Genomic DNA, 55024 nt, shown 5'->3' on the forward strand with positions numbered 1-55024 from the left:
GACCTCGACGGCGATGAGCTTGTCGCAGTCGAAGGCGTCGGCGGAGGCGAAATTGCGCACCTTGCGGGCGCAGTCGCCGCTGCCGCGGTCTTCGACGGGAACCTCCGGCGCGGGGCCGTAGCGGGCGGGGAGTCGGCGCTCGCACTTCGCTCCTGCCAGGGCGAAGCGGCCTCCCGCGCCGGAGGCGATCTGGACCCGGGCGTCACGGGGCACGTACGCGAAGTCGGAGACCCCGGCGAACACGCTCTCCCTGCCCAGGAGTGGGAACTCTTCGTCGTTCTCTGTCCGCACGGTGCAGCCACCGCTGAGCGGAAGGACGATCCACTCGCTGTCACCGGTGGTGAAGGTGTGCGTACCGCCCGGCCCCAGCTCCACGATCCGCAGGCTGCTGTGGGTCCAGCCGGCGCGCTTGGGGTCGATGTCGAGCGCGTAGTTCGCGTCGGCGGTGGTGCCCTTGGGGACGTACAGCTCGTTGGTCATGCGGCCCTCACAGGAGTCCTACGGCGGTGTCCACGGCCGCGGCCACATCGCCGTCCGCCGGGTAGAGCAGCGAACGGCCGACCACCAGCCCCTGGACGGTGGGGAGGTGCAGCGCGCCCCGCCACTTCTCGTACGCGCCCTCCTGGTCCTCGCCGACGTCGCCGCCGAGCAGGACGGCGGGCAGGGTGGAGGTCTCCATGACGCGGGCCATGTCGTCGGGGTTCTCGGTGACGGGGACCTTCAGCCAGGTGTACGCCGAACTGCCGCCCAGGCCGCTGGCGATGGCGATGGACTTGGTGACGGCCTCGGCACTCAGGTCGTTGCGCAGCGTCCCGTCGTCGCGGCGGCGGCACAGGAACGGCTCGACGAAGACCGGGAGTCGGCGCTCCGCCATCTCGTCGATGACCCGCGCAGTGGTCTCCAGGGTGCGCAGCGAGCCCGGGTCGTCGTAGTCGATGCGCAGCAGCAGCTTGCCCGCGTCGAAGCCGAGCCGCTCGATGTCCCGCGGGCGGTACCCGGTGAACCGGTCGTCCAGTTCGAAGGAGGCGCCGGCGAGTCCGCCCCGGTTCATCGAGCCGAGGACCACCTTGCCGTCGAGGGCGCCGAGCAGCAGCAGGTCGTCGAGGATGTCGGCGGTGGCGAGCACACCGTCGACGCCGGGCCGGGACAGGGCGAGGCAGAGCCGTTCGAGGAGGTCGGCGCGGCTCGCCATGGCGAACGTGCGGTCGCCGACGGCCAGCGCGCCCCGGGCCGGATGATCCGCGGCCACGATCATCAGCCGCCCGGAGTCGTTGACGAGGGGGCGGCGCGGGCGGCGCGCGGCGGCCTCGGCGATCGCCTCGGGGTGGTGGGTGCGGGTGCGGACCAGGTCGGCGACGTCGACGTGCCGGTACGGGGACCGGAGTCGCTCGTACGTGGTGGGGGCACCCGTGGGCGCGTCGCCTCCGTCCTCGTGCCGGGCGCCTCCGACGTGGCCCGCCCTCACCGGACGGCTCCCACCGTGAGCGCGTCCTCTACCTCTTCGGGTGTCGGCATCGCGGAGGAGCACTCCAGTCGGGACGCGACGATGGCGCCGGCCGCGTTCGCGTGCCGCATGATGCGCTCCAGGTCCCAGTCGGCGAGCAGTCCATGGCACAGGGAGCCGCCGAAGGCGTCGCCGGCGCCGAGGCCATTGAGGACGGTCACCGGCAGGGGCGGGACCTCGGCGGTGGTGCCGTCGCGGTGGACGGCGAGGACGCCCTTGGGGCCCTGCTTGACGACAGCGAGTTCTACGCCGGCTTCGAGGAGGGCGCGGGCGGCGGCGTGCGGTTCGCGCTCGCCGGTGGCGATCTCGACCTCGTCGACGTTGCCCACGGCGACGGTGGTGTGGCGGAGGGCCTCGGCGTAGAAGGGGCGCGCCGACTCCGGGTCCCTCCAGAACATGGGCCGCCAGTCGAGGTCGAAGACCGTCGTACCGGCTTGGGCGCGGTGGGCCAGCGCCGCGAGGGTCGCCGTGCGGCTGGGCTCCTCGCTCAGACCCGTGCCCGTCATCCAGAAGACGCGGGCCTCGCGGATGGCGTCCAGGTCGAGTTCGTGCGCGTCGATCTCCAGGTCGGGGGCCTTGGGCTGCCGGTAGAAGTAGAGCGGGAAGTCGTCCGGCGGGAAGACCTCGCAGAAGGTGACGGGGGTCGGCAGCCCGGGGACCGGGGTGACCCAGCGGTCGTCGACGCCGAAGTCGCGCAGCGCTTCGTGGAGATAGGTTCCGAAGGGGTCCGCACCCGTCCGGGTGATCACCGCCGTACGCCGTCCGAGCCGGGACGCGGCCACCGCGACGTTCGTCGCCGAGCCGCCGAGGAACTTCCCGAAGGACGTCACCCGTGCCAGCGGGACCCCCGTCTGCAACGGGTACAGGTCCACGCCGATCCGCCCCATGGTGATCAGGTCGTACGCCATCGACTTCCCTTCGCTACGGCTGCCCCCAGGTCTAGTCCCGCGCGGGGAGCCCTGTCAACGTTTTGTCCGGACATTCGGACGAGGTCTTGACACCTCTCCGGGGTCGCCGGAAGCTGACGCCCATGACGTCGTTGTCACCGCAGTCATCGCCTCGGCCGTCGCCGCAGTCACCGCCTCCGTCCTCACTGTCCCGCATCCGGATCGGTTCGGCTCCCGACTCCTGGGGCGTCTGGTTCCCCGACGACCCGCAGCAAGTCCCCTGGCAGCGCTTCCTCGACGAGGTCTCCGCATCCGGGTACGAGTGGATCGAGCTGGGCCCGTACGGCTATCTGCCCACCGATCCGGCCGTCCTCAAGGAGGAGACCGCGCGGCGCGGGCTCACCGTCTCGGCCGGCACGGTCTTCACCGGGCTGCACCGCGGTCCCGAGGTGTGGGAGTCCACCTGGGCGCACGTCTCGGACATCGCGGCGCTCACCCAGGCGATGGGCGCCCAGCACCTCGTCGTCATCCCGGCCTTCTGGCGGGACGACAAGACGGGCGAGGTCCTTGAGGACAGCACGCTGACGCCGACGCAGTGGCGCAATCTCACCGCCCAGACCGAGCGGCTCGCCCATGAGGTGCGCGAGCGCTACGGGCTGCGGATCGTCGTCCACCCGCACGCCGACACGCACATCGACAGCGAGGAGAACGTCACGCGTTTCCTCGACGCGACCGACTCCTCGCTGGTGTCGCTGTGCCTCGACACGGGCCACTACGCGTACTGCGGCGGCGACAGCGTCAAGCTCATCGAGACGTACGGCGAGCGCATCGGCTACCTCCATCTCAAGCAGGTGGACCCGCTGATCCTGGCCGAGGTGCGGGCCAACGAAGTGCCGTTCGGGCCCGCCGTGGCCCGTGGTGTGATGTGCGAACCGCCGTCCGGCGTACCGGCGCTGGAGCCCGTCCTCGCCGCCGCGCAACAACTCGGCGTCGACCTCTTCGCGATCGTCGAGCAGGACATGTACCCGTGCCCGCCGGACAAGCCGCTGCCGATCGCCCGGCGGACCCGGGCGTTCCTGAGGTCCTGCGGGGCGTAGTCGCTCCCGTCGGTCGTCGGGGCCCGCCGAGAGCCCGGGGCTCGGCGGGCCTTCCGGCCCTCTGTGCCGCGTAGCACCATGGGTGATTCCCAGGTGCGGCGGCGACGGGAGGGACGTAACGGATGGCGACGGGAATCGTCTCGCGTGCGGGGTGCGGGCCGGGCGGTGCCTGGCAGACCGTGGTCGCGCTGCCCCATCCGCGGCTGCGGCCCGGCGTGATCAGCTACCGCGGGATCCGGCTCGCCCTCGACGGGCCGCGGCGCAGGCTGGAGGCGCCGATCGGCGCGGCGACGCTGCTGTTGGGCTTCGAACAGCCGGTACGCGTCTCCCGCGCGGGCCGGCCGACCGCCACCCTCGTGTCGGTGTTCTCCGGACCGACCACCACCGCGGCCGTCGGCGAGCACGACGGCCGTCTCATGGGCATCGAGGTGCTGTTGGCGCCGTGGACCGCGTTCACCCTCTTCGGCACACCGCAGTACGAACTCGCCGACCGGACGCTCGACCCCGACGAGCTGCCGCATCTGCTGGGCGCCCGCTCCAGCCGTGACCGCTGCAGCAGCATCGGTGAACTCTCCGCCGCGCTGGCCGTGTTGCCCGGCTGGGCCGAACGGTTCGGGCTGCTCGACGAGGTGTTCGCGCGCTGGGCCGGGGCGGGGACACCGAGTTCACCGCGGGTGGTGCGGGCCTGGGCCCACCTCCAGCGGACTTGGGGTGCGATGCCGGTGCCCCGGCTCGCCGACGAGGTCGGCTGGAGCGTACGGCAGTTGGAGAACCGCTTCCGGGAACAGATCGGGCTCGGGCCGAAGGCGGCGGCGCGGGTGCTGCGGCTGCAGCGGGCGCGGCGGCTGCTCGCGGCGGGGCGGTCGCAGGCCGAGACGGCGGCGGCGTGCGGGTTCTACGACCAGGCGCATCTCAGCGGGGAGTTCAAGGCGATGACCGGGTGCACGCCGCGGGAGTTCACGGCGGCGCGGGGGGCTCCGCCGGAGCCTCGGCCCGGTCCGCCGGGGGACGATCGGATGGCGGGGGAGGCTACGAGCCTGGTGCTCGCTCCCGATCGGAGCGATCGGAACGACCGGAGCGATCCGAACGACCTGAGCGACCAGAGTGATCCGTGTGCGATTTTTTCCAAGACCGGCAGGAGGCGTTGACTGCACGCTGGGGTCTTCCGGCCACGGACCCGGGGGGATACGGGGGTGCGGGGAGCCGGTGGGCCGGGCCCGGCGCAGCGGGTCCGGCCCGCCCTGGTTTGCCCCGCCCTTTCTTACAAGGCACCCGGCGCTGCCGGCTGTGCCCACCGGTCCCGCCCTGCGGGACGACTGCCTACAGCAGTAGCGGTAATCCCTCGCTCCTCGGGCGGCAATTGCGTCGCTCGTGTCACAAAGGACCCCCTTCTGTCACGCATGTCGCGTGTACGCGGGTCTTGGGTCACACCCGGTCTACGGGGGCTGCCCCGTGCTCACGGTGTGTCGTTCACGGGGCACAGGCTTTGATCGCCAGCGCAGCGCCCGGCTCCCCCGACGGCCGCCCCCGGTCGCCGCCGCGGTGCGCGCAGGGAGGTGCCCACGCATGACCGACCGTAGGCTCTGGTCGTACAAGGAGATCGCGGCGCACATCAAGGTGCAGCCGGACACCGTGCGGTCGTACCGCAAGCACGGACTGCTCCCCCCGCCCGACCATGTGGAGGGCGGAAAGCCCTACTGGTACCCGGATACCGTCCGGGCCTGGGTCGCCTCCCGCCCGGGGAGCCGCGGTCGCAGAGAAGACTGAGACATCCCGCTCCGTGCCCCGCCCACGGGTGCGGCACAGCCCCCATTCGTTTGCCCCCGCGCGGGCCGGCCGCCGAGGATCAGCGGATGAGCTTCTCCGTGAAACCCGTCCTGACCGGCGAGAGGACCGTGCTGCGACCGTTCGCCGAGGACGACGTCCCGGTGATGGCGGAGATCCTGGACGACCCCGAGGTTGTCCGGCTCACCGGCAGCCGCGACGAGAAATTCGGCCCGGACCGGCTGCGCTCCTGGTACGGCACGCGCAATGACCAGGACGACAGGCTCGACCTGGGCGTGGTGGACCGGGCGAGCGGCGAACTCGTCGGCGAGGCCGTCCTGAACGAGTGGGACCCGCACAACCACAACTGCTCGTTCCGCATCCTGATCGGCCCCCGGGGCCGGGACCGCGGCCTGGGTACCGAGGCCACCCGGCTGATCGTCGGGCATGCCTTCGAGCAACTCGGCCTGCACCGCGTCTCGTTGTACGTCTTCGCCTTCAACCCGCGAGCCCGCCGCGCCTACGAGAAGGTCGGCTTCGTGACCGAGGGCGTCGAACGGCAGACCCTGCTGAACGAGGGCGACTGGATCGACGCCGTACGGATGTCGATCCTCGCCCACGAGTGGGCCGCCCACCGCGGGCACCCGGAGACGGGTGTCAGCTCCACGGCTCGATGACCGTCACCCCCGTCCCCGGCGCCGCCCCCATCCCCGCCAGCGCCGCCGGCGCCGCGTCCAGCGGGATCGTGGACGTGACCAGGAGGTCGGGGCGCACAGCGCCCGCCCGGACCAGCTCCAGCATCCCCGGATAGGCGTGCGCCGCCATCCCGTGGCTGCCCAGCAGTTCGAGTTCGAGGCCGATCACACGGGCCATCGGGACCGGGGTGGCACCCGTCGGCGAGGGCAGCAGGCCCACCTGGACATGGCGGCCCCGGCGGCGCAGGCCGTTGACCGAGGCCGCGCAGGTGACGGGGGAACCGAGGGCGTCCAGCGACAAGTGTGCGCCGCCGCCAGTCAGTTGGCGCACCGCCTCGGCCGTGTCCTCGACGCGGGATGCGTCCACGCACTCCGCCGCCCCGAACTTCCGTGCCAGGTCGAGCGCCCCCGGTGACACGTCGACGGCCACGACCCTCGCCCCCGACGCCGCCGCGATCATCACCGCCGACAGGCCCACGCCTCCGCAGCCGTGCACCGCGACCCACTCCCCCGCGGCCACCCGCCCCTGCACGGCCACCGCGCGGAACGCCGTGGCGAACCGGCAGCCCAGCGAGGCCGCCGTCGCGAAGGACAGCTCGTCCGGCACCGGGACCAGGTTCACATCGGCGTGGTCGAGGGCCACGTACTGGGCGAAGGACCCCCAGTGCGTGAACCCCGGCTGGGTCTGCCGCTCGCACACCTGCTGGTCGCCCGCCGCGCAGGAGGGGCAGGTACCGCAGGCGCAGACGAAGGGGACGGTGACCCGGTCGCCGGGGTGCCAGCCGGTCACCCGGGCGCCCACCGTCTCGACGACCCCGGCGAGTTCGTGCCCCGGCACATGCGGCAGCGCGATGTCCGGGTCGTGCCCCATCCAGCCGTGCCAGTCGCTCCGGCACAGCCCGGTGGCCTCGACCCGCACCACGACCCCGTGCTCCGCGGGAGTCGGGTCCGCCACCTCACGTACCTCGGCCGGCTCCTCGTACCGCTCGAAGACCACTGCCCGCATCCGTCTCGCCCTCCACCCGGAGATCATCTTCCGGAGTGAACGCTAGCCGCGCGCCTCCACCTTGTCCCGGTCCCGATCACCCTCCTCCGACGCTTGCGGGGCCCGGCCGTCGGCATCTCCCCCTCGCTGAGTCCGAAACGGTCGTGGAATCGCCGCAGCGGCGCCGGCGCCCACCATGTGGCCCGGCCCGTGAGACGCATGACCGCCGGGACCAGCAGGCTGCGGACGACCATCGCGTCCATCACTACGGCGAGCGCGATGCCCAGGCCGAGCATCTTGGTGTTGGTCACGCGCGAGGTGCCGATCGCGACCATCACCACCACGAGGATGACCGCGGCCGCGGTGATCAGCCCGCCGGCGCGCTGGAGGCCGAAGCGGACCGCCGACGACCGGCCGCGCCGTCGGCAGAACCGCGGCGAGCGTCGTATCGCCCAGGCACTGGAGGCCGCCGCCTCCGTCTTCCGCACAACCGGCTACACCGCCGCCAGTACCAACGCCATCGCCCGCGAGGCAGGCGTCTCATCCACCGTTCCTGGACAGCGGGCGGAAACGAGTCCTGACCCGTAGGCACACCCCGAACGGTCTCGGACGCACTGGAGCCTACTTGGTTAATACCCCCTAGGGGTATAATGTGGTTTCTGGAAGGCCCCCGTGGGCCACGCAAGCCCCACATGCCTCGACGAGGAGTAACGCCATGACCGCCCAGACCGACATCCCGGGTTCCGTCACAGCCGTCTACCAGGTGAGCGGGATGAGCTGCGGACACTGTGAAGGCTCCGTCTCCAGTGAGATCTCCGAGATCGCCGGTGTCAGCTCGGTGAAGGCCGTGGCCTCCACCGGCGAGGTCACCGTCGTCTCCGCCGCGCCGCTCGACGAGGAGGCCGTGCGCGCCGCGGTCGACGAAGCGGGCTTCGAGCTCGTCGGCAAGGCCTGAGCAGTCAGTCCTCAGGAGCTCATCTCCTCCGCACCGGGCCGTACCGACCAGCTGATACTGGCTCCGTACGGCCCGGTTCCTCCACTGGAGCCGGACCATGACCACCGCAGCACCCATAGCCGAGACAGCCGACACGCCCAAGACATCCGAGACGTCCACGACGTCGGAAGTAGACCTCACCATCGGCGGGATGACCTGCGCCTCCTGCGCGGCCCGCGTCGAGAAGAAGCTCAACCGCATGGACGGCGTCACCGCCACGGTCAACTTCGCGACGGAGAGGGCGAAGGTCTCATACCCCGAGGGGGTACAGGTCGCCGATCTGATCGCCACCGTGGTGAAGACGGGATACACGGCCGAGGAGCCCCGTCCGCCCGCGCTTCCCGAGGAAGCCGAATCGGCGCCTGCCGAGGATCCCGAGCTGCTCGCCCTCCGCGTGCGCCTCGTCGTCTCCGCCCTCCTGGCCCTCCCCGTCGTCCTGCTGTCGATGGTCCCGGCCTTCCAGTTCGACAACTGGCAGTGGCTCGCGCTGACGCTCGCCGCGCCCGTCGTCGTCTGGGGCGGACTGCCCTTCCACAAGGCCGCGTTGACGAACGCGCGGCACGGCGCGGCCACCATGGACACGCTGGTCTCGGTCGGCACGCTCGCCGCGTTCGGCTGGTCGCTGTGGGCGCTGTTCTTCGGGGACGCGGGCATGCCGGGCATGCACGACGAGTTCCGGCTCACCATCTCTCGTATGGACGGCGCGTCGACGATCTACCTCGAAGTCGCCGCCGGTGTCGTCGCGTTCCTCCTGCTCGGCCGCTATCTGGAGGCCCGCTCCAAGCGGCGCGCGGGTGCGGCGATGCGGGCGCTGATGGAGCTGGGCGCGAAGGACGTGGCCGTACTGCGGGAAGGCCGTGAGGTCCGTATCCCCGTCGCACGGCTGAAGGTCGGCGACCGTTTCGTCGTACGCCCCGGCGAGAAGATCGCCACCGACGGAACGGTGCTGGAGGGCTCCTCCGCCGTCGACGCCTCCATGCTGACGGGCGAGTCGGTGCCGGTGGACGTGACCGTCGGCGACGCGGTGACCGGCGCGACCGTGAACGCCGGGGGCCGGCTCGTCGTCGAGGCCACCCGGGTCGGCGCGGACACCCAACTCGCGCGGATGGCGCGCCTCGTCGAGGACGCGCAGAACGGCAAGGCCGAGGTGCAGCGCCTCGCCGACCGGATCTCCGGGATCTTCGTGCCCGTGGTGCTGCTGATCGCGCTCGGCACGTTCGGGGTCTGGCTCGCGGCCACGGGTGACACCGCCGCCGCCTTCACCGCGGCCGTCGCGGTGCTGATCATCGCCTGCCCGTGCGCGCTGGGCCTCGCCACGCCGACCGCCCTGATGGTCGGCACGGGGCGCGGCGCCCAGCTCGGCATCCTCATCAAGGGCCCCGAGGTCCTGGAGTCCACGCGCCGTGTCGACACCGTCGTCCTGGACAAGACCGGGACGGTGACGACGGGACGGATGAAACTTCAAGAGGTGTACGTCGTCGACGGCACCGCCGAGAAGGACGTTCTGCGGCTCGCCGGCGGCCTGGAACACGCCTCCGAGCATCCGATTGCCCAGGCGATCGCGGCAGGCGCTCAGGAGCGCGCTGGGGACCTTCCGGCGGTGGAGCACTTCGAGAACGTGCCGGGGCGTGGCGTACGCGGGCGCGTGGACGGTCACGACGTCACGGTGGGCCGGTTCCCGCAGGAGCTCCCGGACGAGCTGGCCCGCGCGAAGAGCGCGGCCGAGACGGAGGGGCGTACGGCCGTCGTGGTCGCCCGGGACGGCGTGGCACTCGGTGTCGTCACCGTCGCCGACGCGATCAAGGAGACCAGCGCCGAGGCCGTGCGCGCGCTGCGCGCCCTGGGGCTCACGCCGGTGCTGCTCACCGGGGACAACCGGGCGGTCGCGGAGTCCGTGGCGCGGGCGGTCGGCATCGACTCCGGCGAGGTGATCGCCGAGGTGCTGCCCGAGGACAAGGTCGACGTCGTCAAGCGGCTCCAGGGCGAAGGGCGGACCGTCGCGATGGTCGGCGACGGGGTCAACGACGCGGCGGCGCTGGCCACCGCCGACCTGGGCCTGGCGATGGGGACGGGCACGGACGCGGCGATCGAGGCGAGCGATCTGACGCTGGTGGGCGGGGATCTGCGGGTGGCCGCGGACGCGATCCGGCTGTCGCGGCGGACGCTCACGACCATCAAGGGAAATCTGGTCTGGGCGTTCGGTTACAACGTGGCGGCGCTGCCGCTGGCCGCCGCCGGTCTGCTGAACCCCATGATCGCGGGGGCGGCGATGGCCTTCTCGTCGGTGTTCGTGGTGACGAACAGCCTCCGGCTCAGGACATTCTCATGACGTCGGAGTAAGAGTCCCCCTAGAGTCCAACGACAGGCTCACATAAGCTCTTCACAAGGCTCACGCATCTTCCTTACGCTTGGACCCCGATCGCCATATCGGGGCTCTTGCGTATCTTCAGGACATATGCAAGAGACGCAGATCACAGTGATGTGAACGTAACCATCGAAGGGGTTCGTGAGTCTAAGTTGGCGATGTCAGAAGCGTCTTGGGGGGCGTGACTGACATCTGGGGATGTCTTGGGGGACGTTCCCGGAAATTGCGTTGCCGGGGCACGTACACCGGGGAGCTTTGAGCGGCCCTCCCGATCCGTGCGCGTCCCGGCAGACCGCATCGCAGTAGCGCAGTACCGCGAGTTTTGCTCGTTTAGCTCGCAGCCAGTTCGCAGCGATTCAGGCGCTGTCCACAGACGCCCGGCCGGATCCCGTGGGGGGAATCCGTACCGGGACAAGGAAAGCGCCCTGACTACCGGCCCGTGGGGGGACCGATAGCAGGGCGCTTTCCGTTTTTTTGAGGCTAGCGCGCCTCGACCGGGACGAAGTCGCGCAGGACCTCGCCCGTGTAGATCTGGCGCGGGCGGCCGATGCGGGAGCCGGGCTCCTTGATCATCTCGTGCCACTGGGCGATCCAGCCCGGGAGGCGGCCGAGGGCGAAGAGGACCGTGAACATCTCGGTCGGGAAGCCCATGGCGCGGTAGATCAGGCCGGTGTAGAAGTCCACGTTCGGGTAGAGGCTGCGCGAGACGAAGTAGTCGTCGGAGAGCGCGTGCTCCTCCAGCTTGAGCGCGATGTCCAGCAGCTCGTCGGACTTGCCGAGCGCCGAGAGGACGTCGTGCGCGGCCGCCTTGATGATCTTCGCGCGCGGGTCGAAGTTCTTGTAGACCCGGTGGCCGAAGCCCATCAGGCGGACGCCGTCCTCCTTGTTCTTCACCTTGCGGATGAAGGAGTCGACATCGCCGCCGGAGGCCTGGATGCCCTCCAGCATCTCCAGCACGGACTGGTTGGCGCCACCGTGCAGCGGGCCCCAGAGGGCGGAGATGCCGGCGGAGATCGAGGCGAACATGTTCGCCTGCGAGGAGCCCACCAGACGCACGGTGGAGGTCGAACAGTTCTGCTCGTGGTCCGCGTGCAGGATGAGCAGCTTGTCGAGCGCGGCGACGACGACCGGGTCGAGCTCGTACTCCTGGGCGGGGACCGAGAAGGTCATGCGCAGGAAGTTCTCGACGTACCCGAGGTCGTTGCGCGGGTAGACGAAGGGGTGACCGATCGACTTCTTGTAGGCGTACGCCGCGATGGTCGGAAGCTTGGCGAGAAGGCGGATTGTCGAGAGGTGACGCTGCTTCTCGTCGAACGGGTTGTGGCTGTCCTGGTAGAACGTCGACAGGGCACTGACCACCGACGACAGCATCGCCATCGGGTGGGCGTCGCGCGGGAAGCCCTGGAAGAAGCGCTTGACGTCCTCGTGCAGCAGGGTGTGCTGCGTGATCTCGTTCTTGAAGGTGGAGAGCTCGTCGACGGTCGGCAGCTCACCGTTGATCAGCAGGGAGGCCACCTCGAGGAAGGTGGAGCGCTCGGCCAGCTGCTCGATCGGGTAGCCGCGGTACCGGAGGATGCCCTGCTCACCGTCGAGGTAGGTGATCGCGGATTTATACGCGGCGGTGTTGCCGTACCCGCTGTCCAGCGTCACCAGCCCGGTCTGGGCGCGGAGCTTCCCGATGTCGAAGCCCTTGTCGCCGACGGTGCTGTCGATCACCGGGTAGGTGTACTCGCCATCGCCGTACCGCAGTACTACAGAGTTGTCGCTCACGTCATCCCTCACCGACGTTGTGCCTCTTCTTCGAGGTGCCCTGACTGTCTCTACCATCCCCCATTTGGCCCTGGAGAGTGCACTCGGGGTCGACCATTGGGCCTATTGGCGGCACTCAGTGCCGCCAACCTGCTCATCCTGCCCCCCTTCGCCCTGGTTCCGGAAGTGCTGTGTGACCTTTGCGACTCGTTTGATCGATCATTTTTTGTGATGCCTGCCCGAGCAGGCCTCCGAGCCGCCGATTCCAGGCCGCTTCAGTCCTCCAGGAGACCGGGCGTCAGCCCTCCAACGGGCGGGGTGCGAGGCGGAAGTCCAGGGCCGTACAGCGTCGTCCCGCCGACACCGTGCGCACCGCCTGGCCTATCGCCTTGCGGGAGCCCACGAGGACGACCAGCTTCTTGGCGCGGGTGACCGCCGTATAGAGAAGATTGCGCTGGAGCATCATCCACGCGCCCGTGGTGACCGGGATCACCACCGCCGGGTACTCGCTGCCCTGGGAGCGGTGGATGGTCACCGCGTACGCGTGGGCCAGCTCGTCGAGTTCGTCGAATTCGTAGGGCACCTCCTCGTCCTCGTCGGTCAGCACCGTCAGGCGCTGTTCGACCGGATCGAGCGAGGTGACAACGCCCACGGTGCCGTTGAAGACGCCGTTCTTTCCCTTCTCGTAATTGTTGCGGATCTGGGTGACCTTGTCGCCGACACGGAAGACGCGGCCGCCGAAACGCTTCTCGGCGAGGTCGGGGCGGCCGGGCGTGATCGCCTGCTGGAGCAGGCCGTTGAGGTTGCCCGCGCCGGCCGGGCCCCGGTGCATGGGGGCCAGTACTTGGACGTCCCGCCTCGGGTCCAGTCCGAACTTGGCCGGAATCCGGCGCGCCGCCACGTCCACCGTGAGCCGGCCGGCCTCCTCGGTGTCGTCCTCGACGAAGAGGAAGAAGTCCTTCATGCCGTCGGTGACGGGGTGCTGCCCGGAGTTGATCCGGTGCGCGTTGGTCACCACCCCGGACTGCTGGGCCTGGCGGAAGACCTGGGTGAGCCGGACGGAGGGGATGGGGCTGCCGTCGGCGAGCAGGTCCCGCAGGACCTCGCCCGCGCCGACGCTGGGGAGCTGGTCGACGTCACCCACGAACAGCAGATGGGCGCCCGGAGCCACCGCCTTGACCAGCTTGTTGGCGAGGAGGAGGTCGAGCATGGAGGCCTCGTCCACGACGACCAGGTCGGCGTCCAGCGGCCGGTCCTTGTCGTACGCCGCGTCGCCGCCCGGCTTGAGCTCCAGGAGCCGGTGCACGGTGGAGGCCTCGGCGCCGGTCAGCTCGGCGAGGCGCTTGGCCGCACGGCCCGTGGGGGCGGCCAGGACGACCTTCGCCCGCTTGGCGCGCGCCAGCTCCACGATCGAGCGGACCGTGAACGACTTGCCGCAGCCGGGCCCTCCGGTGAGCACGGCGACCTTCTTGGTGAGCGCGAGCCGGACCGCCTCCTCCTGCCCGGGCGCCAACTCCGCGCCCGTACGCCCCTTCAGCCAGGCCAGCGCCTTGTCCCAGGCCACGTCGTGGAAGCCGGGCATCCGGTCCTGGTCGGTGCGCAGCAGGCGCAACAGCTGGGCGGAGAGGGAGAGTTCGGCGCGGTGGAAGGGGACCAGGTAGACGGCCGTCACCGGGGCGCCGCCGTCGGGGCCCGGGACCTTCTCCCGTACGACACCGGGATCCTCGCCCTCCTCGGCCGGCGCCGCCAGCTCGGCCAGGCACTCTATGACCAGGCCCGTGTCCACCTGGAGCAACTTCACGGCGTCCGCGATCAGTTGCTCCTCGGGGAGATAGCAGTGGCCCTGGTCGGTGGATTGCGAAAGTGCGTACTGGAGGCCGGCTTTGACGCGCTCCGGGCTGTCGTGCGGGATGCCGACGGACTGGGCGATCTTGTCGGCGGTGAGGAAGCCGATGCCCCAGACGTCGGCCGCGAGGCGGTAGGGCTGGTTCTTGACGACGGAGATCGACGCGTCGCCGTACTTCTTGTAGATGCGGACCGCGATGGAGGTGGACACCTCGACGGTCTGGAGGAAGAGCATGACCTCCTTGATCGCCTTCTGCTCCTCCCAGGCGTCGGCGATCTTCTGGGTGCGCTTGGGGCCGAGGCCCGGCACCTCGATGAGGCGCTTGGGCTCCTCCTCGATGATCTGGAGGGTGTCCAGGCCGAAGTGCTGGGTGATGCGGTCGGCGAAGACCGGGCCGATGCCCTTGACCAGGCCGGAGCCGAGATAGCGGCGGATGCCCTGGACGGTGGCGGGGAGCACCGTCGTGTAGTTCTCCACCGTGAACTGCTTGCCGTACTGGGGGTGGGAGCCCCAGCGGCCCTCCATGCGCAGGGACTCGCCGACCTGGGCGCCGAGGAGTGAGCCCACGACGGTGAGCAGGTCGCTGGCGCCTCGGCCGGTGTCGACTCGGGCGACCGTGTACCCGTTCTCCTCGTTGGCGTATGTGATGCGCTCGAGTACGCCTTCCACGACCGCCAGGTGCAGCGGCTGGCTCCCCGCCTGATTGGACATGATCCGACGCTACCGCCCGCCTCTGACAGTGCGCGGACCTGTGGACAACTTCCCCGACAGCGCGCCGACGCTGTGGGCGACTTTCATCACGATCCGGTCTCGGGGTCTTGTCAATTGTCTGTGTAATCGATTCCAATCCTCCGTGTAATCGATTCCACGAGGAGGTGGAGCGGCGATGGCGAGCATCAAGGACGTTGCCGCCGAGGCCGGCGTATCCGTCGCCACGGTCTCGCGGGTCCTGAACGACCATCCGTCGGTCAGCGCGGACGCACGCACCCGTGTGCTGGCCGCCGTACAGAACCTGGGCTACCGCCCGAACGCCGTCGCCCGCTCCCTGCGCACCGACCAGACCCGCACCCTGGGCCTCGTCATCAGCGACGTACTCAACCCGTACTTCACCGAGCTGGCCCGCTCCGTCGAGGAGGAGGCCCGCGCCCTCGGCTACAGCGTCATCATCGGCAACGCCGACGAGCGGCCCGAGCTGCAGGACCACCACGTCCGTACGCTGCTCGACCGCCGCATCGACGGCCTGCTGGTCTCCCCCACGGACGGCGGCTCCCCCGGGATGCTGGACGCCGCGCGCGCGGGGACGCCGATGGTCTTCGTGGACCGCTGGATCGCGGGCGTGGACGTGCCCGTCGTCCGGGCGGACGGGCGCGCGGCCGTGCGTGACCTGGTCGCCCATCTGCACGGTCTCGGACACCGGCGGCTGGCCATCATCGCGGGCCCGGCCGCGACCACGACCGGCAGTGAGCGGGTCGAGGCGTTCCGGGAGGCCATGGCCGAGTACGGGATGCCCCTCCCGGACGCGTACATAGGCCAGGGCGACTTCCAGGCCGAGAGCGGACGCCAGGCCACCGAGCGGTTCCTCGACCTGGCCGAGCCGCCCGAGGTCGTCTTCGCCGCCGACAACCTGATGGCGCTCGGCGCGCTGGACGCCATCCGCGCGCGCGGGCTGCGGGTTCCCGACGACATCGCGCTCGCCGCCTTCGACGACATCCCGTGGTTCGTGCACACCGATCCGCCGATCACCGCGATCGCCCAGCCGACGGGCGAGCTGGGCCGGGCCGCCGTACGCGCCCTGGTCGATCGCATCGAGGGGCGGCCCCCGCAGTCCGTCACCCTCCCCGCCCGTCTCGTCGTACGCCGCTCGTGCGGCGAGGCCCCTGCCACCAAGAGGAGCAACCCGTGAGCCCAGGACGAGTTGCTGCGTATCGAAGGGATACGCAAGACCTTCCCCGGCGTGGTCGCGCTCGACAGCGTGGACTTCGACCTGCGCCGCGGCGAGGTGCACGTGCTGCTCGGCGAGAACGGCGCGGGCAAGAGCACGCTGATCAAGATGCTCTCCGGCGCCTACCACCCCGACGCCGGGCGCGTCCTCGTCGACGGCGAGGAGGTCCGTATCCAGGGGGCGCAGGACTCCGAGCGCCTCGGGATCGCGACCATCTACCAGGAGTTCAACCTCGTCCCCGATCTGACGGTCGCCGAGAACATCTTCCTGGGCCGGCAGCCGCGCCGCTTCGGGATGATCGACCGCAAGACGATGGAGGCCGACGCCGCCGAGCTGCTGAAGCGGGTCGGTGTGAACGTGTCCCCCCGCGCGCGGGTGCGTGAACTCGGCATCGCACGCCTACAGATGGTCGAAATCGCGAAGGCGCTGAGCCTGAACGCGCGCGTCCTGATCATGGACGAGCCGACCGCGGTGCTCACCTCCGAAGAGGTCGAAAAACTCTTCGCCATCGTGCGCCAGCTGCGCGAGGACGGTGTCGGCATCGTCTTCATCACGCACCATCTGGAGGAAATCGCCGCCCTGGGAGACCGGGTGACGGTCATCCGGGACGGCAAGAGCGTCGGCCAGGTGCCCGCGTCCACACCCGAGGACGAACTCGTACGCCTCATGGTGGGCCGGTCCATCGAGCAGCAGTATCCGCGGGAACGGGCGGACGCCGGGGCCGCGCTGCTCACCGTCGAGGGCCTGACCCGCGACGGTGTCTTCCACGACGTGAGCTTCGAGGTGCGGTCCGGTGAGGTCGTCGGCATCGCGGGGCTCGTGGGCGCCGGACGCACCGAGGTCGTCCGCGCGGTCTTCGGCGCCGACCCGTACGACAAGGGCGCCGTGAAGGTCGCCGGCGCCGCACTGCGCCGCCATGACGTGAACGCCGCCATGGAAGCCGGCATCGGGCTCATCCCCGAGGACCGCAAGGGCCAGGGCCTCGTCCTGGACGCCTCCGTCGAGGAGAACCTCGGCCTGGTCACCCTGCGCGCCGCCACCCGCGGCGGGCTCGTCGACCTCAAGGGCCAGCGGGTCGCCGCCGCGCGGATCGCCAAGCAGCTCGGCGTCCGGATGGCGGGCCTCGGCCAGCATGTGCGCACCCTCTCCGGCGGCAACCAGCAGAAGGTCGTCATCGGCAAGTGGCTGCTCGCCGACACCAAGGTGCTGATCCTCGACGAGCCGACCCGCGGCATCGACGTGGGCGCCAAGGTCGAGATCTACCAGCTCGTCAACGAACTGACGGCCGCCGGTGCCGCCGTCCTGATGATCTCCAGCGATCTGCCCGAGGTCCTGGGGATGAGCGACCGGGTCCTGGTGATGGCCCAGGGCCGGATCGCGGGCGAGCTGTCCGCGGACGAGGCGACGCAGGACTCCGTGATGGCACTCGCCGTCAGCACCCCCACCACTACCGCAGTTGAGAACGACAAGGAGGCCCTCCGTGGCCACTGACACGCTCAAGAGCACATCGGGCGCGAGTGGCGCCTCGGCGGTCCGCCGCCTCCTGCTCGACAACGGGGCGCTCACCGCGCTCATCGCCCTCGTCATCGCGATGTCGGCGCTGTCCGGCGACTTCCTGACGACGGACAACCTGCTCAACATCGGCGTCCAGGCGGCCGTCACCGCCATCCTCGCCTTCGGCGTCACCTTCGTGATCGTCTCGGCGGGCATCGACCTGTCGGTCGGCTCGGTCGCCGCGCTGTCGGCCACCGTCCTCGCCTGGATGGCGACCTCGGAGGGCGTCCCGGTCTGGATCGCGGTGATCCTCGCGGTCGCCACCGGCATCGCGTGCGGCCTGGTCAACGGCATCCTGATCTCGTACGGGAAGCTGCCGCCGTTCATCGCGACCCTCGCCATGCTCTCGGTGGGCCGCGGCCTGTCCCTGGTGATCTCGCAGGGCAGCCCGATCGCCTTCCCCGACTCGGTCTCGCACCTCGGTGACACGCTCGGCGGCTGGCTGCCGGTGCCGGTCCTTGTCATGGTCGTCATGGGCCTGATCACCGCCGTGATCCTGGGCCGTACGTACATCGGCCGCTCCATGTACGCGATCGGCGGCAACGAAGAGGCCGCGCGCCTGTCCGGCCTGCGGGTGAAGAAGCAGAAGCTCGCCATCTACGCCCTCTCCGGTCTCTTCGCGGCCGCCGCGGGCATCGTGCTCGCCTCCCGGCTCTCCTCCGCGCAGCCGCAGGCCGCGCAGGGCTACGAGCTCGACGCGATCGCCGCGGTCGTCATCGGCGGCGCCTCGCTCGCGGGCGGCACCGGCAAGGCGTCCGGCACGCTGATCGGCGCGCTGATCCTGGCGGTGCTGCGCAACGGGCTCAACCTCCTTTCCGTGTCCGCGTTCTGGCAGCAGGTCGTCATCGGTGTGGTGATCGCGCTGGCGGTGCTGCTCGACACGGTGCGGCGCAAGGCCGGGGCCACCCCGGTGGCCGCCGGTGCCGGCACGCCGGGCGGCAAGGGCAAGCAGGCGGCGACGTACGTGATCGCGGCCGTGGTCGCGGCGGCCGTCGTCGGCGCCATGTCCTTCCTGCACACCGGCTCGCCCTCGTCGACGACCCAGAAGGTGGGCCTGTCCCTGTCCACCCTGAACAACCCCTTCTTCGTGCAGATCAAGGCGGGTGCGCAGGCGGAGGCGAAGAAGCTCGGCGTGGACCTGACCGTCACCGACGCGCAGAACGACGCCTCGCAGCAGGCCAACCAGCTGCAGAACTTCACCAGTTCGGGCCTCGGTTCGATCATCGTCAACCCGGTGGACTCGGACGCGGCGGGCCCGGCGGTCCGCGCCGCGAACAAGGCCGACATCCCCGTCGTCGGCGTCGACCGCGGCGTCAACAAGGCCGACACGGCCGCGCTCGTCGCCTCCGACAACGTCGCGGGCGGCAAGCTGGGCGCCAAGGCGCTCGCCGAGAAGCTGGGCGGCAAGGGCAAGATCGTGATCCTGCAGGGCCTCGCCGGTACGTCCGCCAGCCGTGAGCGCGGCGCGGGCTTCGCCGAGGGCCTGAAGGCCTACCCCGGCATCCAGGTCGTCGCCCGGCAGCCCGCGGACTTCGACCGCACCAAGGGCCTCGACGTCATGACGAACCTGCTCCAGGCCCACCCCGACATCGACGGCGTCTTCGCCGAGAACGACGAGATGGCGCTCGGCGCGATCAAGGCGCTCGGCTCCAAGGCGGGCACGTCCGTCGCGGTCATCGGCTTCGACGGCACCCCCGACGGTCTGAAGGCGGTCCAGGCGGGCACGCTGTACGCGTCCGTCGCCCAGCAGCCGAAGGAGCTCGGCCGGATCGCGGTCGACAACGCGCTGAAGGCCGCCGAGGGCGAGAAGGTCCAGGAGACGGTGAAGGTGCCGGTGAAGGTGGTCACCAAGGAGAACGTGGCCGGGTTCGGCGGCTGACCACCGTCGGCCGGCAGGCGCCAGGTGGTACGGGCGGATCCCGACGGGATCCGCCCGTACCGGCGCATCAACTCACCTATACAGGGAGAAAAGTTCATGTACGACTACGACCTTCTGGTCGTGGGATCGGCCAACGCCGACCTGGTGATCGGGGTCGAGCGGAGGCCCGCGGCCGGCGAGACGGTGCTCGGCTCCGACCTCGCCGTCCACCCCGGCGGCAAGGGCGCCAACCAGGCCGTCGCCGCCGCCCGCCTCGGAGCCCGTACGGCCCTGCTGGCCCGGGTCGGCGACGACGCGCACGGCCGGCTGCTGCTCGACTCGCAGCGGGACGCGGGCGTCGACACCGTGGGCGTGCTGGTCGGCGGGGCGCCCACCGGGGTCGCGCTGATCACGGTGGACCCGTCGGGGGACAACAGCATCGTGGTCTCGCCGGGCGCCAACGGCCGGCTCACACCCGAGGACGTACGGGCCGCCGGGAGCCTCTTCCAGGCCTCCCGGGTGGTCTCGGCGCAGCTGGAGATCCCGCTGGAGACGGTCGAGGAGGTCGTACGCGCTCTCGCTCCCGGCAGCCGTTTCGTACTGAACCCGTCGCCGCCGCGCGCGCTACCCCCCGAGGTCCTCGCGGCCTGCGACCCGCTGATCGTGAACGAGCACGAAGCACGCGTGATCGTCGGTACGGCGCTCGGGGACTCCCCCGAGGACTGGGCGACGGCCCTGCTCGCCCTCGGCCCGCGCTCGGTGGTCGTCACGCTGGGCGCGGAAGGTGCGCTGGTGGCTTCCTCGGAGGGCGTCGCGCGCGTGCCGGCGGTGCGCGTCGAGGCCGTGGACACCACGGGTGCCGGCGACGCCTTCACCGCGGCACTGGCCTGGCGGCTCGGGCAGTCGGAGTCCCTGCCGGAGGCCGCCGCGTACGCCGCCCGGGTCGGGGCCGTCGCCGTCACGCGGCCCGGCGCGCAGGAATCCTTCCCGACCGCGCAGGAGGTCGAAGCCCTATGAAGAAGGCCGGAATTCTGAACCGCCATCTCGCGGGCGCGCTCGCCGAGCTGGGGCATGGGCACCGTGTCCTGGTGTGCGACGCGGGGATGCCGATACCGGCGGGCCCGCGCGTGGTGGACCTGGCCTTCCGGGCCGGGGTGCCCTCCTTCCTGGAGGTGCTCGACGGGCTGCTGGACGAACTGGTGGTGGAGGGCGCGACCGCCGCGCACGAGGTCCGGGACGCGAACCCGGCGGCGACGGCGCTGCTGGAGGCCCGCTTCCCCGACCTTGAGCTGGTCTCGCACGAGAAGCTGAAGTCGCTGTCGGCGGACGCGAAGCTGATCGTCCGCACCGGGGAGGCCCGGCCGTACGCGAATGTGCTGCTGCGCTGCGGGGTGTTTTTCTGAGGCGCTGAGTCTGCAGAAAAGGTCTCCGAAGACTTCGAGGGGCCCGGTCCGTCGACCGGGCCCCTCGGCTTTCCCCTCCGTATCAGAACCCCCGCGATCCCCCCAGATCCCCCTCCAGAAGTCCTGATGCCAAGTACGACCCGCGAGGTAGGGAAAGGGTTGCACGGTCTTCTGAAAATCTTTTCCGACCCTCGGACGGCGCGCCCCCGGCCCTCAGGCGGCGTGTTCGAGGAACCGGTCCACCGTCTCGGCCAGCACCTCCCGCCCGTCCCGCGCCCACAGCGCGTCGTTGAACAGCTCGACCTCGATCGGCCCGTCGTACCCGGCCGCCTCGACGTAGGAGCGCCACTCCCGCATGTCGATGGAGCCGTCGCCGAGCTGGCCGCGGCCGTTGAGGACGCCCTCGGGCAGCGGGGTGGTCCAGTCGGCCAGCTGGAAGGTGTGGATGCGGCCGGAGGCGCCCGCGCGGGCGATCTGCGCGGGGGCCGTGTCGTCCCACCAGATGTGGTACGTGTCGACGGTGACGCCCACCTGGTCCGCGGGGAAGCGTTCCGCGAGGTCCAGGGCCTGGGTGAGGGTGGAGACCACGCAGCGGTCGGCGGCGTACATCGGGTGGAGTGGTTCGATGGCCAGCCGTACGCCGCGCTCGGCCGCGTACGGGCCCAACTCCCCGAGCGCGTCGGCGATGCGCTCCCGCGCGCCGTGCAGGTCCTTGGAGCCGGCCGGCAGACCGCCGGACACCAGGACCAGGGTGTCCGTGCCGAGGGTCGCCGCCTCGTCGATCGCCGCCCGGTTGTCGTCCAGGGCCCGGGCGCGCTCGTCCGGGTCGATCGCCGTGAAGAAGCCTCCCCGGCACAGGGTCGTCACCGCGAGGCCCGCGTCGCGGACGAGCTTGGCGGTCGCCTCGACGCCGTACGACTGGACGGGCTCGCGCCAGAGGCCGACGCCCTGGACGCCCACCTCCAGGCAGGCGTCCACGAGTTCCGGCAGGGACAGCTGCCTGACCGTCATCTGGTTGATGGAGAAGCGGGCGAGGCTCATGGGGTCACTCCGTACAGGGCGAGCAGGGTCTTCATGCGCGCCTCGGCCGGCTCCGGGCTCGGGAACAGGCCCAGGCCGTCGGCGAGTTCGTAGGCGCGCGCGAAGTGCGGGAGCGAGCGGGCCGACTGCAGCCCGCCCACCATGGTGAAGTGCTCCTGGTGCCCGGCCAGCCAGGCAAGGAAGACGACGCCGGTCTTGTAGAAGCGCGTCGGCGTCTGGAAGAGATGGCGGGACAACTCGACCGTGGGGTCGAGGAGTTCGCGGAATCCCTTGACGTCGCCCGTGTCCAGGACCCGTACCGCCTGCGCGGCCAGCGGGCCCAGCGGGTCGAAGATGCCGAGCAGCGCGTGGCTGAAGCCCTGCTCGTCGCCGGCGATCAGCTCGGGGTAGTTGAAGTCGTCGCCGGTGTAGCAGCGGACGCCGTCCGGGAGGCGGCGGCGCAGGTCGACCTCCCGCTGGGCGTCGAGCAACGACACCTTGATGCCGTCCACCTTGTCGGGGTGGGCCGCGATCACCTCCAGGAAGGTGTCCGTCGCCGCGTCGAGGTCACTCGACCCCCAGTAGCCCTCCAGCGCCGGGTCGAACATCGGACCCAGCCAGTGCAGGATCACCGGTTCGGTGGCCTGGCGGAGGAGATGGCCATAGACGTCGAGGTAGTCCTCGGGGCCATGCGCGGCCGCCGCCAGCGCCCGCGAGGCCATCAGGATCGCCTGCGCGCCGGTCTCCTCGACGAGGGCGAGCTGCTCCTCGTACGCCGCCCGGACCTGCTCCAGCGAGGCCGGACCGGTGAGCTGGTCCGTGCCGACGCCACACGCGATACGCCCGCCGACCGCCTTGGCCTCGGCGGCGGACCGGCGGATGAGTTCCGCCGCGCCCGCCCAGTCCAGGCCCATCCCGCGCTGCGCGGTGTCCATCGCCTCGGCGACACCGAGCCCGTGCGACCACAGGTGGCGGCGGAAGGCGAGCGTCGCGTCCCAGTCGACGGCGGCGGGCGAGTCGGGCGAGACGTCCGCGTACGGGTCGGCGACGACGTGCGCGGCCGAGAAGACCGTACGGGAGGTGAAGGGTGCGCCGGTGGCGAGGGCGAGGGGCTCGGCGCGCGGGGTGTAGGTACGCAACACGCCTCCCACGCCCGGGAGTTGGATGGTCACAGCGCGATCTCCGGTACGTCGAGACGACGGCCCTCCGCCGAGGACCTCAGGCCCAGTTCGGCGAGCTGGACGCCACGGGCGCCGGCGAGGAGGTCCCAGTGGTAGGGCGCGCCGGCGTAGACGTGTTTGAGGAACAGCTCCCACTGGGCCTTGAAGCCGTTGTCGAACTCGGCGTTGTCGGGGATTTCCTGCCACTGGTCACGGAAGGAGTAGGTGGCCGGGATGTCCGGGTTCCAGACCGGCTTGGGGGTCGAACTGCGGTGCTGAACACGACAGTTGCGCAGCCCGGCGACGGCCGATCCCTCGGTTCCGTCCACCTGGAACTCGACGAGCTCGTCGCGATGGACACGCACGGCCCACGACGAATTGATCTGGGCGATCGCGCCGCCCTCCAGCTCGAAGATGCCGTACGCGGCGTCGTCGGCCGTCGCGTCGTAGGGCTTGTCCTGCTCGTCCCAGCGCTGCGGGATGTGGGTGGCGGTGAGCGCCTGCACGGAGGTGACGCGGCCGAACAGCTCGCGCAGGACGTACTCCCAGTGCGGGAACATGTCGACGACGATGCCGCCGCCGTCCTCGGCGCGGTAGTTCCAGGAGGGCCGCTGGGCGGTCTGCCAGTCGCCCTCGAAGACCCAGTAGCCGAACTCCCCGCGGATGGACAGGATCCGCCCGAAGAAGCCGCCGTCGATGAGCCGCTTGAGTTTCAGCAGTCCGGGGAGGAAGAGCTTGTCCTGGACGACGCCGTGCTTGATGCCCTTGTCGTGGGCGAGCCGGGCCAGTTCCAGGGCGCCGTCGAGGCCGGTCGCGGTCGGCTTCTCGGTGTAGATGTGCTTGCCGGCGGTGATGGCCTTCTTGATGGCCTCCTCGCGGGCGGAGGTGACCTGCGCGTCGAAGTAGATGTCGACGGTCGGGTCGGCGAGGACCGCGTCCACGTCCGTCGACCAGTGCTCGAGGCCGTGCTGCTCGGCGAGCGCCTTGAGGGCGTGCTCGCGGCGGCCGACGAGGACGGGCTCGGGCCACAGCACGGTGCCGTCGCCCAGGTCGAGGCCCCCCTGGTCGCGCAGGGCGAGGATCGAGCGGACGAGGTGCTGGCGGTAGCCCATGCGTCCCGTCACGCCGTTCATGGCGATACGCACCGTCTTGCGTGTCACGTCATTCCCTTCGTACGCGTCAGGCGCCGCGTACGCCCACAGGTGAGCGTTACAGCAAGCGCTTTCTATCTGATGAGAAGCTAGCCTCTGTGCAGCGGTCCGGACAAGACCGTGTCGAGGTCGAGTTGTTCGAGGGGGCGAACAACGGGGGCCGATGGTCGTATGGTCTGCACGGGCCGTGATCGTGGGAAGCGGTGTGCAGGACGTTGGGCCCCGGTGTTCGACGCCGTACGACGACGCGTGACGACGTACGACGACGTAGGACGACGTACGACGTGCATGGCGACGTAGGACGACGTATGACTGGGCACGCTGACCAGGCACGGCTGACTTGGCACGACTCACTAGGCACGACTGACTAGGCACGACTGGCACGACGACGTACGAAGAGGTACGACGAGATGCGCGACCGGAGGACGACGAGATGACCGTGACCCTGGCGGACGTGGCGGCGCGTGCGCAGGTCTCACCCGCGACCGTGTCCCGGGTGCTGAACGGGAACTATCCCGTCGCGGCGTCCACGCGCGAGCGAGTGCTGCGCGCGGTGGACGAGCTGGAGTATGTACTGAACGGGCCCGCGAGCTCGCTGGCCGCGGCGACGTCCGACCTCGTCGGCATCCTGGTCAACGACATCGCCGACCCCTTCTTCGGGATCATGGCGGCCGCGATCCAGTCGGAGATCGGCGGTCCCGGGGGGCGCGCGGGCGGGGAACGGCTCGGGGTCGTGTGCAACACCGGCGGCTCCCCGGAGCGCGAGCTCACCTACCTCACGCTCCTTCAGCGCCAACGCGCCGCCGCCGTCGTCCTCACCGGGGGTGCCGTCGAGGACACCGCGCACGCCTCCGCCGTCGCCGCGAAGCTGCGCAAGCTGGCCGAGGCCGGGACCCGGGTCGTCCTGTGCGGGCGGCCGCCGGCGCCCGAGGCCGCCGAGGCGATCGCGCTCACCTTCGACAACCGCGGGGGCGGTCAGCAGCTCACCGAGCATCTGATCGGGCTCGGACACCGGCGGCTCGGCTACATCGCGGGCCCCGAGGAGCGGACGACGACGCGGCACCGGCTGGAGGGACACCGGGCCGCGCTGGCCGCGCACGGCATCGCGGACGATCCGCGGTGGACGGTGCACGGCCGCTACGACCGCCGGTCGGGGTATGAGGCGACGCTTGAACTCCTGCGCCGCGACCCGTCGTTGACGGCTGTGGTCGCCGCGAACGACACGGTGGCGCTGGGTGCGTGCGCGGCTCTCCGGGACTCGGGACTGCGCATCCCGGACGACGTGTCCGTCGCGGGCTTCGACGACCTGCCCTTCAGCATCGATGCCGTGCCCGCGCTCACTACGGTGCGGCTTCCCCTCTTCGAGGCGGGGGCCCGCGCCGGGCGGATCGCCATGGGGCGGGAGGAGCCGCCGCCGGGCGGGATCGCCACGGTGCGGGGGGAGTTGATGGTACGGGGGTCTACTGGGGGGCCGCGCGCCTGACCGCGCGCCCCCGGGCCGACGGGCCCAAGCGTTTTCTTCGCCCCCTCCGCCCCTACCCGTCCCATCCCTGGGGGGCTCCGCCCCCCAGACCCCCCTAAAAGATTGCGCAGTTCCCCGCGCCCCTGAAGCCGGAACCCGCACCCGTCCCTTGACCTCAAGTCCGCTTGAGTTGCGAGGGTCGGCCCATGACCACACAGACCCAGCCCGCGGAAACCGCTCACGCAGAGATCCGCACCCTCGTCGACCAGCTCTTCCGCACCCTGGACGAGCGCAAGTTCGCCGCAGCCTGGATCCTCGACTTCGTCACCGAGGACGTACGCATGGAGACCCCCCTCGGCACCACCGAGGGACCCGACGCCGCCCGCGCCACGGAGGAGGCGCTGGCGCGTTACGACCGTACCCAGCACATCGCCGCCGGGATCCTCACCGACGTCGACGCCGAGGCAGGCCAAGCCACGGCCTCCTGGAACGCGCTGATGACCCACGTCCACCACGACACCACCCTCCGGGAGCGCGGCGCGGACGCCGACCCGTTGTTCACGGTCGGCGGCCACTACGAGGCCGACCTGCGCCGCACCCCCGCCGGCTGGCGCTTCAGCCGGGTCGCGATCCGGGCGGTCTGGACGAAGGGGCAGCCACCCCTGGGCATCAACGACTGACGTAAGAAACCGGACGAAAGATCTGGACAGAAGATCCGGACGGAAGATCTGATCGCGGGAGCGATGATTTCCGAGCCCTGCGCCGGTCCTCATTGCCGTAATCACCCGAGCGACGAACAGGAGCCCCTCCCATGCGCATCGTGATCAGCGAGTTCATCAGTCTGGACGGCGTCGTGCAGGCGCCCGGCGGTCCCGACGAGGACACCGAGGGCGGCTTCGCCCACGGCGGCTGGACGCACCGGTACTTCGATCCGGACGTCGTGGGCGGCGCCTTCGCTGACGCGCTGGGCACGGCGGACGCGCTGCTGTTCGGGCGCCGTACGTGGCGGTCGATGGCGGCGGCCTGGCCCGAGCGGGCGGGGGACCCGTTCGCCGATCGGATGAACTCCGTCCGGAAGTACGTCGTGTCCAGCACGCTCGGCGAGGACGAGCTGACGACGTGGAACAACACCACGCTCATCCCCGGCGACCAGGCCCTCGCCCGCATCCGGGAGCTGCGCGAGACGGATGGCGGCGACCTGTCGATGATGGGCAGCCCCACGCTCGTGCGCACCCTCCTGCGCGAGGGCCTGGTCGACGAGCTCCGGCTCATGCGCATGCCGGTGATCCTGGGCGGCGGCAAGACGATCTTCCCCGACGACGGCGTGAAGCGCCCGCTCGAACTGGTCTCCACGGTCACCAGCAAGACGGGCGTGGACGTGTGCGTCTACCGGCCATCCGACGAGGCGTAGAGGGCAGAGGGGTAGGCGTGCGCGGTCAGTCGTTCTATTCTCGGAGCAACGGTATCTCTGACTGAGTCAGCCATCCGCGCCGACCAGTCGGGGCCGACCACCAGAGCCGACCAGCCGGGGCCGATCATGACCGTCCAGGACATCCGCTCCTTCAACCGCTTCTACACGAACGTCATCGGCGCGCTCGACTACGGCCGCCACCTCTACGCCCCGTACACGCTCACGGAGTCCCGCGTCCTCTACGAGCTCGCGCACTCCCCGCGTACGGACGCGGTGGACCTGCGGACCGAACTCTCCCTGGATTCAGGATATTTGAGCCGCATCCTCAACAAGTTCGAGCAGGACGGGCTGGTCGAGCGGGCCCCGTCCGAGCAGGACCCGCGCCGCCGTCGGATCACGCTCACCGCACGCGGCCGGGACGCCGCCGACCTGCTGGACGAGCGGGCGCGGGAAACCGTGGGTGCGCTGCTCGCGACCGTGGCCCCCGCCGACCGGTCACGGCTCGCGGAGGCGATGCGCACGGTGCGGACGATCCTGGGCGACGGCCGGGGCGGCCCCCGCCGCGAGGACGTCGCGCTGCGCGAGCCCGGCCCCGGTGACCTGGGCTGGATCGTGCAGCGCAACGCGGCGTTGTACGCGGCCGAGTACGGGTGGAACACCGACTACGAAGGTCTGGTCGCGAGGATCGTCGCCGACTTCGCCGAGGATCACGATCCGCACCTGGAGCGGGTGTGGATCGCCGAGCAGTGGGGGTCCCCCCGCTCGAGCGAAGCCGAGAGTGGGGGAGGACGGCCCGTGGGGTGCGTCATGTGCGTACGGGACGACGCCCCCGGCACCGCCCGGCTCCGCCTCCTCCTCGTCGAGCCGGACGCGCGCGGGCTCGGCATCGGCGATCGGCTCGTCGAGGCCGTCGTCGACTTCGCGCGTGGCGTCGGCTATCGCGAACTCGTCCTGTGGACCAACGACGTCCTCACCGCCGCCCGCCGCATCTACCAGCGCCACGGCTTCGTCCTCGTCTCCGAGAAGCCGCATCGCTCCTTCGGGGCGGATCTGGTCGGCCAGGACTGGCGGCTGGATCTGCACGGGACGCAGGACTGACGAGTAGGGTCCCTGATCATGAAGCTGGCATTCTCCACCCTCGGTGTGCCCGGACTCCCGATCCCCGACGTCGTACGGCTCGCCGCCGCGCACGGCTATCACGGCGTGGAACTGCGGGCGCATCCGGAGGAGCCCGTTCACCCGGGCATCAGTGCGGCCGAACGGGCCACTGTGGCGGCGGAATTCAAGGCGGGCGGAATCGAGATCCTGGGGCTCGCGGGGTACGCGCGCGTCGCGGCGCCGGGGGACGACGCGCCCGTGATCGACGAGATCCGCCAACTCCTCGTCCTCGCACGCGACGTGGGCGCCCCCTTCGTGCGGGTCTTCCCCGGCGCCGGCACCGACCAGGATCCCGAGGAGGCCGACGCGACGGCAGCCCGGCGCCTCGGCACGGCGGCGGAGTACGCCACCGACCTGGGCGTACGGATCCTGCTGGAGACCCACGACTCGCACCGCACCGGCGCCGACGCGATCCGCGTCCTGGGCCTGGTCGGCCACCATCAGGTGGGCTCGCTCTGGGACGTGATGCACACCTGGCTGGGCGGCGAGCAGCCGTCGGCGACCTATGCGGCGCTGTCCCCGTACCTCGGCTATGTCCAGGTCAAGGACATCGCGTCCGCCGACGACACCACCCCGCTGCCGCTGGGCACCGGCGTCCTGCCGCTCACCGAGTGCGTCGAGGTCCTCGCCCGCCACGACTGGGACGGCTGGCTGTGCTGGGAGTACGAGAAGCGGTGGTACGAGGCGGCCGCCCCGCTGGCCGGGTTGCTGGGCCCGGGCCGCGACCACCTCTGCCGGCTGCTGAACGACGCCGGCTGACCAAAGCGACAGAGAGCCAGCGCCAGAGAGTTAAACAGAGTTAACCCGAATACCAACGGTAACGGATTGCTCACGCAACCCTGACACGAGACCTTACTCCCTCAAGTAGCCATGACTCGGGGGGAGTTGGCATATGCAGGGCACAGTTGACGGTTTCAGATACGGCGCGGTCACTCCGGTTGCGGCCTATCTCATCGCCTGCCTGGGAAGCGCTCTGGGGCTGCGCTGCATCGTCCGGTCCGTGCACAACGAGCAGTCGTGGAGACCCGGCTGGCTCGCGCTCGGGGCGACGTCGATCGGCTGCGGTATCTGGACGATGCACTTCATCGCCATGATCGGCTTCCGGGTCGAGGAGAGCCGTATCCGCTACGACGTCGGCCTGACGGTGCTGAGCCTCGCCGTGGCGATCGCCGTCGTCGGCGTCGGCGTGTTCGCCGTGGGGTATCGCGGCGCCGGCGCCGGCACCCTGGCCACCGCGGGTGTCGTCACCGGTCTCGGCGTGGCCGCCATGCACTACATGGGCATGGCGGCGCTCCGGATGAACGGCTACGTCCAGTACGACATGGTCACCGTCGCGCTCTCCGTGGTGATCGCCATCGTCGCCGCGACCGCCGCACTGTGGGCGGCCGTCTCCATCCGGGGTTTCCTCGCCGCTCTGGGCGCCAGTCTGATCATGGGCGTCGCCGTAACCGGCATGCACTACACCGGCATGGCCGCCGTGGGAGTCCACCTCCACAACACGACCGACAGGTCGTACGTCGGCGATTCGCCCACCTCGCTCCTGCTGCCCCTGCTCATCGGCCCGATCATCTTCCTGATCCTGGCCGGAGTGGTGGTGATGTTCGACCCCCTGCTGGTCCTCGGCGACGGGGACTGGAGCCGCCCCACCCCGCGACAGCGCGCCGGGACCGCCCGGACCGAGCCCGCTGTATCGCGCTCCGACTCGCTCTTCGAGCCCTCGGCCGCGGCCAACCATGCCCGACGCACCCGGGACCGACGCGGGGCCGGCCGCGCATAAAGAAGTGGTGAGCCCTACGAACCCAACGAGCCCTACGAGCCCTGCTCCGGGCGAGCCGTGAGCCGCGCCGTCCCGTCCAGGCACCAGTCCAGTACGGCGGGCCAGGAGCCGTAACCGGCGTCCAGGTCGAGGTGGGCGGCCCCGGGGATGATCTCGGTCGGTACGCCCAGGGGGTCGCCGTATACGGTGCGGGCGCCCTCGGGGCAGTACGGGTCGTCGTCGCCCGCGACGAGCCGGGTGGGCCCGGGCACCGCGACGTCGTCCAGCGGCGGCGGGGCGAACTCCGCGATCTCCGGGTGCTGTACGAGGACGGATGCGGACGGCGGCGCGACGAGGAGCACCCGGTCGACGTCGACGCCGGGTACGCCGCGTGCGACGGCGTGCAGCCACAGCACGGCGGACGCGCTGTGGGCGAGCACGACGCGCTCCGAGGCGCCGCGCAGACCGTCGAGGTGACGGGCCAGGTCCGTCAGCCACACCTCCAGGGCCGGGTCGTCGGGATCGGGCAGCTGCGGGTACGTGACGTCATGGCCCAGCTCCGTCAGCCGGTCGGCCAGCCAGTGCTGCCAGTGGTCCTTCGGGCGGTGGTTCTGCCAGCCGTGGAGGATGAGGAAGTGCTGCGTCATGGGGCCATGGTTTCCGATCACCGGAAGGCAGGTCCAGTTAATCTTTCCGGGTGGAACGGATAAGTGAGACCTTCACTGTCGATCTGCGCCGCCTGACCGTCCTGCGCGAACTCCAGCGCCGCGGCAGCCTGGCGCGAACGGCCGAGGCCCTGCACCTGACCCCCTCCGCCGTCTCCCAGCAGATCGCCGCGCTGGCCCGCGAGACGGGCGTGCCCCTGACCGAGCGGGACGGGAGGGGCGTACGGCTCACTGGGCAGGCGCGCGTGCTGCTGGCGCACGCCGACCTGATCGCCGCCCAACTGGAGCGGGCGCGCGCCGACTTGGCCGCGTACGGGGAGGGCGGGCGCGGGTCGGTCACCATCGGCTGCTTCTCCAGCGGCATCCTCGGCCTCCTCCCCGGCGCGCTGAGCGCGTTGGCGGCGCGGCTGCCCCACGTCCGCGTCGATGTCGTGGAGGCCGAGCCACCCGACCTCTTCACCGCGCTCGACGCCGGCCAGGTCGATGTCGCGGTCGCCGTGGACTTCGCGGCGGCCCCGCCCCACACCGACCGGCGCTACACCCGCACCGACCTGTTCACCGACGTCCTGGACCTCGCCGTCCCGGCCGGCCACCGCCTCGCGGGCCGCGACCGGGTGTCGTTGCGGGAACTGGCCACCGACCCGTGGATCGTCGGCGACGCCCGCAGCTGCTGCGGTGCGGTCGCCCGCTCCGTCTGCGCCGCCGCCGGTTTCACGCCGGACATCCGGCACGCCGTCAACGACTGGGGCGCGCTCGCCGCCCTCGTCGAGGCGGGCCAGGGGGTCGCGCTGATCCCCCGCCTGGTCCAGCCGCTGTACGCCCACCGCCGCCTCGCTCTGCTCACCACGGAGGGCGCACCACCATCCCGGAACGTCTTCGCGGCCGTACGAACAGGTTCGGAGCGTGACCCGGTGCTGATCGCCGTACGAGATCAACTGCTGTCCACGGCAGGAGACCTGGTCAGCTGAGTACGCGCGCCCACAAGGTCTTGCCGAACGCGCGGTCCCGCACCTCCCAGGCGTCGGAGAGAGCCTCCACGAGGAGCAGACCCCGGCCCGAAGTCGCATCGGGATCAAAGGACTTCACCACCGGGTGATGCGGTGACCCGTCCGAGACCTCGATCTCGATCGCCTTCCCGCCGTCGTACGTCATCGCCACCTCGAAGCAGCGGCCGGGCACGCGAGCGTGCCGGACCGCGTTCGTGGCGAGCTCCGAGATGATCAGGGCGATGGTCTCGGCCGCGTCGTCCGATGCCGCCCAGGAGGCGAGTACGAGCTGCGCTCCGCGCCGGGCCTCGGAGACGTTTTCGGCCAACGGCATGAACATCCGCCGCCAGGAGCGGGCTTGAGGGTTTACGCCGTCACTTTCTGTGTTCATACGGAAACTGTCGGCGCTGGTCGCTACCTTCACCAGTGACCGAGCGTCGACGACCGCGTGCGGCAACTGGGTTTGCGCACGGGTTGATTGGCGTTGAGCCGTGTTGAGGGGGTGGTGACTGCGATGGGGCAGCCCAAGAAGAACTCGTCCTCGCCTGCCGCGCAGTACTTCGCGGAGGTGTTGCGTCTGGTGCGCGTCCATGCGGAGCTTACGCAGGACGAGTTGGGTCAGCGCATGGCCTACTCGGGCGCGGCCGTGAGCGCCGTGGAGACGTGCGCGAAGCCTGCGACCGATGAGTTCATCAAGGCCGCCGAGAAAGCACTGGACTCGTTCGGGATCATCGCGGCCGCGGCCAAGTACCTGCGACTGGAGCGTTATCCCGAGTACTTCCAGGGCTTCGTCCAGTTGGAGCAAGAGGCCCTGAGTGTGTCGTCGTACAGCACCCAGCTGGTGCACGGCTTGCTGCAGACCGAGGCCTACACGCGCGCGCTGCTCAAGTGCGACTTCCCGCCGTTGGAGGACGTGGAGATCGAGCAGCTCACGCTCGCGCGGATGGAGCGCAAGGCGCTCTTCGGCCGCAAGCCTGTGTGCGTCATCAACACGATCCTGGAAGAGGATGCGCTGCGGCGGCGGATCGGCGACAAGGAGGTCATGCGCGATCAGTACGACTACCTCATCGAGTGCAGCGAGCGCCCCAACCTCGTCATCCAGGTCATGCCATCGAACGTCGGGCCTCATGCCGGGCTTCGTGGCCCCATGACCGTGATCGAGACCCCGGAGCAGACGTCCCTCGTCTACACGGAAGCCCTGGGCAAGAGCCTGCTCGTGTCCGAGCCCACCGAAGTGGGTGTGCTCACTCGCCGTTATGCGATGATCAGTCGGCAGGCCCTCCGGCCCGACGAATCCGTAGACCTGATCAGGCAGTTGGCGGGTGAGCTATGACCGAGCTGAAGTGGTTCAAGAGCAGCTACAGCGACTCGGGCGGCGGCGAATGCCTCGAAGTCGCCCTCTCCTGGCGCAAGAGCAGCTACAGCGACAGCACCGGCGGTGATTGCGTCGAGGTGGCCACCACCTCCGCCATCCACATACGCGACTCCAAGGCCCCTGACCGCCCCTACCTCACCGTCTCCCCCACCACCTGGACCGCCTTCCTCACCCTCGCGGACAGGGACTCCCGGCACTCCGGCCACTCCGCCGCCGTAATCGAATAGATCGCGGAGTCGCGGAGGAGGCCGTCCTCGCCCGGCGCCCAGGAGCGGGACCAATTCCTGAGTACGCCCTCGAAGCTGGCGCCCGTGCGCTCGATCGCGGCGCGGGAACGGCGGTTGCGGGCGTCGGTCTTGAGGTCGACGCGGGAGACGCCCCACTGCTCGAAAGCGTGGCGGAAGAGGAGGAGCTTGGCCTCGGCGTTCACGCCGGTGCCCTGGCCGGAGCGGGCGAGCCAGGTGAAGCCGACCTCGATGGCGTCGAGTTGATCGTCCGTCAGCCAGCAGCGGGGCTCCCAGAACGATGTGGCGCCGATCGCTCGCCCCAAGGCGACGGACACCTGGGCGTACGGCGCCAGTTGGCCGGTCGCGGCCCGGGCGAGCTGCGCGTCGATGTATGCCCCGACCTCATCCGCCCGGGGCACCCAGGTGAACTCGTACGAGCCCCGGTCCTCCTCCGCCGCGACGGCGAGGTCGGCGGCATGACGGTGGTCCAGCGGCTCCAGACGTACGAGCGCGCCTTCCAGGACGGGTCCCTCCAGCTTGAAAGTCACCGGCCGAAGTGTTCCGTACGCGCCCGGGGTCGTCGAACGAAATTCCTGTGGCGGAACTCGCGCGGTCAGTGACCTGGAGGGTCGGCCTACTCGCCGAGCTCGGAACCGAACAAGGTGCGCACGCGCGTCCAGGAGTCCTCGGCGGCAGCCTCGTCGTAGACGCCGCGTCCGGGGAAGAAGAAGGCGTGCTGGGCGCCCGGATACACGACCGTCTCGTGGCGTACCCCCGCCTTCGTCAGCGCCTGATCGATCCGGCCGCGCTGGTCCGCGTCGATGACGTGGTCGAGTTCCGCGAAGAACAGCAGCATGCGCACATCGCGGTCGGCGATGCCGTCGGTCGCCTCCAGCAGCGGTTCCGGACGGCTCAGCGCGGTGCCGGCGACGGGCAGCCAGCCGGGGTAGAAGATCGCCGCTGCCGCGAGGTCCAGCCGGCTCGCGGCGAAGTAGGCGATGTGGCCGCCGAGGCTGAAGCCGAGCACACCGGTCCCGCCGGTGGCGTCCGCGTGGTCGCGGACGTAGGCGGTGCAGGCGCGCAGATCCGCCTCGACGTCCTCACGGGTCAACTGACCGAGCAGTTCGAAGGCGTGCTCGCGGTTCGCATCGCTCTCCTCCAGACCGGCGGCGGTCTCCGGGCCGGAGCGGTGGTAGAGGTTCGGGGCGATCGCGACGAAGCCGAGTGCCGCGACACGCCGCACAACGTCCCGGACCTCCTCGGTCACACCCCACAGTTCGGAGCAGACGAGCACGGCCGGGCGGCTGCCGCCCTCGCTCGGACGGGCCAGGTAGGCGGTCATCGGCATCGAGCCGCCCACTTCGATGTCCACATCCCGCGCGACGATTTCGTGTGCCATGGCAGCCCCCTCAAGCGTGACAGTCCCCCCGACTCTGTCAGATCTCCGGGCTGATGTGTTCTCCATTCCGACGCGGCCCGACGGGCTATCGTGAACGGCATGTCCGCCCCGGAACTCATCCGTATCGTCTCGCGCGACTCGCCCATGGCGCTGGCCCAAGTGGAGCGTGTCCGCGCCGAGTTGGCCGTACTCCATCCCCGTATCCGCACCGAGGTCGTCCCGGTGAAGACGACCGGCGACAAGTGGATGGGGGATCTGGCCAAGGTCGAGGGCAAGGGGGCGTTCACCAAGGAGGTCGACGCCGCGTTGCTGGCGGGCGAGGCGGATCTCGCGGTGCACTGCGTCAAGGACATCCCGGCCGACCGGCCGCTTCCGGCGGGGACGATGTTCGCCGCCTTCCTCGCGCGCGACGACATCCGGGACGCCCTGGTCCACCCGGGCGGGCTGACCCTGGACGAGCTGCCGCAGGGCACCCGGGTCGGCACCTCCTCCGTGCGCCGCGTCGCGCAGCTCGCCGCTTCCCATCCGCACCTGGACTGCGTGCCGTTCCGCGGGAACGCCAACCGGCGTCTGGAGAAGCTGGCGGCCGGTGAGGCGGACGCGCTCCTCCTCGCGGTGTCCGGCCTCGAGCGCATCGGCCGGACGGACGTGATCACCGAAGTCCTGTCGCCCGAGACGATGATGCCGCCGATCGGCGCGGGAATCCTGGCCCTCCAGTGCCGCGAAGGCGACACGGCCCTGATCGACACCGTCAGCGACCTCGGCGATCCGGACACGCACCGCGAGGCCACCGCGGAGCGCATGTTCCTCCATGTCCTCCAGGGCCACTGCAACTCGCCGATCGCCGGCTACGCGAAGGTCGAGCGCGGAGGCGAACTGTCCCTGCGCGCCTGCGTGTTCACCCCGGACGGCAAGACCGTGCTGAACGCCCACGAGTGGGCGGGCCGCCTCGACGCCGCGACCCTCGGCACGTCCGTCGCCGTCGCCCTGCTGCGCCAGGGCGCCCGCGAACTCATCGACGACATCCCCCACTGACCCCCGGCCCGTCCGCCGGCCCGGCCCGCTCCCCCGGCTACGCGGACACGCCCTCCCCCGCCCACGCCCCGAACGCCTCGTGAAAGCCCGGGAACGTCTTCCGTACGCACCCGGGGTCGTCGAACGTGATGCCCGGGACCCGAAGGCCGGTCACCGCGAAGGACATGACGATGCGGTGGTCGCCGTACGTCTTGATCTCCGTGCCCATCGGCGCCCCCGGGTGGATCTCGATCCAGTCGGGGCCGGTCTCCACCCGTACGCCCATCCTCCGGAGGTTCTCCGCACAGGCCTCCAGGCGGTCGCACTCCTTCACCCGGGTGTTGGCGACGTCCTCGATGCGGACGGGGCCGGAGGCGAAGGGGGCCAGGGCCGCGAGGGTCGGCATGGTGTCGGAGATGTCGCGCATGTTGACCGTGACGCCGGTCAGCTCGCCCGTGCCCGTGCCCGTCACCGTCGTCGCGTCGGGGCCGACGTCCACCCGGGCGCCCATCCGGCGCAGTACGTCGACGAAGCGCAGGTCCCCCTGGAGCGCGCCCTCGCCGAGCCCCCGGACCGTGACCTCGCGGCCGGTCAGGGCCGCCGCCGCGAAGAAGTAGCTCGCGGTGGAGGCGTCCGGCTCGATGGCGTACGTGGTGGCGCGGTAGCCGCCGGGCGACACCACGAAGACGTCGCCGTCACGGCGTACGGACGCGCCGAACGCCCGCATCATCGCCAGCGTGATCTCGACGTACGGCGCGGAGACGAGGTCCGTGACCGTGATGCGCAGGCCTTTGCGGGTCAGCGGGCCCAGCATCAGCAGCGCCGTCAGGTACTGCGAGGACTGGCCGGCGTCGAGGGTCACATCGCCGCCCTCCACCCCCGCCGCCGCGATCCGCAGCGGGTGGTGGCCCTCCTCCTCGTGCCGGAGGTCCACACCGAGGTCGCGCAGGGCGCGGGTGAGCGGAAGCAGGGGACGGCGGCGCATCTGCGCGGAGGCGTCGAAGCGGTACGTGCCGTGGCCGGCGGCGGCCAGCGTCGGGAGGAAGCGGGCCGTGGTCGCGCCGTCGCGGCAGTACACGTCGGCCTCCGGGACGGCGGGGCCCTGCGGGCGGCCGTCGACGTGCCAGGTGTCCGGGGTCCGCCCGACGCGGTAGCCGAGCCGGGTCAGGCCCTCCGTGAAGCCCTCGGTGTCGTCCGAGCGGAGCGGGCGTACGAGGGTGGTGACCCCGTCGGCCGCCGCCGCCAGGAAGAGAGCGCGGGCGGTGAGGGACTTGGAACCGGGGATGTCGACTGCGGCCATACCCTCATGCTGGCTCCCTGACCTGCTCCCTCGCTGGACCGTCCGCCAAGTGGACCTTCCTGGGTGTCGCCGGCGACATGTCCGCAGCCCGGAAGGGTGGGAGGGCCGCCGCCCCAGCCACCACGAACTCCCGCAGCCCGGAAGGGCGGGACGGACGCCGCCCCAGCCACCACGAACTCCCGCCGCCCGGAAGGGCGGGACGGACGCCGCCCCAGCCACCACGAACTCCCGCAGCCCGGAAGGGCGGGACGGACGCCGGCCCAGCCACCACGAACTCCCGCAGTCGTGGCGTCTCAGCGCCCCCGTCAGACACCCCCGCCCCAACTTCCGGAGTTCCCCGTGAACCTGGGAACCCGGAGCCACCCCCCTTCGTCCAATCCGCATGCTGTCGGATGAGTCTCCGCAGTGCGGTGTCGGCCTCGCTGCTGGCTGCGATCGCTGACCACCCTCTCCGCCGCCTGCGGCCGGCAGCACGCCGCCACCGGCGCGCCCCCCTCCAACTGCGCCGGTGGCGGCCCCAACGCGGGTTACTGTGCACACCCTTGACTGGAAGAAACTTCCCGGATATTCGTGACTCCTCGGAAGTTTCCTTCATGAGGGAAGGAGCGCACGTGCGCGACTCCGGCACGGGAAGCACCGCACCACGACGGTCCAGACCGTCCAGACGTACCGTTCTCGCCGCTACCGCGGGGGTCACCGCCGCGCTGACCGTCGGCGAGCGCGCGCAGGCCGCCGACGAAGGCGCGCAGGCCGCCGACCAGGGCGGTGACACGAAACTCCGCGCCCTGATCTCCCGTATGACGTTGGAGGAGAAGGTCGGCCAGCTCTTCGTGATGCGGGTGTACGGCCATTCGGCCACCGCGCCCGACCAGGCCGACATCGACGCCAACCTCAAGGAGATCGGCGTCCGGACGGCCGCCGAGCTGATCGCCAAGTACCGCGTCGGCGGGATCATCTACTTCGCCTGGGCGCACAACACCCGCAATCCCCATCAGATCGCGGATCTTTCGAACAGCATCCAGAAGGCCAGCCTGGAACAGCCGCGCGGCCTGCCCGTCCTCATCTCCACCGACCAGGAACACGGGATAGTGGCCCGGGTGGGCAAGCCGGCAACGCTGTTCCCGGGCGCGATGGCGCTGGGCGCGGGCGGATCACGGGCCGACGCGCGCACGGTGGGGCGCATCGGCGGGGCCGAGCTGCACGCGATCGGCATCCGCCAGGACTACTCCCCGGTCGCCGACGTGAACGTCAACCCGGCCAACCCGGTCATCGGCGTACGCTCCTTCGGCGCCGACCCGGACGCGGTGGCCGGACTGGTGGCCGCCGAAGTGAAGGGGTATCAGGGCTCCGGTGTCGCGGCGACCGCCAAGCACTTCCCGGGGCACGGCGACACGGCCGTCGACAGCCACTTCGGCTTCCCCGTCATCACCCACAGCCGTGAGGTGTGGGAGGACCTGGACGCCGTGCCGTTCCGCGCGGCCATCCGCGCCGGCATCGACTCGATCATGACCGCGCACATCATGGTCCCGGCGCTCGACCCGTCCGGTGACCCGGCCACGCTCTCGCACCCGATCCTCACCGGCATCCTGCGCGAGGAACTCGGCTACGACGGGGTCGTGGTGACGGACTCGCTCGGCATGGAGGGCGTCCGGACGAAGTACGGCGACGACCGCGTCCCCGTCCTCGCACTCAAGGCCGGTGTCGACCAGCTCCTCAACCCGCCCAACCTGGACGTCGCGTGGAACGCCGTCCTGAACGCCGTACGCGGCGGCGAACTCACCGAGGCCCGCCTCGACGAGTCGATTCTGCGCGTGCTCCGCCTCAAGGCGAAGCTGGGGCTGCTGACCGACCCGTACGTCACCGACGGCGGCGTCGACCGCACCGTCGGCACCCCGGAGCACCTCAGGGCGGCCGACCGGATCGCCGAGCGCACCACCACCCTGCTGGTCAACAAGGAGGGCCTGCTTCCGCTGTCCCGTCTGCGCACCCCGAACGTGCTGGTCGTGGGCGCCGACCCCGCCTCCCCGTCCCTCTCCGACGGACCGCCCACCAAGGTCCTCGCCACCGCTCTCACCGAGCTGGGCTTCACGGCGACGGCCCTGTCCACGGGTACGGCGCCCTCGACAGCGACGATCGACAAGGCGGTGGCGGCGGCCCAGGGCAAGGACGCCGTGGTCGTCGGGACGTACAACGTGACGGCGACCGGTTCCCAGAAGACCCTCGTGGGGCGGCTCGTCGCCACGGGTGTCCCGGTCGTCGCGATCGCCATCCGCAATCCGTACGACGTTGCTCACCTCCCATCCGTCGGCGCCTACTTGGCCGCGTACTCCTGGACGGACGTCGAGCTGCGCGCGGCCGCCCGGGCCGTCGCGGGCGAGGTCGACCCGCGCGGCACCCTGCCGGTGCCGGTGCAGCGGGCGGACGACCCGACGCAGGTGCTGTATCCGATCGGGTACGGGTTGACGTACTAGTAGGTGCCGCATCCGATCGGTACGGGTTGACGTACTGGCAAGTGCGATAGCCGATCGGGCACGGGTGACGTACTAGAACCTACGCCGCACACCCGACGCACCACCCCCAAGTGGCGCAAAGCACCCCACACGTCTGGCGTGTGCCCGCTGCGGCGGGTCACGCTGGACCGGGGTATCGGGGGGAAGCCATGCGAGCCAGCGCGTTGGGTCGGCGTTCCGTTGGGGTGGTGTGCGCGCTGCTGCTTGCTCTGGCCGTGCTCGCCGGCTGCCAGCGCTGGTCCGGCTCCGACGCGGGAGACGGCGGGCCCAGCGCCAGCACGACAGCGACGCGGCCCTCCGGATACGGCGTGCGGTTCCTCGACGTCGACGAGTGCAGCTCCTTCGGCACGACCAGCTTCACGGAGGTGCCCTGCACGAGCGAACGGGCCGCCGCGCGGGTGATCGCCCGCTACGACGGCAAGGTCGCGGACGGCCCCTCCTGCCCCAGGACCACGGACTTCGTCCTGCACATCAGCCAGACCGCGCCCAACTCCGACGAGGACGGCGACGGCGCGGTCCCCCAGGGCTACGCCTGCATGCGCAAGCTCGAACCGCCCCACCCCGGCGACCCGGGCGGCGGCGGAGGCCCCCGCACCATCGTCGGCGACTGCGTCTACAGCGCGGGCAGCGGCCAGGTCCGCGAGACGGCGTGCGACGGCAAGGGCAAGAAGCCTCCGGAGTACAAGGTGACGTCGGCGGTCACCGCCCGCGCCAAGTGCCCCTCCTCCACGGCCCTGTACGTCCAGCTCGGTGGCACCAAGCCCGTGGGCTGCGCCCGCCCGGTGTAGCCGACGGGCGGGCGCAGCAAGGGAGTTACGGACGCAGCGCGGGTTCGCGCTCCACGTCCCGTACGTCCAGCTTGGCGTCGTACCGTGCCAGCGGCCTGGCCGCCGACGGATCCGACTGGACCGCGGTGGGAGCCACGCCCGCCCACTCCAGGATGCGGGCGGTGGCGAGGGCCTTCTCGTCGGCCACGAGGCCGGCGACGTTCGCGCCGTGGTTCAGGCCGGGCGCGGTGAAGACGTAGGAGTCACGCGCGCCGGCGCCCAGGCGGAAGCGCTCCGCGCCCCACGGGTCGTTCTGGCCGTAGACGAAGAGCATGTGGCGGGCGTTGTGCTTGACCCACGTGTCGACGTCCCGCATCGCCCACGGCTGGAACTTCATCGGGATGTCGCGCGGGACGAAGTTCCGGGGCGGCTGGTAGCCGTAGCGGATGTACTTCTTCTCGATGTACGGGAAGTGGATCGTCGGGGCGCCCAGTTGCGTACCCGCCTGGTAGTAGTACGGCGTGTACGGGGACAGACCCTGATCCGTGTAGAACGAGAAGCCCGAGATCGTGTCGACGGAGTTCCAGATCTCGTCGTCCGTCGCCGTCGCCGCGTTCGCCGGGATCGAGTCGCAGTCGGAGAGCAGGCTGTACTGCCAGAAGCCCCAGACGTAGTCGAGGACGACCGACTCGTAGGCGCGGTCCAGGCTGCCGACCGTGGTGAACGTGTAGCCGTTCTCGGCCGCGTAGGCCTCGTACTTCTTCTCCAGCGGCTCGCGGCGCACCAGCGCCTCGCGCTGGACCGCGTTCAGCTTGTCGCGGCACTCCTTGGTGCCGACGCCCGCGAAGAAGCGGTCGTACGCCGAGTCCTCGTCGTTCACGACGTCGTTGGGGGCGACGTACGCGACGACGCCGTCCATGTCACGCGGGTAGAAGCGCTCGTAGTACGTGGCGGTCATGCCGCCCTTCGAGCCGCCGGTGGACAGCCACTTCTGGCCGTAGACGGGCTTGAGGGCCTGGAAGATACGGTGCTGGTCGCTGGCCGCCTGCCAGATGTCGAGCTTGGACCAGTCGGCCGGGTCGGGCCGGGACGGGGTGAAGAAGCGGTACTCCATCGAGACCTGGTTGCCGTCCACGATCTGGGTCGGCTCGCGGCGGCTGGGGTTCATGGAGACGTTGTAGCCGCCGGTGTAGAAGACGGTCGGGCGCGAAGTGTCCTTGTGCAGCACGGTGATCCGCTGCTGGAACGTGCCCTTGGACGGGTTCCGGTGGTCGATCGGCTGGGTGTAGTTGAGGACGAAGAACCGGTAGCCGGTGTACGGCTTCTCCTGGATCAGGCTCATGCCCGGTATCGCGAGGAGCCGGTCCTTGATGTCCTCAGTGGTCGTGCCGGTGGTGCCGGTGGCCTCCGGCTGGGCGGCGGTGGCCGCCCCGGCCGTGCTCAGCGTGCCTATGAGCACCGTGAGCGCCAGCAGCCATCTGAGCGCCTTGCGCATGCACCCTCCCCTGGGATTACGCAGATGTCCGCCGGAACCTAGCGGAGCAACTGCCGTGACACCAGGGGAGGTTGGGAAATCGTGTGGATGTGACCTGATCCGGGTTCTGGGCTCAGCGGGGAACCCGACCCGCGGCTCGGCGAGAATCCAGTCCGGGGCTCGGCAGAGAATCCTGTCCGGGGCTCAGCAGAGAATCCAGCCCGTGCTCACCGAGCCCGAGCTGACGGAGCCCTTGATCCGGACGCAGCGGTGGCCGGCGTGTACGGTCACCGGTCCCGCGTGATGCGCGAAGCGCCCCGAGTCGACCACCGGCCGGCTGCCGCGCGCCTGCACGCTGACCGACATCGACCTGCGGCCCCCCTGCGTCTTGGGGAAGGTCACGGCGCAGACGTAACCATTGCGCTTGTAGACCTGCACGTACCCGGTCGAGAAGGGCAGCGTACGGACCTTGCGTCCCGAGCAGTAGGAGGTTGCCGCCTGCGCGCTGCCGGGGCTCGCGAGCGCGAACAGCCCGGAGGCGGTCAGCACGGCCACGCCGAGCGCCAACCGTCGGCGTATCGCACCACTGTCCACTGTCGTCCCTCCCGCAGCAATCAGCGTACTGGTGTACGGACGCACGACGTACGTCGGATGGTTGCGTTCGTCCGGGAGAGGTTTTTTCCGTGTTTGGGGCAACCGTGACCGTTTACCCGGGGTCCAACCGGTCAGAAAACGAAAGGCGGTAGCCCATGTCCCGTACGACCAACCGCGTACTCGTCGCGGCCGCCCTCCTCGCGGCGGCCGGTGCCTCCGTACCGGCCGTCGCCAGCTCCACCAGCCCGCCCCCGGCGCGCAGCGGTGCCAACGGTCCCGCCTACGACCGGGTGGCCGACTTCTACGGCGCGTACATCGACGCGGTGACCGACTCGGGGAGCGGTCACCTCGATTCCCAGCTGCGCACCTTCTATCTGACCTCCAACCTGCGCTCGCGCCTGGCCACGTGGGAGAGCCGCGAGCACGCCGACGGGGTCCTGCGCGCCCAGGACGTGCCGCGCGCCTGGAAGGTGACGGCCGGGGACAGCGGGATGGGGCACACCTGGTCGACGGTGAGGCTGACGTGGGGCTCCGCCCAGCATCCGACGTACACCTACCTGACGGTGCAGTCAGACCTCGCCACGAAGAAGATCTCGGACATCAAGGCGAAGTCCTGACGGGCGTCAGGCCTTGGAACCGACCGGTTCCTCCGGCTTCGGAGCTCCCACGAACGTCCGCCACAACTCGGCGTAGTGACCGTCCAGTTGGAGCAGTTCGTCGTGCGTGCCGTCCTCGGCGACCCGGCCGTGGTCCATGACCACGACCCGGTCGGCGCGGGCGGCGGTCGTCAGGCGGTGGGCGACAATCAAGGTGGTGCGCGCGTTAGCGCTCGTTGAGGGGTGGTGGTCGGGCGACGGGAGGGCGGTGCGGCGGCCCGCCAAGCGGTCGGTGGCCTGGTTCACCAGGGCCTCCGTCGCCAGGTCCAGCGCGGCGGTGGCCTCGTCCAGCAACAGCACGTCGGGGTCGACGAGTTCCGCCCGGGCCAGGGCGATCAGCTGGCGCTGGCCCGCGGAGAGGTTGCGGCCGCGCTCGGCGACCTCGTGGAGGTAGCCGCCGTCGAGCGTGGCGATCATGTCGTGCGCGCCGACCGCGCGGGCCGCGGCCTCCACCTCGGCGTCGGTGGCGTCGGGGCGGCCGTAGGCGATGGCGTCGCGGACCGTGCCCTGGAAGAGGTACGCCTCCTGGGGGACGACGCCGAGCCGGTGGCGGTACGAGGTGATGTCGAGGGCGCGCAGGTCCGTGCCGTCGACGGTCACCCGCCCGCCCGTCGGGTCGTAGAACCGGGCGACCAGCTTCACCAGTGTCGACTTGCCCGCGCCGGTCTCACCGACGAGGGCGACGGTCTGCCCGGCGGGGATGCGCAACGACACACCGCTGAGGGCCTCTTCAGCCTCGTCCGCGGACCCATACGCGAAGTCGACGTCCTCGAAGGCGATTTCGCCCTGCAGGGAGAGGACGTCGAGCGGCTCGTCGGCGGCCTTCGTGGAGGTCGGCTCCTGGAGCAGCTCCTGGATCCGGCCGAGCGAGACGGTCGCCTGCTGGTACCCGTCGAAGACCTGCGAGAGCTGTTGCACGGGCGCGAAGAACAGGTCGATGTAGAGGAGGTACGCGACCAGCGCGCCGGTGGTGAGCGTCCCGGCGTCGATCCGGTGCGCGCCCACGATCAGGACGGCCGCCGCGGCCACCGACGACAGCAGCTGCACGAACGGGAAGTACACGGATATCAGCCACTGCCCGCGGATCCGCGCCTTGCGGTAGCTGTCGCTGCCCTCCGCGAACCGCCGCCCGCCCGAGCGCTCGCGCCGGAAGGCCTGCAGGATCAGCAGCCCGGAGACCGACTCCTGGAGGTCGGCGTTGACCACCGACACACGCTCGCGGGCGAGTTCGTACGCCTTCACGCTCGCCCGGCGGAAGAAGAACGTGCCGATGACCAGCGGCGGCAGCGTCACGAAGACGACCAGTGCCAGCTGTACGTCGATCACCAGCAGCGCGCCCATGATGCCGAAGAAGGTGACGACGGAGACGAAGGCGGTGACCAGACCGGTCTGCAGGAAGGTCGACAGGGCGTCGACGTCGGTCGTCATCCGGGTCATGATCCGACCCGTCAACTCCCGCTCGTAGTAGTCGAGTCCGAGGCGCTGCAGCTGGGCGAAGATCTTCAGGCGGAGCGAGTACAGCACCCGCTCCCCCGTCCGTCCCGTCATCCGCGTCTCGCCGATCTGCGCCGCCCACTGGACGAGCACGGTGACCAGGCCGAGCGCGGCCGCGGCCCACACCCCGCCGAGCGCCATCTGGGTGACGCCCTTGTCGATGCCGTGCCGGATCAGCACGGGCAGCAGCAGGCTCATGCCCGCGTCGACGCCGACGAGGCCGAGGCTCACCAGGAGGGGCAGCCCGAAGCCGCGCAGCAACCGCCGCAGTCCGTAGGACTCCTCGGGCCTGACCGCGCGTGCCTCGTCGATGCCCGGAGTGTCGGTGGCCGGGGGCAACGCCTCGACCTGGGAGAGGAGTTCGGGGGTGGCGGGCATCCCGGCGAGCGCGTCGTCCTTGGGCTCGCGGTCGCCGGTCCACAGGTGGGGAGTCACGCCGCGCTCGGCGTCGAACTCGGCGTCCAGCTCGTCCCGTACGGAGGTGTCCTCCTGTGGCGCCACGGGCTGGGCGTGTCCCGGGGAGACCCCGCCCAGCTCGTCCGGGTCGGTGAGCAGCCGCCGGTAGAGCGGGGACCGCTGCTGGAGTTCGTCGTGGGTGCCGATGTCGGCGAGCCGGCCGCCGTCGAGCACGGCGATGCGGTCGGCGAGGTTGAGGGTGGAGCGCCGGTGGGCGATCAGGAGAGTGGTACGGCCCTCCATGACCCCCTTGAGGGCCTCGTGGATCTCGTGCTCGACGCGCGCGTCCACGGCGGAGGTGGCGTCGTCGAGGACGAGCAGGCGCGGGTCGGTGAGGATCGCACGGGCGAGCGCGACGCGCTGCCGCTGGCCGCCGGAGAGGGTGAGGCCGTGCTCGCCGACCTTGGTGTCGTAGCCGTCGGCCAGCTCGGCGATGAAACGGTCCGCCTGAGCGGCACGCGCGGCCGTCTCGATCTCCTCCTGGGTCGCCTCCGGACGGCCGTACGCGATGTTGGCTCGCACGGAGTCGGAGAAGAGGAAGGAGTCCTCGGGGACGAGCCCGATCGCGGCGCGCAGCGACTCCTGCGTCAGCTCGCGGACGTCGTGGCCGCCGACGAGGACGGCGCCGTGCGTGACGTCGTAGAAGCGCGGCAGGAGGAGGGAGACCGTCGACTTGCCGGAGCCGGAGGAGCCGACGACGGCGAGGGTCTCGCCCGGCCGGATCTCGAACGACAGCCCGTCCAGGACGGGCCGCCCCTCCTCGTATCCGAAGGACACGTCGTCGAACTCGACGGTCGCGGGCGCGTCGGCGGGCAGGGTCTTCGTGCCGTCCTGGATCGACGGCTCGGTGTCGATCAGCTCCAGGACGCGCTCGACACCGGCACGGGCCTGCTGCCCGACGGTGAGCACGACGGCGAGCATCCGCACGGGCCCGACGAGCTGGGCGAGGTACGAGGAGAACGCCACGAACGTGCCCAGCGTGATCTGCCCGCGCACGGCCAGCCAGCCGCCCAGCGCCAGCATCGCGACCTGGCCGAGGGCGGGGACGGCCTGGAGGGCCGGGGTGTACTTGGCGTTCAGCCGGATGGTGCGCAGCCGCCCCGCGAAGAGCCGCCGCCCGACCTCCCGGAGCTTCCCGGTCTCCTGGTCCTCCTGCCCAAAGCCCTTCACCACGCGTACGCCGCTGACGGCGCCGTCGACGACACCCGCGACCGCGGCGGCCTGCGCCTGCGCGTACCAGGTGGCGGGGTGCAGCTTCGTACGGCTGCGCTTGGCGATGAACCAGAGGGCCGGGGCGACGGCGAGCGCGACCAGCGTGAGCGGCAGGGACAGCGAGGCCATGATCCCGAGCGAGATCAGGAAGAGGAGGATGTTGCCGATGGTCATCGGCAGCATGAAGAGCAGGCCCTGGATCAGCTGGAGGTCGCTGGTGGCGCGGCCGACGACCTGCCCGGTGGACAGCTCGTCCTGGCGCCGGCCGTCGAGCCGGGTGATCGTCCCGTACATCTCCGTACGGAGGTCGTGCTGGACGTCGAGGGCGAGGCGGCCGCCGTAGTAGCGGCGGATGTAGGTGAGGACGTAGACGAGGACGGCGGCGCCTATCAGCGCGCCCGCCCAGGGGCCCATGCTCCGGCTGTGGTCCCCGACGACGTCGTCGATGATCACCTTGGTGACCAGCGGGACCAGCGCCATGACAGCCATGCCGGCCAGCGAGGAGCCGAGCGCGAGGACGACGTCCTTCGGGTACCGCCATGCGTACCCGGCAAGACGCCGTGCCCAGCCGGCCTCCTTTTCCCGCCCAGCCCGGCCCCGCACTTCCCCCTGCCGCGCGAGCTCCCCCTGTTGCGCTGCCACGCCGGTGCCTTCCGTAGATCCTTGTCCGCCGGAAGGCACCAACGCCGAGAGAAGCGGATTTCATCCCTCCGCAACATTCACCCCCGCTACGGCAGGCGTACCCGCAGGGAGTAGAGGCGGGTGATCTGGACCGGGTTCTGGTTGTCGTCGCTGACCAGGAGGAGGTTCAGGCGGCCGTGGGTGCGGCCGGTGATCGTCATGCCCTCGATGTTGTCGAGGAGCGGGTTGGGCTGCGGCTGCTTGGCGGTCGCTCCCAGTGACGGGCAGGTCACGAGGTCGGTGAGCAGGGTCTTCTTGATCAGCCGTACGCCGTCCTGGCCCGTCAGGGTGTCGATGCCGCTGGTGTCGGTGGCGTGGCGGAGGTCCGCCAGGTAGAGCCGGACGGTGTTGCCGACGCCCGAGGTGAAGCCGCGTTCCAGGACGAGCAGGCGGCCGTCGGGGGTGGCGGTGGCCTCGGAGACACCGAGACCGCTGTCGGTGCGGTAGCCGTACTGGGCGGACAGGCGGAAGTCCTTGCGGACGGCGGTCCGGTCCCAGGTCTGGAAGCGGACGATGCCCGTGGTGTCGCCGGACAGCGCGCCCTCCATCGCGGCGAGCAGGGTGTGCCCGCCGGGCAGGAGGGTCAGCCCCTCGAAGGTCTGGTTCGAGGTGGCGCGGCCCGCGGGGGCGACCCTGAGGGCGTCCGGCACGGGAAGGCTGCCGACCAGGGTGCCGTCCGGCTCGTAGCGGCGCACGGACGGCTCGGTCTCGGAGGTGACGAGACGGGTGCCGATGGGGGTCCCCCCGCTCGAGCGAGGCCGAGAGTGGGGGAGGTCGACGACCAGGCCCTCGGAGTCGAGCGCGGCGCCCTTCTCGTCGGCTAGCGGGACGACGCTCGTGGGCTGGAGGGTCGTGCGGTCCAGGGTGAAGAGCGAGGACCGGTCGGAGAGCGCGGCGATGCCGCCGTCGCGGTCCACGGCGAGCGCGGAGAGGTTGCCGACGAACGTGCCCTCGTACGTCGTCTTGTCGAGCGCGTCGGAGAAGCCCTCGATGGAGACGGACGGCGAACAGGCGTTGCCGGTCAGGGCGTTGGCGGGACTTGCGGCGGTCAGGGAGGTGGCCGCCGCCAGGCCGGCGGTGACGGTGGCGAGTACGGATCTCAGGCGCATGACCGTCACCGTAGGACGCGTCGGTGACGCCGAGGAGGCTTCCCCGTAAAGCGTCAGCCGGTGGACGGAACCGCCGGGAACGCCTCCTTCGGGGTGTCCGTCGGCGTGTACGTCTGTGTGCTCGTCGTCACCGGCACCAGGTCCTTGTGGATGACCTTGGCGATGCCCTGGATGGTGGCGACGCCGTAGTCCATGGTGCTGTTGCCGTGCGTGAGCACGGAGATCATGTAGTCGTGGCCGCCGCCGTTGAAGGTGCCGATGCTGTGCACCCGCCAGCCGTGCGTGGACCGCTGCAGCCAGCCGTTCTTGACGTGCACGGAGACCGTCGAGGGCGCCCCGGCCGGCGTACCCCAGCGCTGCGAGGAGATGACCTGGCCCATCAACTTCAGGATGTACGCACGGGAGTTGTCGCTCAGGACCGCGTTCTTGGCGGTGACGAGGGCGAGTAGCTTCTGCTCGTCGCGGACGGTGATCTGGGTCAGGCCCCAGTAGCCGTTCGCGCCCGGCACGGTCTGGGTCATCCCGGCGGCGGCGAGGAAGCCCTTGATCTTGGTCATGCCGAGCTGACGCCACAGGGTGGTGGTCGCGCTGTTGTCGGACTTGGTGATCATGGCGGTGGCGAGCGTGACCTCGCGGTCCGTGAGGTACCGGTTGTGCTTCTTGGCGTCCCACAACAGCGTGGCGAGGACGGTCACCTTGACGACGCTGGCGGAGTCGAAGGCGGTGCTGCTCCGCAGGGTGCACCTGGTGTTGGTGCTGCGGTCGTAGAGGCCGACCGCGATCGTCCCCGCGCGGTTCGCGAGCGCCGCGGTGATGTCCGTCTGCAACTTGGCGGCCAAGCCCGCCCGGTCCGACGTACAGCTGACCGTCGGTGTCGTGGCAGCGGCGGCGGGCGCCGCTGCCGCCGCGAACGGCACGATCACTCCGGCACCGAGGCTCGCTGCGAGCACACGGGTACCCCGGGACATCCGGTGAGTCATGGAGGCTTCCCCATCCCCTTGAGCCGATACGAATGCGCCACGGGCGCACTCGCCTCCCTTGACTCCTGGGGATGGCCGAAAGTTGTACGTGCGTTTCCTGGGCGGGGATTCGCACCAGTGGGCCTACCGGAGGCTGCCGGTGCATACCGGTGCCTACCGGGATGGGGCCGCTGGGACGAAGTTGGCGCACACCGTGGCCCTTGACCGACTCCCCTCGGTCAGGGGCCACAGTGGTATGCCAAAACGCCTACACAACAAGCGACTTGCCGGTTTCCGACACGCAACCGACACCTGCCGTTCATTCCGCGAAACACATGTCCATGTCACGCTCCGGTTGCCCGCTCAATCAACCCGCGTAGATCGGACGCCCCCACATGCCCGCCACGCACATACGCCGCTGGAAGACGCTGGCGCTGACCACCTCCGCCGTGCTCGTCGGCCTCACCATGCCGACGATGACCGCGACTCCCGCAGCCGCCACGACGACCGCGTACGACAGCACGTACTACAAGAACGCGGTCGGCAAGACCGGTACGAGCCTGAAGTCCTCGCTGCACACCATCATCAGCAGCCAGACGAAGCTCTCGTACTCGGCGCTCTGGGAAGCCCTGAAGGTCACGGACCAGGACCCGGACAACAGCAGCAACGTGGTCCTGCTGTACTCCGGTCTCTCCCGCGGCAAGACCCTCAACGGCGGTGACGTCGGCGACTGGAACCGCGAGCACGTGTGGGCGATCTCCCACGGCAACCTCACCACGTCGACGGGCCCGGGCACCGACCTCCACCACATCCGCCCCGAGGACGTGCAGGTCAACGGCATCCGCGGCAACAAGGACTTCGACGAGGGCGGCAGCACCTTCACCAACGCCGGCGGCAGCCTCACCGACTCCGACTCCTTCGAGCCGCGCGACGCGGTCAAGGGCGACGTGGCCCGCATGATCCTCTACATGGCGGTCCGCTACGAGGGCGACGACGGCTTCGCCGACCTGGAGCCCGACGACAAGGTCGCCAACGGCAGCAACCCGTACATCGGCAAGCTCTCCGTCCTCAAGACGTGGAACGACGAGGACCCGCCGGACGCCTTCGAGGAGCGCCGCAACCAGGTCATCTACGACACCTACCAGCACAACCGCAACCCGTTCATCGACCACCCGGAGTGGGTCGAGGCGATCTGGTAGACCGCCCCCACCCCTCACCGCCGGGCCGCGCGCCGCGGCCCGGCGGTCAGCCCAGGTGCGTCGGTGCGAACATGCGCAGTACGGCCGGGAGCAGCACCACCGAAGGGCCGGGTGTGGTCAGGGCCTTCGCCAAGTCCTGCTCCAGCGTCTCGGGGGTTGTACGGATCCCCGGGACGCCGAACGACTCCGCGAGGGCGACGTAGTCCGGGCGCGCCAGCTCCGTCGCCGTCGCCTGGCCGAAGGCGCCCGTCATGTACTCGCGCAGGATGCCGTAGCCGCCGTCGTCGACGATCAGCCAGGTGACGTTCAGGTCGTACTGCTTCGCCGTCGCCAGCTCGGCGATCGAGTACAGCGCGCCGCCGTCGCCGGAGACCGCGAGGACCGGGCGGGTGGGGTCGGCGGCGGCCGCCCCGAGCGCGGCGGGGAAGCCGTAGCCGAGGCCGCCCGCGCCCTGGGCGGAGTGCATGGTGTTCGCCCCGCGCGCGTCGAAGGCGGACCATGCCCAGTACGCCAGGATCGTCATGTCCCAGAAGGACGGGGAGTCGTCCGGGAGGGCCCGGCGGACGGAGGTCAACACGTCCTGTTCCAGGGTGAGTTCCTGGGAGGCGATGCGCTCCCGCACACGGTCGAGAAGGGTGCGTACGCGGTCCGCCGCCGTAGGGTCGGTGCGCTCCTCGACCGTCTCCAGGAGCGCGGAGAGCGCGAGCCTGGCGTCGGCGTGGATGCCCAGCGCCGGGTGGTTCGACTCCAGCTTCCCGAGGTCGGCCTCGATCTGGATGACCTGGCCCCGGGGCTTGAACGTGTGGTAGTTCGACGACAGTTCACCGAGGCCCGAGCCCACCACCAGGAGCACGTCGGCGTCCTCCAGGAAGTCCGTCGTGTGACGGTCCTCCAGCCAGGACTGGAGGGAGAGGGGGTGTTCCCAGGGGAAGGCGCCCTTGCCGCCGAAGGTGGTGACCACGGGGGCCTGAAGCCGCTCCGCGAGCGACTTCAGCTTTCCGGACGCGTCGGCCCGTACGACGCCGCCGCCCGCGATGATTGCCGGGCGCTCGGCGGAGGACAGCAAGTGTGCCGCCACCGCGGTCAGTTCGGGGCGCGGGACCACGTCCTCCGGGGTCGCGTCCATCGCCGTCACCACCGGCAGATGCGTCTCGGCGAGGAGGACGTCCTGCGGGATCTCCACCCACACCGGGCCGTGCGGAGCGGTCAGCGCGGACTCCCAGGCCTCCGCGATCGCCGAGGGGATCTGCGACTGCGTACGGACCGTGTGAACCGACTTCACCACACCCCTGAACGAGGCGGCCTGGTCCGGCAGTTCGTGCAGATAGCCGTGCCTGCCGCCGCCCAGCCCCGCCGTCGGGATCTGGCTGCTGATCGCGAGGACGGGGGCGGAGGCCGCCGCCGCTTCCTGGAGCGCGGCCAGCGAGGTCAGCGCCCCGGGGCCCGTCGACAGCAGCAGCGGGGCCGCCTCGCCGGTGATCCGGCCGTACGCGTCCGCCGCGAACCCGGCGTTGTTCTCCACGCGCAGGCCGACGTACTGCAGCGAGGACCGGCGCAGCGCGTCGAACATGCCCAGCGCGTGCTGGCCGGGAAGGCCGAAGACGGTCGTAGCGCCGAGACCGGCGAGGGTCTCCACGACCAGGTCTCCGCCGTTGCGGCCGGGGGGAGGGTTCAGCGCGGCCTCCGTCTGCGCCGCCGACGGACGGAGCACCAGGTCGTGGTCGTGAGTCACTTCGCGCGTGCCTCGGCAATCTGGCGGGACATGATCGTGGTCAGTTCGTACGCGGTGTGCGACGCCGCCACCGCCGTGATCTCGGCGTGGTCGTACGCGGGCGCGACCTCGACCACGTCCGCCGAGACCAGGTTGCAGGACGCCAACCCGCGCAGGATCTCCAGGAGTTCGCGGGAGGTCATGCCGCCCGCCTCCGGCGTGCCGGTGCCGGGCGCGTGCGCCGGGTCGAGGCAGTCGATGTCGATGGAGATGTAGAGCGGGCGGTCGCCGATGCGCTGGCGCAACTGGTCGGCGACCTCGTCGGCGCCGCGGCGGTAGATGTCCGCCGAGGTGACGATGCCGAAGCCCATCTTCTCGTCGTCGGTGAGGTCCTGCTTGCCGTACAGCGGGCCGCGGGTGCCGACGTGCGAGAGGGCGGAGGTGTCGAGGATGCCCTCCTCGACGGCGCGGCGGAACGGGGTGCCGTGCGTGTACTCGGCGCCGAAGTACGTGTCCCAGGTGTCGAGGTGCGCGTCGAAGTGGAGCAGCGCGACCGGGCCGTGCTTCTTGGCGACGGAGCGGAGCAGCGGCAGCGCGATGGTGTGGTCGCCGCCGAGCGTCATCAGGCGGGCGCCGGTGCCGAGCAGCTCGTCGGCGGCGGCCTCCACCGTCTCCACGGCCTCGTTGATGTTGAACGGGTTCGCCGCGATGTCACCGGCGTCGGCGACCTGCGCGAGGGCGAAGGGCGAGGCGTCCTGCGCCGGGTTGTAGGGGCGCAGCAGCCGGGACGCCTCGCGGATCGCGTTGCCGCCGAAGCGGGCGCCCGGCCGGTACGAGACGCCGGAGTCGAACGGCACGCCGACCACGGCGACGTCGGCGGTGCCGACCTCGTCGAGGCGCGGCAGCCGGGCGAAGGTCGCGGGGCCCGCGTACCGCGGGATGCGGGACGAGTCGACGGGGCCGCGGGGCGTCTCGTTGCTGCTCATGGGTTCTGCCTTCTTTCCTACGCTTCGTCGCGTATGTACTTCATCTGTCCAGGACTCTACTGGTGAGCCGGGACCGGTTCGGACAAGGGTTCGGCGCCGCGGCCGGCCAGACGCTCCCGCCAGGCGGCCAGGACGGCGGCCTCGGTCGGCTTGGTGGCCAGCGACACCACCACGTACGCGGCGAGCGAGGACAGCAGCCCGTAGTAGACGGGCTCGTTCGCGAGGATGCCGTACGTCGCCATCAGGCCGATGACCGCGAGCCCGCCGACGGCGACGGAGGCGAGCGCGCCGGGCGCCGTGCCGCGCTTCCACAGCAGTCCGCCGAGGATCGGCACGAGCAGGCCGCCGACGAGCAGGTTGTACGCGACGGTCAGCGCCTCGACGACGTTGTTGAGCGCGATCGCCGTACAGATCACCGCGACCCCCATGATGAGGATGAAGGCGCGGTTGCCCTTGACCTCGTCGTGGTCGTCGCCGTTCTTGCTCGTGGTGGCTCCCCGCAGCCGCGACCAGATGTCGTTGTTGGCGACGGTGGCGCAGGCGATGAGGGCGCCGGAAGAGGTGGACATCACGGCGGCGAGGGCGGCGGCGAGCACCAGCCCCCGCACCCCCACCGGGAGTTCGTCCTTGACGATGGTCGCGAAGGCGGTGTCGGCGCTGGGCAGCTTCGGGTAGAGGACCTTCGCCGCCGTACCGATGACGGCGCCGGCGAGGGCGTAGACCAGGCAGTACGTGCCCGCGACCGTGCCGCCCCACTTCGCCGTGGTGTCGCTGCGCGCGGTGAACACGCGCTGCCAGATGTCCTGGCCGATCAGCATGCCGAAGGTATAGATCAGCACGTACGTGAAGATCGTCTCGCCGCCGATGCCCAGCGGGTCGAAGTACTCGGTCGGCAGCTTGGCCTTCATCTCGCTGAACCCACCGGCCTTGACGACCGCGATGGGAAGCAGGAGCAGCAGTACACCGACGGTCTTGACGACGAACTGCACCATGTCGGTGAGGGTGATCGACCACATGCCGCCGAGGGTCGAGTACGCGACGACGATCGAACCGCCGAGGACGATCGCGAGCGTCCGGTTCATGTCGAAGAGGACGTCGAAGATCGTGGCGTACGCGATGGTGGACGTCACCGCGAGCATGAGGGTGTACGCCCACATGACGACACCGGAGATGACACCGGCCCGGCCGCCGTAGCGGAGGTCCAGCATCTCGGAGACGGTGTAGACCTTCAGGCGGGCGATGCGGGCGGAGAAGAAGACGGAGAGGGCGAGGAGGCCGAGCCCGATGGTGAAGACCATCCAGGCCCCGGAGAGCCCGTACTGGTAGCCGAGCCCGACGCCACCGATGGTGGACGCGCCGCCGAGGACGATGGCAGCCATGGTGCCGGAGTACATGGCGGGCCCGAGCCGCCGCCCCGCAACCAGGAACTCACTCTTGGACTTGGCGCGGCGCATGCCCCACCAGCCCATGGCCAGCATGCCGACCAGATAGACGACGATCACTGTGTAGTCGACGGCCATAAGGGGCCCTCCTTCGCGCACTCTCGGTGGCGTGTCGTGCAGATGGGGACGCGGTCGGCGGGTGGGGACCGCCCGACCGGCAGACCGGCAGCGGATCGCGGGGACATACGCCCGTACCCGCGGCTGCCGACGGGACTGACCTTAGGTGGCCGGAAAGCGACTCTGAAGTGTACGTTTCATCCACTACCGACGAACCGGATGGAGGAAACGTCCACCATGCCGGACACATCCAACCCGCCCGCCCCGCCTGTCCCACCCACCCCACCGGTACCGCTGAGTGCGCTGCTGGCCCGGGAAGACCTGGGCCTGCGCCAGATCGCGGGCCCCGTGGACGAGACGACGGTGATCCACTGGGCCCACACCTCGGAGATGGCCGACCCGTACCCGTACCTGCTGGGCGGCGAGCTGCTCCTGACCGCCGGGGTCCACATCCCCGAGGCGGCGGGCTCGGGCACCTACTTCGACGACTATGTGTCCCGCATCGTGGCGGCGGGCGGGACCGCCCTCGGCTTCGGCCTGGCCCCGGTCCACGACACGGTCCCCCGCGCACTGGTCGAGGCCTGCGACGCCTACGGCCTCCCCCTCCTGGAGGTCCCGCCCCAGACCACCTTCTCGGGCGTGGCCCGCGCCGTCTGGCAACTGATGGCCCAGGCCCGCCTCGCGGAACTACGCCGCGTGACAGAGGCCCAACAGAGCCTGGCCGCGGCCGCGTCCCGCCCCGACCCGGTACCGGCGGTACTGCGACAGCTGGCCCAGCGGGTGGGGGGCTGGGCGGTGCTGTACGGGCCTGACGGGGCGGAGGTGGCGGGGGCGGGGAGAGTGACCGAGGGCGCCGGGGGCAGGGGCGTCGCCGAGCGGGGGGTGCCCGGGACGACCGTCGGGCAGGGGCACGCCGCGGCTGGGGGCAGCCCAGCGGCGCAGGCTCGGGCCGAGCAGCCGGCAACCGCGCACGCTCCGACCGGGCAACCG

Annotated in this window: 48 protein-coding genes and 2 pseudogenes (1 of these 50 running past the window's edge); 27 read left to right on the plus strand and 23 right to left on the minus strand. The window is 70.7% G+C overall.

The window, feature by feature from the left end; genetic code table 11:
- The 3 genes in view from iolB to iolC are tightly spaced (at most 7 nt apart) and all read right to left on the minus strand, a layout consistent with a single transcriptional unit that may run on beyond the window.
- On the minus strand, window positions 1-480 hold the 5' portion of the coding sequence (gene iolB, locus ACFY0T_RS15605) for a 5-deoxy-glucuronate isomerase (protein WP_388869679.1). The gene continues 354 nt to the left of window position 1, outside the view; 480 of the gene's 834 nt are visible here — the first part of the coding sequence; the start codon lies at window positions 478-480; the stop codon falls past the left edge of the window.
- 7 nt (window positions 481-487) lie between these two features.
- The gene (locus tag ACFY0T_RS15610) at window positions 488-1465 is read right to left on the minus strand and encodes a deoxyribose-phosphate aldolase (RefSeq protein WP_388869682.1); all 978 of its coding nucleotides are present in this window, start codon (window positions 1463-1465) and stop codon (window positions 488-490) included.
- Window positions 1462-2412 carry a 5-dehydro-2-deoxygluconokinase gene (iolC, locus tag ACFY0T_RS15615; protein ID WP_388869685.1) on the minus strand — a complete coding sequence of 317 codons (951 nt, stop codon included), beginning with the start codon at window positions 2410-2412 and terminating at the stop codon, window positions 1462-1464. Before iolC ends, ACFY0T_RS15610 begins: the two co-directional genes overlap by 4 nt.
- A gap of 122 nt (window positions 2413-2534) precedes the next feature.
- On the opposite strand from iolC, the gene ACFY0T_RS15620 reads away from it, so the two are divergent.
- The 4 genes from ACFY0T_RS15620 (at window position 2535) to ACFY0T_RS15635 (ending at window position 5929) form a co-directional block, all read left to right on the plus strand.
- Window positions 2535-3488 (plus strand): sugar phosphate isomerase/epimerase family protein, encoded by a 954-nt coding sequence (locus tag ACFY0T_RS15620; RefSeq protein WP_388869687.1) that lies wholly within the window; start codon window positions 2535-2537, stop codon window positions 3486-3488.
- Between the two features lie 122 nt (window positions 3489-3610).
- The gene (locus ACFY0T_RS15625; RefSeq protein WP_388869689.1) at window positions 3611-4636 is read left to right on the plus strand and encodes a helix-turn-helix domain-containing protein; all 1026 of its coding nucleotides are present in this window, start codon (window positions 3611-3613) and stop codon (window positions 4634-4636) included.
- A gap of 418 nt (window positions 4637-5054) precedes the next feature.
- Window positions 5055-5255 (plus strand): helix-turn-helix transcriptional regulator, encoded by a 201-nt coding sequence (locus ACFY0T_RS15630; protein WP_388869691.1) that lies wholly within the window; start codon window positions 5055-5057, stop codon window positions 5253-5255.
- Window positions 5256-5341: 86 nt separating this feature from the next.
- On the plus strand, window positions 5342-5929 hold the full coding sequence (locus tag ACFY0T_RS15635) for a GNAT family N-acetyltransferase (RefSeq protein ID WP_388869693.1): 588 nt from the start codon (window positions 5342-5344) through the stop codon (window positions 5927-5929).
- Here the strand turns inward: ACFY0T_RS15635 and ACFY0T_RS15640 are convergent.
- Together ACFY0T_RS15640 and ACFY0T_RS15645 are read right to left on the minus strand one after the other, a co-directional pair.
- On the minus strand, window positions 5910-6953 hold the full coding sequence (locus tag ACFY0T_RS15640; RefSeq protein WP_388869696.1) for a zinc-dependent alcohol dehydrogenase family protein: 1044 nt from the start codon (window positions 6951-6953) through the stop codon (window positions 5910-5912). The genes ACFY0T_RS15635 and ACFY0T_RS15640 overlap by 20 nt on opposite strands.
- A gap of 42 nt (window positions 6954-6995) precedes the next feature.
- Window positions 6996-7336 (minus strand): annotated as a pseudogene (locus tag ACFY0T_RS15645) (MMPL family transporter); the annotation flags it as partial.
- Between ACFY0T_RS15645 and ACFY0T_RS15650 the strand changes: the two are divergent.
- The 3 genes and pseudogenes from ACFY0T_RS15650 to ACFY0T_RS15660 form a co-directional block, all read left to right on the plus strand.
- Window positions 7281-7475: pseudogene (locus ACFY0T_RS15650) on the plus strand (TetR family transcriptional regulator); the annotation flags it as partial. The pseudogenes ACFY0T_RS15645 and ACFY0T_RS15650 overlap by 56 nt on opposite strands.
- A gap of 172 nt (window positions 7476-7647) precedes the next feature.
- Complete coding sequence (locus tag ACFY0T_RS15655) at window positions 7648-7887, plus strand: heavy-metal-associated domain-containing protein (RefSeq protein WP_388869698.1); 240 nt, start codon at window positions 7648-7650, stop codon at window positions 7885-7887.
- 97 nt (window positions 7888-7984) lie between these two features.
- Window positions 7985-10255 carry a heavy metal translocating P-type ATPase gene (locus ACFY0T_RS15660; protein WP_388869700.1) on the plus strand — a complete coding sequence of 757 codons (2271 nt, stop codon included), beginning with the start codon at window positions 7985-7987 and terminating at the stop codon, window positions 10253-10255.
- Between the two features lie 516 nt (window positions 10256-10771).
- On the opposite strand, the gene ACFY0T_RS15665 is transcribed toward ACFY0T_RS15660, so the two are convergent.
- Together ACFY0T_RS15665 and ACFY0T_RS15670 are read right to left on the minus strand one after the other, a co-directional pair.
- Window positions 10772-12061, minus strand: a complete 1290-nt coding sequence (locus ACFY0T_RS15665) for a citrate synthase (protein ID WP_388869703.1) — start codon at window positions 12059-12061, stop codon at window positions 10772-10774.
- A gap of 277 nt (window positions 12062-12338) precedes the next feature.
- Window positions 12339-14597 (minus strand): ATP-dependent RecD-like DNA helicase, encoded by a 2259-nt coding sequence (locus ACFY0T_RS15670; protein WP_388869705.1) that lies wholly within the window; start codon window positions 14595-14597, stop codon window positions 12339-12341.
- A gap of 175 nt (window positions 14598-14772) precedes the next feature.
- Between ACFY0T_RS15670 and ACFY0T_RS15675 the strand changes: the two genes are divergently transcribed.
- The 5 genes from ACFY0T_RS15675 (at window position 14773) to rbsD (ending at window position 20643) form a co-directional block, all read left to right on the plus strand.
- Window positions 14773-15789: a LacI family DNA-binding transcriptional regulator gene (locus tag ACFY0T_RS15675; protein ID WP_388869708.1), complete on the plus strand. Its 1017-nt coding sequence runs from the start codon at window positions 14773-14775 to the stop codon at window positions 15787-15789.
- Window positions 15790-15801: 12 nt separating this feature from the next.
- On the plus strand, window positions 15802-17319 hold the full coding sequence (locus tag ACFY0T_RS15680; RefSeq protein ID WP_388869711.1) for a sugar ABC transporter ATP-binding protein: 1518 nt from the start codon (window positions 15802-15804) through the stop codon (window positions 17317-17319).
- Entirely contained in the window at window positions 17309-19261 is a 1953-nt protein-coding gene (locus ACFY0T_RS15685) for a substrate-binding domain-containing protein (RefSeq protein WP_388869714.1), read from the plus strand. The genes ACFY0T_RS15680 and ACFY0T_RS15685 overlap by 11 nt, the downstream gene beginning before the upstream one ends.
- A 96-nt stretch (window positions 19262-19357) precedes the next feature.
- Window positions 19358-20257, plus strand: a complete 900-nt coding sequence (locus tag ACFY0T_RS15690) for a ribokinase (protein ID WP_388869717.1) — start codon at window positions 19358-19360, stop codon at window positions 20255-20257.
- On the plus strand, window positions 20254-20643 hold the full coding sequence (gene rbsD / locus ACFY0T_RS15695; protein WP_388869720.1) for a D-ribose pyranase: 390 nt from the start codon (window positions 20254-20256) through the stop codon (window positions 20641-20643). The genes ACFY0T_RS15690 and rbsD overlap by 4 nt, the downstream gene beginning before the upstream one ends.
- A gap of 213 nt (window positions 20644-20856) precedes the next feature.
- On the opposite strand, the gene ACFY0T_RS15700 is transcribed toward rbsD, so the two are convergent.
- Genes ACFY0T_RS15700 through ACFY0T_RS15710 form a run of 3 tightly spaced genes read right to left on the minus strand, consistent with a single transcriptional unit; the run spans window position 20857 to window position 23983 of the window.
- Window positions 20857-21684, minus strand: coding sequence for a sugar phosphate isomerase/epimerase family protein (locus tag ACFY0T_RS15700; protein WP_388869723.1), 828 nt, complete (start codon window positions 21682-21684; stop codon window positions 20857-20859).
- Complete coding sequence (locus ACFY0T_RS15705) at window positions 21681-22835, minus strand: dihydrodipicolinate synthase family protein (protein ID WP_388869726.1); 1155 nt, start codon at window positions 22833-22835, stop codon at window positions 21681-21683. Before ACFY0T_RS15705 ends, ACFY0T_RS15700 begins: the two co-directional genes overlap by 4 nt.
- Complete coding sequence (locus ACFY0T_RS15710) at window positions 22832-23983, minus strand: Gfo/Idh/MocA family protein (protein WP_388869729.1); 1152 nt, start codon at window positions 23981-23983, stop codon at window positions 22832-22834. Before ACFY0T_RS15710 ends, ACFY0T_RS15705 begins: the two co-directional genes overlap by 4 nt.
- A 424-nt stretch (window positions 23984-24407) precedes the next feature.
- Here ACFY0T_RS15710 and ACFY0T_RS15715 point away from each other — a divergent pair, with 424 nt between their 5' ends.
- The 6 genes from ACFY0T_RS15715 to ACFY0T_RS15740 all read left to right on the plus strand — a co-directional run bounded on the left by ACFY0T_RS15715 (window position 24408) and on the right by ACFY0T_RS15740 (window position 29782).
- Entirely contained in the window at window positions 24408-25457 is a 1050-nt protein-coding gene (locus tag ACFY0T_RS15715; RefSeq protein ID WP_388869731.1) for a LacI family DNA-binding transcriptional regulator, read from the plus strand.
- Window positions 25458-25642: 185 nt separating this feature from the next.
- Window positions 25643-26116: a nuclear transport factor 2 family protein gene (locus tag ACFY0T_RS15720; protein ID WP_388869733.1), complete on the plus strand. Its 474-nt coding sequence runs from the start codon at window positions 25643-25645 to the stop codon at window positions 26114-26116.
- Between the two features lie 131 nt (window positions 26117-26247).
- Window positions 26248-26847, plus strand: a complete 600-nt coding sequence (locus ACFY0T_RS15725; protein WP_388869735.1) for a dihydrofolate reductase family protein — start codon at window positions 26248-26250, stop codon at window positions 26845-26847.
- Window positions 26848-26973: 126 nt separating this feature from the next.
- Entirely contained in the window at window positions 26974-27945 is a 972-nt protein-coding gene (locus ACFY0T_RS15730; RefSeq protein ID WP_388869738.1) for a GNAT family N-acetyltransferase, read from the plus strand.
- Window positions 27946-27963: 18 nt separating this feature from the next.
- Complete coding sequence (locus tag ACFY0T_RS15735; RefSeq protein ID WP_388869740.1) at window positions 27964-28764, plus strand: sugar phosphate isomerase/epimerase family protein; 801 nt, start codon at window positions 27964-27966, stop codon at window positions 28762-28764.
- Window positions 28765-28897: 133 nt separating this feature from the next.
- A complete protein-coding gene (locus tag ACFY0T_RS15740) occupies window positions 28898-29782 on the plus strand; it encodes an MHYT domain-containing protein (protein WP_388869743.1) in 885 nt (294 codons plus the stop codon).
- Window positions 29783-29814: 32 nt separating this feature from the next.
- On the opposite strand, the gene ACFY0T_RS15745 is transcribed toward ACFY0T_RS15740, so the two are convergent.
- Complete coding sequence (locus ACFY0T_RS15745) at window positions 29815-30408, minus strand: RBBP9/YdeN family alpha/beta hydrolase (RefSeq protein ID WP_388869746.1); 594 nt, start codon at window positions 30406-30408, stop codon at window positions 29815-29817.
- 50 nt (window positions 30409-30458) lie between these two features.
- Between ACFY0T_RS15745 and ACFY0T_RS15750 the strand changes: the two genes are divergently transcribed.
- Window positions 30459-31394 (plus strand): LysR family transcriptional regulator, encoded by a 936-nt coding sequence (locus tag ACFY0T_RS15750; RefSeq protein ID WP_388869749.1) that lies wholly within the window; start codon window positions 30459-30461, stop codon window positions 31392-31394.
- Here ACFY0T_RS15750 and ACFY0T_RS15755 read toward each other — a convergent pair.
- A complete protein-coding gene (locus tag ACFY0T_RS15755) occupies window positions 31387-31803 on the minus strand; it encodes an ATP-binding protein (RefSeq protein ID WP_388869751.1) in 417 nt (138 codons plus the stop codon). The genes ACFY0T_RS15750 and ACFY0T_RS15755 overlap by 8 nt on opposite strands.
- A gap of 123 nt (window positions 31804-31926) precedes the next feature.
- Between ACFY0T_RS15755 and ACFY0T_RS15760 the strand changes: the two genes are divergently transcribed.
- Both ACFY0T_RS15760 and ACFY0T_RS15765 read left to right on the plus strand, forming a co-directional pair.
- Window positions 31927-32745, plus strand: coding sequence for a Scr1 family TA system antitoxin-like transcriptional regulator (locus tag ACFY0T_RS15760; RefSeq protein ID WP_388869753.1), 819 nt, complete (start codon window positions 31927-31929; stop codon window positions 32743-32745).
- Entirely contained in the window at window positions 32742-33014 is a 273-nt protein-coding gene (locus ACFY0T_RS15765) for a DUF397 domain-containing protein (RefSeq protein ID WP_388869756.1), read from the plus strand. Before ACFY0T_RS15760 ends, ACFY0T_RS15765 begins: the two co-directional genes overlap by 4 nt.
- On the opposite strand, the gene ACFY0T_RS15770 is transcribed toward ACFY0T_RS15765, so the two are convergent.
- Both ACFY0T_RS15770 and ACFY0T_RS15775 read right to left on the minus strand, forming a co-directional pair.
- Window positions 32918-33562 (minus strand): GNAT family N-acetyltransferase, encoded by a 645-nt coding sequence (locus ACFY0T_RS15770; RefSeq protein ID WP_388869758.1) that lies wholly within the window; start codon window positions 33560-33562, stop codon window positions 32918-32920. The genes ACFY0T_RS15765 and ACFY0T_RS15770 overlap by 97 nt on opposite strands.
- Before the next feature lie 86 nt (window positions 33563-33648).
- The gene (locus tag ACFY0T_RS15775) at window positions 33649-34413 is read right to left on the minus strand and encodes a dienelactone hydrolase family protein (protein ID WP_388869761.1); all 765 of its coding nucleotides are present in this window, start codon (window positions 34411-34413) and stop codon (window positions 33649-33651) included.
- A 99-nt stretch (window positions 34414-34512) separates the two neighbouring features.
- Between ACFY0T_RS15775 and hemC the strand changes: the two genes are divergently transcribed.
- Window positions 34513-35448, plus strand: a complete 936-nt coding sequence (hemC, locus tag ACFY0T_RS15780; protein ID WP_388869764.1) for a hydroxymethylbilane synthase — start codon at window positions 34513-34515, stop codon at window positions 35446-35448.
- A gap of 37 nt (window positions 35449-35485) precedes the next feature.
- Here hemC and aroA read toward each other — a convergent pair whose 3' ends face one another.
- Window positions 35486-36727, minus strand: coding sequence for a 3-phosphoshikimate 1-carboxyvinyltransferase (gene aroA / locus ACFY0T_RS15785; protein ID WP_388869767.1), 1242 nt, complete (start codon window positions 36725-36727; stop codon window positions 35486-35488).
- A gap of 611 nt (window positions 36728-37338) precedes the next feature.
- On the opposite strand from aroA, the gene ACFY0T_RS15790 reads away from it, so the two are divergent.
- A complete protein-coding gene (locus ACFY0T_RS15790; protein ID WP_388869770.1) occupies window positions 37339-39198 on the plus strand; it encodes a glycoside hydrolase family 3 protein in 1860 nt (619 codons plus the stop codon).
- Between the two features lie 188 nt (window positions 39199-39386).
- Window positions 39387-40025, plus strand: a complete 639-nt coding sequence (locus ACFY0T_RS15795; RefSeq protein WP_388869773.1) for a hypothetical protein — start codon at window positions 39387-39389, stop codon at window positions 40023-40025.
- Between the two features lie 25 nt (window positions 40026-40050).
- Here the strand turns inward: ACFY0T_RS15795 and ACFY0T_RS15800 are convergent, their stop codons facing one another.
- Together ACFY0T_RS15800 and ACFY0T_RS15805 are read right to left on the minus strand one after the other, a co-directional pair.
- Entirely contained in the window at window positions 40051-41499 is a 1449-nt protein-coding gene (locus ACFY0T_RS15800; RefSeq protein WP_388869776.1) for a S28 family serine protease, read from the minus strand.
- Between the two features lie 183 nt (window positions 41500-41682).
- The gene (locus tag ACFY0T_RS15805; RefSeq protein WP_388869779.1) at window positions 41683-42072 is read right to left on the minus strand and encodes a hypothetical protein; all 390 of its coding nucleotides are present in this window, start codon (window positions 42070-42072) and stop codon (window positions 41683-41685) included.
- Between the two features lie 155 nt (window positions 42073-42227).
- On the opposite strand from ACFY0T_RS15805, the gene ACFY0T_RS15810 reads away from it, so the two are divergent.
- Window positions 42228-42689, plus strand: a complete 462-nt coding sequence (locus tag ACFY0T_RS15810) for a hypothetical protein (protein ID WP_388869781.1) — start codon at window positions 42228-42230, stop codon at window positions 42687-42689.
- Window positions 42690-42695: 6 nt separating this feature from the next.
- On the opposite strand, the gene ACFY0T_RS15815 is transcribed toward ACFY0T_RS15810, so the two are convergent.
- From ACFY0T_RS15815 to ACFY0T_RS15825, 3 genes are all read right to left on the minus strand, one after another.
- Window positions 42696-46493, minus strand: a complete 3798-nt coding sequence (locus ACFY0T_RS15815) for an ABC transporter ATP-binding protein (RefSeq protein ID WP_388870501.1) — start codon at window positions 46491-46493, stop codon at window positions 42696-42698.
- 125 nt (window positions 46494-46618) lie between these two features.
- Window positions 46619-47680: an esterase-like activity of phytase family protein gene (locus tag ACFY0T_RS15820; protein ID WP_388869784.1), complete on the minus strand. Its 1062-nt coding sequence runs from the start codon at window positions 47678-47680 to the stop codon at window positions 46619-46621.
- A 53-nt stretch (window positions 47681-47733) separates the two neighbouring features.
- Window positions 47734-48648 (minus strand): serine hydrolase, encoded by a 915-nt coding sequence (locus ACFY0T_RS15825; protein ID WP_388870504.1) that lies wholly within the window; start codon window positions 48646-48648, stop codon window positions 47734-47736.
- Window positions 48649-49034: 386 nt separating this feature from the next.
- Between ACFY0T_RS15825 and ACFY0T_RS15830 the strand changes: the two genes are divergently transcribed.
- The gene (locus ACFY0T_RS15830) at window positions 49035-49838 is read left to right on the plus strand and encodes an endonuclease I family protein (protein ID WP_388869786.1); all 804 of its coding nucleotides are present in this window, start codon (window positions 49035-49037) and stop codon (window positions 49836-49838) included.
- A 46-nt stretch (window positions 49839-49884) separates the two neighbouring features.
- Here the strand turns inward: ACFY0T_RS15830 and ACFY0T_RS15835 are convergent, their stop codons facing one another.
- The 3 genes from ACFY0T_RS15835 to ACFY0T_RS15845 are packed head-to-tail and all read right to left on the minus strand — an operon-like array spanning window position 49885 to window position 54055.
- A complete protein-coding gene (locus ACFY0T_RS15835; protein WP_388869789.1) occupies window positions 49885-51570 on the minus strand; it encodes a thiamine pyrophosphate-binding protein in 1686 nt (561 codons plus the stop codon).
- A complete protein-coding gene (speB, locus tag ACFY0T_RS15840) occupies window positions 51567-52535 on the minus strand; it encodes an agmatinase (RefSeq protein WP_362510292.1) in 969 nt (322 codons plus the stop codon). Before speB ends, ACFY0T_RS15835 begins: the two co-directional genes overlap by 4 nt.
- A 56-nt stretch (window positions 52536-52591) precedes the next feature.
- Window positions 52592-54055 carry a sodium:solute symporter gene (locus ACFY0T_RS15845; protein WP_388869792.1) on the minus strand — a complete coding sequence of 488 codons (1464 nt, stop codon included), beginning with the start codon at window positions 54053-54055 and terminating at the stop codon, window positions 52592-52594.
- Between the two features lie 198 nt (window positions 54056-54253).
- Between ACFY0T_RS15845 and ACFY0T_RS15850 the strand changes: the two genes are divergently transcribed.
- Window positions 54254-55024 (plus strand): PucR family transcriptional regulator ligand-binding domain-containing protein (locus ACFY0T_RS15850; protein WP_388869794.1); only part of this gene is annotated, 771 nt, incomplete at its 3' end.

It is taken from the genome of Streptomyces sp. NPDC001530 (genome assembly GCF_042894545.1).
GTDB lineage: Bacteria > Actinomycetota > Actinomycetes > Streptomycetales > Streptomycetaceae > Streptomyces.

What these genes read in the sequence shown, in the direction of transcription:
- aroA (WP_388869767.1), bottom strand. Translation starts at nt 36,727, where the DNA reads ATGGCCGCAGTCGACATCCCCGGTTCCAAGTCCCTCACCGCCCGCGCT.
- ACFY0T_RS15775 (WP_388869761.1), bottom strand. Translation starts at nt 34,413, where the DNA reads ATGGCACACGAAATCGTCGCGCGGGATGTGGACATCGAAGTGGGCGGC.
- ACFY0T_RS15720 (WP_388869733.1), top strand. Translation starts at nt 25,643, where the DNA reads ATGACCACACAGACCCAGCCCGCGGAAACCGCTCACGCAGAGATCCGC.
- ACFY0T_RS15730 (WP_388869738.1), top strand. Translation starts at nt 26,974, where the DNA reads ATGACCGTCCAGGACATCCGCTCCTTCAACCGCTTCTACACGAACGTC.
- hemC (WP_388869764.1), top strand. Translation starts at nt 34,513, where the DNA reads ATGTCCGCCCCGGAACTCATCCGTATCGTCTCGCGCGACTCGCCCATG.
- ACFY0T_RS15630 (WP_388869691.1), top strand. Translation starts at nt 5,055, where the DNA reads ATGACCGACCGTAGGCTCTGGTCGTACAAGGAGATCGCGGCGCACATC.
- ACFY0T_RS15830 (WP_388869786.1), top strand. Translation starts at nt 49,035, where the DNA reads ATGCCCGCCACGCACATACGCCGCTGGAAGACGCTGGCGCTGACCACC.
- ACFY0T_RS15715 (WP_388869731.1), top strand. Translation starts at nt 24,408, where the DNA reads ATGACCGTGACCCTGGCGGACGTGGCGGCGCGTGCGCAGGTCTCACCC.
- ACFY0T_RS15690 (WP_388869717.1), top strand. Translation starts at nt 19,358, where the DNA reads ATGTACGACTACGACCTTCTGGTCGTGGGATCGGCCAACGCCGACCTG.
- ACFY0T_RS15675 (WP_388869708.1), top strand. Translation starts at nt 14,773, where the DNA reads ATGGCGAGCATCAAGGACGTTGCCGCCGAGGCCGGCGTATCCGTCGCC.
- ACFY0T_RS15660 (WP_388869700.1), top strand. Translation starts at nt 7,985, where the DNA reads ATGACCACCGCAGCACCCATAGCCGAGACAGCCGACACGCCCAAGACA.
- ACFY0T_RS15765 (WP_388869756.1), top strand. Translation starts at nt 32,742, where the DNA reads ATGACCGAGCTGAAGTGGTTCAAGAGCAGCTACAGCGACTCGGGCGGC.
- ACFY0T_RS15760 (WP_388869753.1), top strand. Translation starts at nt 31,927, where the DNA reads ATGGGGCAGCCCAAGAAGAACTCGTCCTCGCCTGCCGCGCAGTACTTC.
- iolC (WP_388869685.1), bottom strand. Translation starts at nt 2,412, where the DNA reads ATGGCGTACGACCTGATCACCATGGGGCGGATCGGCGTGGACCTGTAC.
- ACFY0T_RS15725 (WP_388869735.1), top strand. Translation starts at nt 26,248, where the DNA reads ATGCGCATCGTGATCAGCGAGTTCATCAGTCTGGACGGCGTCGTGCAG.
- rbsD (WP_388869720.1), top strand. Translation starts at nt 20,254, where the DNA reads ATGAAGAAGGCCGGAATTCTGAACCGCCATCTCGCGGGCGCGCTCGCC.
- ACFY0T_RS15625 (WP_388869689.1), top strand. Translation starts at nt 3,611, where the DNA reads ATGGCGACGGGAATCGTCTCGCGTGCGGGGTGCGGGCCGGGCGGTGCC.
- ACFY0T_RS15755 (WP_388869751.1), bottom strand. Translation starts at nt 31,803, where the DNA reads ATGAACACAGAAAGTGACGGCGTAAACCCTCAAGCCCGCTCCTGGCGG.
- ACFY0T_RS15635 (WP_388869693.1), top strand. Translation starts at nt 5,342, where the DNA reads ATGAGCTTCTCCGTGAAACCCGTCCTGACCGGCGAGAGGACCGTGCTG.
- ACFY0T_RS15735 (WP_388869740.1), top strand. Translation starts at nt 27,964, where the DNA reads ATGAAGCTGGCATTCTCCACCCTCGGTGTGCCCGGACTCCCGATCCCC.
- ACFY0T_RS15640 (WP_388869696.1), bottom strand. Translation starts at nt 6,953, where the DNA reads ATGCGGGCAGTGGTCTTCGAGCGGTACGAGGAGCCGGCCGAGGTACGT.
- ACFY0T_RS15655 (WP_388869698.1), top strand. Translation starts at nt 7,648, where the DNA reads ATGACCGCCCAGACCGACATCCCGGGTTCCGTCACAGCCGTCTACCAG.
- ACFY0T_RS15810 (WP_388869781.1), top strand. Translation starts at nt 42,228, where the DNA reads ATGTCCCGTACGACCAACCGCGTACTCGTCGCGGCCGCCCTCCTCGCG.
- ACFY0T_RS15745 (WP_388869746.1), bottom strand. Translation starts at nt 30,408, where the DNA reads ATGACGCAGCACTTCCTCATCCTCCACGGCTGGCAGAACCACCGCCCG.
- speB (WP_362510292.1), bottom strand. Translation starts at nt 52,535, where the DNA reads ATGAGCAGCAACGAGACGCCCCGCGGCCCCGTCGACTCGTCCCGCATC.
- ACFY0T_RS15820 (WP_388869784.1), bottom strand. Translation starts at nt 47,680, where the DNA reads ATGCGCCTGAGATCCGTACTCGCCACCGTCACCGCCGGCCTGGCGGCG.
- ACFY0T_RS15620 (WP_388869687.1), top strand. Translation starts at nt 2,535, where the DNA reads ATGACGTCGTTGTCACCGCAGTCATCGCCTCGGCCGTCGCCGCAGTCA.
- ACFY0T_RS15700 (WP_388869723.1), bottom strand. Translation starts at nt 21,684, where the DNA reads ATGAGCCTCGCCCGCTTCTCCATCAACCAGATGACGGTCAGGCAGCTG.
- ACFY0T_RS15740 (WP_388869743.1), top strand. Translation starts at nt 28,898, where the DNA reads ATGCAGGGCACAGTTGACGGTTTCAGATACGGCGCGGTCACTCCGGTT.
- ACFY0T_RS15670 (WP_388869705.1), bottom strand. Translation starts at nt 14,597, where the DNA reads ATGTCCAATCAGGCGGGGAGCCAGCCGCTGCACCTGGCGGTCGTGGAA.
- ACFY0T_RS15825 (WP_388870504.1), bottom strand. Translation starts at nt 48,648, where the DNA reads ATGTCCCGGGGTACCCGTGTGCTCGCAGCGAGCCTCGGTGCCGGAGTG.
- ACFY0T_RS15795 (WP_388869773.1), top strand. Translation starts at nt 39,387, where the DNA reads ATGCGAGCCAGCGCGTTGGGTCGGCGTTCCGTTGGGGTGGTGTGCGCG.
- ACFY0T_RS15845 (WP_388869792.1), bottom strand. Translation starts at nt 54,055, where the DNA reads ATGGCCGTCGACTACACAGTGATCGTCGTCTATCTGGTCGGCATGCTG.
- ACFY0T_RS15800 (WP_388869776.1), bottom strand. Translation starts at nt 41,499, where the DNA reads ATGCGCAAGGCGCTCAGATGGCTGCTGGCGCTCACGGTGCTCATAGGC.